The organism is Streptomyces sp. NPDC053541, assembly GCF_044544705.1.
Taxonomy (GTDB): Bacteria; Actinomycetota; Actinomycetes; order Streptomycetales; family Streptomycetaceae; genus Streptomyces.
Window position 1 is genome coordinate 1 of sequence record NZ_JBITXM010000003.1, and the last position, 43,937, is coordinate 43,937.

The 43,937-nt window shown below is 74.3% G+C and carries 37 protein-coding genes and 1 pseudogene; 20 read left to right on the forward strand and 18 right to left on the reverse strand.

The genetic code is table 11. From position 1 onward, the window contains the following. The coding region (gene pntB, locus ACIGW2_RS07315; protein ID WP_399841739.1) for a Re/Si-specific NAD(P)(+) transhydrogenase subunit beta at window positions 1–1,374 on the forward strand (1,374 nt) is incomplete at its 5' end. 38 nt (window positions 1,375–1,412) lie between these two features. On the opposite strand, the gene ACIGW2_RS07320 is transcribed toward pntB, so the two are convergent. Further along, window positions 1,413–2,414: a PucR family transcriptional regulator gene (locus ACIGW2_RS07320; protein WP_399842710.1), complete on the reverse strand. Its 1,002-nt coding sequence runs from the start codon at window positions 2,412–2,414 to the stop codon at window positions 1,413–1,415. Between the two features lie 299 nt (window positions 2,415–2,713). Here ACIGW2_RS07320 and ACIGW2_RS07325 point away from each other — a divergent pair, with 299 nt between their 5' ends. Continuing rightward, the gene (locus tag ACIGW2_RS07325) at window positions 2,714–3,526 is read left to right on the forward strand and encodes an MBL fold metallo-hydrolase (protein WP_399841742.1); all 813 of its coding nucleotides are present in this window, start codon (window positions 2,714–2,716) and stop codon (window positions 3,524–3,526) included. Between the two features lie 57 nt (window positions 3,527–3,583). After that, on the forward strand, window positions 3,584–4,330 hold the full coding sequence (locus ACIGW2_RS07330) for a metallophosphoesterase family protein (protein WP_391652362.1): 747 nt from the start codon (window positions 3,584–3,586) through the stop codon (window positions 4,328–4,330). 22 nt (window positions 4,331–4,352) lie between these two features. Here ACIGW2_RS07330 and ACIGW2_RS07335 read toward each other — a convergent pair. Together ACIGW2_RS07335 and ACIGW2_RS07340 are read right to left on the reverse strand one after the other, a co-directional pair. After that, window positions 4,353–5,157 (reverse strand): annotated as a pseudogene (locus tag ACIGW2_RS07335) (thioesterase family protein). Between the two features lie 135 nt (window positions 5,158–5,292). Further along, window positions 5,293–5,985, reverse strand: a complete 693-nt coding sequence (locus ACIGW2_RS07340; RefSeq protein WP_399841745.1) for a DUF2470 domain-containing protein — start codon at window positions 5,983–5,985, stop codon at window positions 5,293–5,295. Window positions 5,986–6,105: 120 nt separating this feature from the next. Here ACIGW2_RS07340 and ACIGW2_RS07345 point away from each other — a divergent pair, with 120 nt between their 5' ends. The 3 genes from ACIGW2_RS07345 (at window position 6,106) to ACIGW2_RS07355 (ending at window position 9,806) form a co-directional block, all read left to right on the forward strand. Further along, window positions 6,106–6,522 carry a cytochrome P450 gene (locus ACIGW2_RS07345; RefSeq protein WP_399841748.1) on the forward strand — a complete coding sequence of 139 codons (417 nt, stop codon included), beginning with the start codon at window positions 6,106–6,108 and terminating at the stop codon, window positions 6,520–6,522. Window positions 6,523–6,619: 97 nt separating this feature from the next. Continuing rightward, entirely contained in the window at window positions 6,620–8,467 is a 1,848-nt protein-coding gene (locus tag ACIGW2_RS07350) for an ABC transporter ATP-binding protein (protein WP_399841752.1), read from the forward strand. A gap of 166 nt (window positions 8,468–8,633) precedes the next feature. Next, window positions 8,634–9,806 carry an aminotransferase class V-fold PLP-dependent enzyme gene (locus ACIGW2_RS07355; protein ID WP_399841755.1) on the forward strand — a complete coding sequence of 391 codons (1,173 nt, stop codon included), beginning with the start codon at window positions 8,634–8,636 and terminating at the stop codon, window positions 9,804–9,806. A gap of 31 nt (window positions 9,807–9,837) precedes the next feature. Here the strand turns inward: ACIGW2_RS07355 and ACIGW2_RS07360 are convergent, their stop codons facing one another. The 5 genes from ACIGW2_RS07360 to ACIGW2_RS07380 all read right to left on the reverse strand — a co-directional run bounded on the left by ACIGW2_RS07360 (window position 9,838) and on the right by ACIGW2_RS07380 (window position 14,361). Then, on the reverse strand, window positions 9,838–10,365 hold the full coding sequence (locus ACIGW2_RS07360; protein WP_399841758.1) for a hypothetical protein: 528 nt from the start codon (window positions 10,363–10,365) through the stop codon (window positions 9,838–9,840). Between the two features lie 128 nt (window positions 10,366–10,493). After that, complete coding sequence (locus ACIGW2_RS07365) at window positions 10,494–10,949, reverse strand: MaoC family dehydratase (RefSeq protein ID WP_399842712.1); 456 nt, start codon at window positions 10,947–10,949, stop codon at window positions 10,494–10,496. Between the two features lie 66 nt (window positions 10,950–11,015). Further along, entirely contained in the window at window positions 11,016–12,530 is a 1,515-nt protein-coding gene (locus tag ACIGW2_RS07370; protein WP_399841761.1) for a long-chain fatty acid--CoA ligase, read from the reverse strand. After that, on the reverse strand, window positions 12,530–13,429 hold the full coding sequence (locus ACIGW2_RS07375) for an amidohydrolase family protein (RefSeq protein WP_399841764.1): 900 nt from the start codon (window positions 13,427–13,429) through the stop codon (window positions 12,530–12,532). Before ACIGW2_RS07375 ends, ACIGW2_RS07370 begins: the two co-directional genes overlap by 1 nt. Continuing rightward, the gene (locus tag ACIGW2_RS07380; protein WP_399841767.1) at window positions 13,429–14,361 is read right to left on the reverse strand and encodes an SDR family NAD(P)-dependent oxidoreductase; all 933 of its coding nucleotides are present in this window, start codon (window positions 14,359–14,361) and stop codon (window positions 13,429–13,431) included. The genes ACIGW2_RS07375 and ACIGW2_RS07380 overlap by 1 nt, the downstream gene beginning before the upstream one ends. A 203-nt stretch (window positions 14,362–14,564) precedes the next feature. Between ACIGW2_RS07380 and ACIGW2_RS07385 the strand changes: the two genes are divergently transcribed. After that, on the forward strand, window positions 14,565–15,044 hold the full coding sequence (locus ACIGW2_RS07385) for a MarR family winged helix-turn-helix transcriptional regulator (RefSeq protein WP_399841770.1): 480 nt from the start codon (window positions 14,565–14,567) through the stop codon (window positions 15,042–15,044). Window positions 15,045–15,068: 24 nt separating this feature from the next. Here ACIGW2_RS07385 and ACIGW2_RS07390 read toward each other — a convergent pair whose 3' ends face one another. After that, entirely contained in the window at window positions 15,069–16,460 is a 1,392-nt protein-coding gene (locus tag ACIGW2_RS07390) for a hypothetical protein (RefSeq protein ID WP_399841773.1), read from the reverse strand. Window positions 16,461–16,521: 61 nt separating this feature from the next. Here ACIGW2_RS07390 and ACIGW2_RS07395 point away from each other — a divergent pair, with 61 nt between their 5' ends. Continuing rightward, complete coding sequence (locus ACIGW2_RS07395; protein WP_391652352.1) at window positions 16,522–17,178, forward strand: LysE family translocator; 657 nt, start codon at window positions 16,522–16,524, stop codon at window positions 17,176–17,178. Window positions 17,179–17,256: 78 nt separating this feature from the next. Here ACIGW2_RS07395 and ACIGW2_RS07400 read toward each other — a convergent pair whose 3' ends face one another. Both ACIGW2_RS07400 and ACIGW2_RS07405 read right to left on the reverse strand, forming a co-directional pair. Next, entirely contained in the window at window positions 17,257–19,737 is a 2,481-nt protein-coding gene (locus ACIGW2_RS07400; protein ID WP_391652351.1) for a discoidin domain-containing protein, read from the reverse strand. A 144-nt stretch (window positions 19,738–19,881) separates the two neighbouring features. Further along, window positions 19,882–20,910, reverse strand: coding sequence for a LacI family DNA-binding transcriptional regulator (locus ACIGW2_RS07405; RefSeq protein ID WP_391652350.1), 1,029 nt, complete (start codon window positions 20,908–20,910; stop codon window positions 19,882–19,884). Window positions 20,911–21,096: 186 nt separating this feature from the next. Here ACIGW2_RS07405 and ACIGW2_RS07410 point away from each other — a divergent pair, with 186 nt between their 5' ends. From ACIGW2_RS07410 to ACIGW2_RS07430, 5 genes are all read left to right on the forward strand, one after another. Further along, the gene (locus ACIGW2_RS07410) at window positions 21,097–22,404 is read left to right on the forward strand and encodes an ABC transporter substrate-binding protein (RefSeq protein ID WP_391652349.1); all 1,308 of its coding nucleotides are present in this window, start codon (window positions 21,097–21,099) and stop codon (window positions 22,402–22,404) included. A gap of 11 nt (window positions 22,405–22,415) precedes the next feature. Then, complete coding sequence (locus ACIGW2_RS07415) at window positions 22,416–23,288, forward strand: carbohydrate ABC transporter permease (protein WP_391652348.1); 873 nt, start codon at window positions 22,416–22,418, stop codon at window positions 23,286–23,288. 4 nt (window positions 23,289–23,292) lie between these two features. Continuing rightward, on the forward strand, window positions 23,293–24,135 hold the full coding sequence (locus ACIGW2_RS07420; RefSeq protein WP_391652347.1) for a carbohydrate ABC transporter permease: 843 nt from the start codon (window positions 23,293–23,295) through the stop codon (window positions 24,133–24,135). A 45-nt stretch (window positions 24,136–24,180) separates the two neighbouring features. Beyond that, window positions 24,181–25,446 carry a glycosyl hydrolase gene (locus tag ACIGW2_RS07425; RefSeq protein ID WP_391652346.1) on the forward strand — a complete coding sequence of 422 codons (1,266 nt, stop codon included), beginning with the start codon at window positions 24,181–24,183 and terminating at the stop codon, window positions 25,444–25,446. Between the two features lie 99 nt (window positions 25,447–25,545). Further along, a complete protein-coding gene (locus ACIGW2_RS07430) occupies window positions 25,546–28,587 on the forward strand; it encodes an alpha-mannosidase (RefSeq protein WP_391652345.1) in 3,042 nt (1,013 codons plus the stop codon). A gap of 87 nt (window positions 28,588–28,674) precedes the next feature. Here the strand turns inward: ACIGW2_RS07430 and ACIGW2_RS07435 are convergent, their stop codons facing one another. Next, a complete protein-coding gene (locus tag ACIGW2_RS07435) occupies window positions 28,675–29,661 on the reverse strand; it encodes a DUF2382 domain-containing protein (RefSeq protein WP_399841783.1) in 987 nt (328 codons plus the stop codon). 210 nt (window positions 29,662–29,871) lie between these two features. Here ACIGW2_RS07435 and ACIGW2_RS07440 point away from each other — a divergent pair, with 210 nt between their 5' ends. Beyond that, entirely contained in the window at window positions 29,872–31,083 is a 1,212-nt protein-coding gene (locus ACIGW2_RS07440) for an ROK family protein (RefSeq protein WP_391652343.1), read from the forward strand. Between the two features lie 39 nt (window positions 31,084–31,122). On the opposite strand, the gene ACIGW2_RS07445 is transcribed toward ACIGW2_RS07440, so the two are convergent. Then, a complete protein-coding gene (locus tag ACIGW2_RS07445) occupies window positions 31,123–32,115 on the reverse strand; it encodes a M23 family metallopeptidase (protein WP_399841787.1) in 993 nt (330 codons plus the stop codon). A gap of 96 nt (window positions 32,116–32,211) precedes the next feature. Then, window positions 32,212–33,303 (reverse strand): SPFH domain-containing protein, encoded by a 1,092-nt coding sequence (locus ACIGW2_RS07450; protein ID WP_399841790.1) that lies wholly within the window; start codon window positions 33,301–33,303, stop codon window positions 32,212–32,214. 167 nt (window positions 33,304–33,470) lie between these two features. On the opposite strand from ACIGW2_RS07450, the gene ACIGW2_RS07455 reads away from it, so the two are divergent. Further along, window positions 33,471–34,907: a WGR domain-containing protein gene (locus ACIGW2_RS07455; RefSeq protein WP_356067997.1), complete on the forward strand. Its 1,437-nt coding sequence runs from the start codon at window positions 33,471–33,473 to the stop codon at window positions 34,905–34,907. Beyond that, window positions 34,904–35,371: a hypothetical protein gene (locus ACIGW2_RS07460; protein ID WP_399841795.1), complete on the forward strand. Its 468-nt coding sequence runs from the start codon at window positions 34,904–34,906 to the stop codon at window positions 35,369–35,371. Before ACIGW2_RS07455 ends, ACIGW2_RS07460 begins: the two co-directional genes overlap by 4 nt. A gap of 20 nt (window positions 35,372–35,391) precedes the next feature. Here ACIGW2_RS07460 and ACIGW2_RS07465 read toward each other — a convergent pair whose 3' ends face one another. Together ACIGW2_RS07465 and ACIGW2_RS07470 are read right to left on the reverse strand one after the other, a co-directional pair. Beyond that, window positions 35,392–35,814 carry a DUF350 domain-containing protein gene (locus ACIGW2_RS07465; protein WP_361575902.1) on the reverse strand — a complete coding sequence of 141 codons (423 nt, stop codon included), beginning with the start codon at window positions 35,812–35,814 and terminating at the stop codon, window positions 35,392–35,394. Window positions 35,815–35,915: 101 nt separating this feature from the next. Further along, window positions 35,916–37,331: a dipeptidase gene (locus tag ACIGW2_RS07470; RefSeq protein WP_391652339.1), complete on the reverse strand. Its 1,416-nt coding sequence runs from the start codon at window positions 37,329–37,331 to the stop codon at window positions 35,916–35,918. 205 nt (window positions 37,332–37,536) lie between these two features. Here ACIGW2_RS07470 and ACIGW2_RS07475 point away from each other — a divergent pair, with 205 nt between their 5' ends. The 3 genes from ACIGW2_RS07475 (at window position 37,537) to opcA (ending at window position 40,145) form a co-directional block, all read left to right on the forward strand. Beyond that, a complete protein-coding gene (locus ACIGW2_RS07475; RefSeq protein WP_356068002.1) occupies window positions 37,537–38,127 on the forward strand; it encodes a DoxX family membrane protein in 591 nt (196 codons plus the stop codon). Window positions 38,128–38,131: 4 nt separating this feature from the next. Then, window positions 38,132–39,052: an NADP-dependent oxidoreductase gene (locus ACIGW2_RS07480; RefSeq protein ID WP_391652338.1), complete on the forward strand. Its 921-nt coding sequence runs from the start codon at window positions 38,132–38,134 to the stop codon at window positions 39,050–39,052. Between the two features lie 181 nt (window positions 39,053–39,233). Continuing rightward, complete coding sequence (gene opcA, locus ACIGW2_RS07485; protein WP_356068005.1) at window positions 39,234–40,145, forward strand: glucose-6-phosphate dehydrogenase assembly protein OpcA; 912 nt, start codon at window positions 39,234–39,236, stop codon at window positions 40,143–40,145. Window positions 40,146–40,199: 54 nt separating this feature from the next. Here opcA and ACIGW2_RS07490 read toward each other — a convergent pair whose 3' ends face one another. Together ACIGW2_RS07490 and ACIGW2_RS07495 are read right to left on the reverse strand one after the other, a co-directional pair. Then, window positions 40,200–41,006 (reverse strand): class I SAM-dependent methyltransferase, encoded by an 807-nt coding sequence (locus ACIGW2_RS07490; RefSeq protein ID WP_391652337.1) that lies wholly within the window; start codon window positions 41,004–41,006, stop codon window positions 40,200–40,202. Beyond that, a complete protein-coding gene (locus ACIGW2_RS07495) occupies window positions 41,003–42,274 on the reverse strand; it encodes a cytochrome P450 (protein WP_391652336.1) in 1,272 nt (423 codons plus the stop codon). Before ACIGW2_RS07495 ends, ACIGW2_RS07490 begins: the two co-directional genes overlap by 4 nt. Before the next feature lie 205 nt (window positions 42,275–42,479). Between ACIGW2_RS07495 and ACIGW2_RS07500 the strand changes: the two genes are divergently transcribed. Next, window positions 42,480–43,682, forward strand: a complete 1,203-nt coding sequence (locus ACIGW2_RS07500; protein WP_399841804.1) for a cytochrome P450 — start codon at window positions 42,480–42,482, stop codon at window positions 43,680–43,682. Window positions 43,683–43,937 lie beyond the last annotated feature (255 nt).

Consider the following 43,937-nt stretch of genomic DNA (forward strand, 5'->3'; position numbering starts at 1 on the left):
CTGCTGTTCATCCTCGCCCTCGCCGGACTGTCCAAGCACGAATCCGCCCGGCTCGGCAACGCCTTCGGCATGCTCGGCATGGGCGTCGCCCTCGTGGCCACCGTGGTCCTCGCCGCCGACGGGGACATCAGCGGCGCCGGTGCCGCGCTGCTCGCGCTCGCCATGCTGGTCGGCGCCCTCGTCGGACTGTGGCGGGCCCGTGGGGTCGAGATGACCGGCATGCCCGAACTCATCGCGCTGCTGCACTCGTTCGTCGGCCTCGCCGCCGTCCTCGTGAGCTGGAACGGCTTCCTCAACGTCGAGCATGACCCCGCGGGCCACGAGGCGCGCGCCCTGGACGTGCTCGGCACGCTCGGCATCCACCACGCCGAGGTCTTCATCGGCGTCTTCATCGGCGCCGTGACCTTCACCGGTTCCGTCGTCGCCAATCTGAAGCTCTCGGCCCGGATCGCCTCCCGGCCCCTCGTGCTGCCCGGCAAGAACGCCCTGAACCTGGGAGCCCTGGCCCTGTTCGTGGCCCTCACCGTGTGGTTCGTGGCCGCGCCCGCGCTGTGGCTGCTCGTCTCGGTGACCGTGCTCGCCCTCGCGCTCGGCTGGCACCTGGTGGCCTCGATCGGCGGCGGTGACATGCCGGTCGTGGTGTCGATGCTCAACAGCTACTCCGGTTGGGCCGCCGCCGCCTCGGGCTTCCTGCTCGGCAACGACCTGCTGATCGTCACCGGCGCCCTCGTCGGCTCCTCCGGTGCGTATCTGTCCTATCTGATGTGCAAGGCGATGAACCGCTCGTTCCTGTCGGTGATCGCCGGCGGCTTCGGCATCGAGGCCGCGTCAGGATCGGACGTCGACCACGGCGAGCACCAGGAGATCACCCCCGAGGGCGTGGCCGAACTCCTCGCCGCCGCCCGGTCGGTGGTCATCACCCCCGGCTACGGCATGGCCGTCGCCCAGGCTCAGTACCCGGTCGCCGAACTCACCGAGAAGCTGCGCGCGAGGGGCGTCCAGGTGCGGTTCGGCATCCATCCGGTGGCGGGCCGGCTGCCCGGCCACATGAACGTGCTCCTCGCAGAGGCCAAGGTGCCGTACGACATCGTGCTCGAAATGGACGAGATCAACGAGGACTTCGCGGACACCGACGTCGTCCTCGTCATCGGCGCCAACGACACCGTCAACCCGGCCGGCGCCGAGGACCCCTCCAGCCCACTCGCCGGCATGCCCGTGCTCACCGTGTGGGAGGCCGACCAGGTCGTGGTCTTCAAGCGCTCGATGGCCTCCGGCTACGCGGGCGTCCAGAACCCGCTGTTCTTCCGCGAGAACACGGCGATGCTCTTCGGCGACGCCAAGCAGCGGGTGGAGGACATCGTCAGCGCGCTGTGACCCGGGCGACGGCGGAGGGGGAGGGGCCGCGGCGGTCGTCAGATCGCCCGGTCCGGCCAGCCGAAGAGCCGCGCCCCGATGACCGCCGTCTGCAGGGTGTAGCGCTGCGTCGGATCGGCCGGGTCCGCCCCCGTCAGCCGGTGGATCCGGTCCAGCCGGTACGTCACCGCGCGCACGCTCAGCGAGAGCCGCCGGGCCGCCTCCGTGGTCACACAGCCGGCGTCGAAGTACGCGGTGAGCGTGTCCAGGAGCGGCCGGGCCCCGCCTCGGGCCTGGCGCAGCGGGCCGAGCACCGTGTTCACCAGGTCCACCATGGCCTGCCGGTCGCGCGCGAGCACCGGATAGACCAGCAGGTCCGCCGCGAAGAGCACCGGCCCGTCGAGCCCCATCCGGTCGGCGATGTCCAGGGCGTTCAGCGCCTCCTCGTACGAGTGGACGACTCCGCCCGCGCCGGAGTGCGCGCGGCCGATCGCGACCCGGCCGCCGTCGATCGCCGCGTACGCCTGCTTGGCGAAGAAGGTGAGCACGTCGGGCTGGTCGCCGGGCGCCACGCAGATCAGCCGCCCGTCCTTGGTGGTCAGCAGGATGTGCCGGGAGCCGAACCGGGCGAGCAGCGCCGACTCGACGGCCCGCGACACCGCATAGCCGTCGGCGTACGGCTCCGGGCCCTGCGCCACCGCCACCGCGTGCGCGTGCGACAGGAGCAGCCCGAACCGCTCGGCGCGCTGCGCGAGCCGGCCCAGGTCGCTCCGCCCGTACAGCAGGTCGTCGATGAACTCACGGCGCGCCGCCTCCTCCTGACGCACCGCCAGCCGCTGGGCCCGCTCGTGGCCCTCGGCGAAGGCGTCCACCGCCTGCTCGACCGCCGCGAGCAGCCGGTCGTGGTCGGCCCTCGGGAGGTCGTGCAGCACCGTGCGGGCGGCGGCGAGATGGGCTCGTACGAGGGAGCGCAGGCCGAGCCCGGCCTCCGCGGCCCGCTCGCCGCGGGCCCGCAGCGCGGACAGCTCGTCGCGGCTCGCGCGCCGCCCGGTGGCGCACATGCCGGCCAGGACCTCCGCGTACCCCTCCAGATAGGCCTCGTAGTGCGCCGACGCCCCCGGCTCCCCACCCGGCTCCCCGCCCGTCGTCCCGGTCGCCGGCCCGTCCGTCATCCGTCCCTCCCCGTGTCCGGGCCCGTCCCGGTCCGCGCCGGGCCGGCCGTCACCGGTCCCGTCTCTTGACGCGTTCCTGACGCGCGCTGACCAGGGTGCCACGCCCGTCGGCGCAGGTGGGAGCCGGGTGAGGGCGCCAGAGGCCGGGGCCATGGGGCCCGGCGGGGCGGGCGTGGCAGGATCACGGCATGGCGCCCCTCGTACCCCGTCTCCGGATCGGCTCGACCGAGATCATCGCGCTCGCCGACGGCGAGGGCCCGTTCTTCGCCCCGCGCGCCGAGGCCTTCCCCGGCGCCACGGCCGCCCAGTGGGCCGAGGCCGACCGGTACGACCCGGGCTCGGTCGACGCCGAGGGACGCTGGTGGCTGCGGTTCCGGGCGTACGCGATCCGTGGTGACCGGGGCCTCACCGTCGTGGACGCCGGGATCGGCCCGGCCGACGGACCGGCCGCCTCGTGGGCGCCGGTGCCCGGGGTGCTCCCGGCCTCGCTGGCCGCCGCGGGCATCGACCCGGCCGAGGTCGACACCGTCGTGCTCACCCATCTGCACACCGACCACGTCGGCTGGGCGGTCGTGGCCGAGGACGCCGGGCACCGGCCCTACTTCCCGAACGCCGCCTACCTGCTCCAGCGGGCCGAGTTCGACGCCCTCGACGCGCTCAACCCGCAGCTCCGCGAGACCCTCACCGACCCGCTCGCGGCCGCCGGCCGGCTCCGGCTGCTGGACGGGGACGCCCCGCTGCGCACCGGGCACGTGGTCGCCACGCCAGGCCACACGCCCGGCCACCAGAGCGTCCTCGTCGAGGACGGCGGGGAGCGGGCGCTCGTCACCGGCGACCTCCTGGTGCACGCGCTCCAACTGCTCCACCCCGAACTGCCCTACGCCCACGAGACCGACCCCGACGCGGCCCGGCGTTCCCGGCACCGCATGCTCGCCCGCACCCCCGGCACCCCGCTGCACCTGGCGACCCCGCACCTCACGGAGCCGTTCCTGCCGGCCTGAGGTACGCGCGCGGCGAACGGCCTCGCGCCCGGGCGGACTTCGGCGCACACTGGGCCCGTGCCGAACCGCGTAGCCGTCCTGTCGGACATCCACGGAGTCCTGCCGGCACTCGACGCCGTGCTCGCCGAACCCGAGGTGGGCTCCGCCGACCGCATCGTCCTCACCGGCGACATCACCGCCGGTCCGCAACCCGCCGAGGTCCTCGACCGGCTGGTCTCCCTCGGCGACCGCGTCGTCTGGATCCGCGGCAACGCCGACCGCGAACTCCTCGAGTACCGCCGTGGCCTGCGCACCACGATCCCCGACCCCATCGCCCCCTGGGCCGCCGGGCGGCTCCGCGAGGACCACCTCGACCTCCTCGCCGCCCTCCCCGCCTCCCGCACGCTGTCCGTGGCCGGCTTGGGCCAGGTGCTGTTCTGCCACGCCACGCCCCGGGACGACGAGGAGGTCGTCCTGGTCGACTCCCCCCTCGCCCGGTGGCACGAGGTGCTCGACGGACTCGCCCCCGAGATCCGCACGGTGGTCTGCGGCCACACCCACATGCCGTACGTCCGCCTCGCCCACGGCCGCCTCGTCGTCAACCCCGGCAGCGTCGGCATGCCCTACGGCCGCCCCGGCGCCCACTGGGCCCTCCTGGGCCCCGGCGTCGACCTGCGCGTCACCCCCTTCGACGCGCCGGCCGCCGTCGCCGCGCTGATCCGGGACTCCTCCTACCCCGACATCGCGTCCTGGGCGGACTACTTCCTCCACGCCCGCGCGACCGACGCGGACGCGCTGGAGGCCTTCACTCCGGGGGAACCCTGACGGGCCGTCCCCGGCGCCGCCGTCAGGTGCCCGGCTGGGGGCGGACCGTGAGGATCTGTTCGGCGTGGCCGACCGGGCCCGTGAGGTCGTGGAGGACCGTGCTCGTGACGCCGTGGCCGGTCGGGCCGAAGGTGACCGTGGTGTCGAGGCCGGTCCAGGGGCCGCGGGGGTGGCGGTGGAGGTGGATCGTCAGGTCGAGGTTGGGGAACATCCACCGCGCCGGGTCCTGCTGGACCGCGATGCCGTTCGCCGTGTCGACGAGGGCGACGTACGAGGCGAGCGCGCTGCTCGGCTCGCCCGCCACCAGGTCGGTGCGGGTGGAGATCCAGGCCGAGGTGCGGCCCTTGCGGACGGGCGGGGTGCGGCGCACGTCGATGGAGGAGATGTAGCCGCCCGTGCCAGGCGTCCGCCATCCGCCACGGCTCCAGCTCGTTGGGGCCGGGCATCGGCTCGAACGGGGTGTCGGCCACGGCCGCGGTGTCCAGTGAGGCCAGCAGCCAGGCGCGGGCGCGGACCACCGGGCGCCCGCCGGTCACCACGGTCGCCTCCAGGAGCTCGATCGTGCGCCCGGGCCGTACCGTCTCGACCGTGATCTCGCACTCGTCGAGCGCGATCCGGCCCAGGATGTCGAAGCTGATCCGGGCCAGGGCCGCGTCGCCCGGCCGGTCCGCGAGGTGCCGGTCGAGCGCGTGCACCACGAGCCCGCCCAGCGGGCTGAAGTGGACCTCGTCGGGGCTCCACGCACCGCCCGCGTGCGCCGTCGGCTTGTAGCGGTGCTCGCCGGTCCGCTCGAAGTAGCTCGCGCGCTCGGCGCCGGTGGTGCTCACGGATCGGTCTCCTCGGGCGGGTGGTGGGCGGATGCGGTGGGGCGCCAGGGATACGTGTATCCCTCAAGCATCGTAGGCGCGGAGACCGCCCCGCCCCGAGTGATCCCCGGCACACCCGCGCCCGGTGAGGCCCGCTCAGGCCGGCAGACGGTGGTGCGAGGAACGGCGCGCCGCGGTCAGCAGGGCGTGGAGCTGGAGCCCGGCCTGGTCGGCCTCGGTCATCGGGGTCGGGAAGGGCAGCCGCACGTCCTGGTGGCCGGTGCGCCGTTCGAGCCGCAGGGTGATCCCGTAGCGGTCCATCGCCAGCGGCAGCGCCCGCACCAGCCCCTGCCTGCCGGCCGGTTCGACCAGGCGCAGCAGCAGCGGGACCAGCTCGGGGTGGTCGGCGACCAGGTGGTGCAGCATCGGCGCCTCGCCGACGGCCAGCGGGTCCACCGCCGCCTCCTGGAGCTGGGCCAGCGTCACGTACCAGCGCCCGCGCGCGTCCTGGAGCACCGCCTGGCCCAGCTCCATGCAGGTGCTCGCGCCCGCGTCCGCCCGGTACGGGGCGGCCACCAGGCCGGACAGCGTGACCCGGGCCCGCACCCGCTCGCGCACCGGCACGGGTGCGACGTCCGTGAGCTCAAGGCGGATCGGAATGCGCGGGGTGGCGTGCTCGTGCGCCTCACCCGGGGCGTGCAGGTGGATGCGGCCCAGCGGGTCGTCGCCGTCGAGGCCGTGGACCTCCTCGAAGCGCCCGTCGGTCACCACGGTCATGGAGTGGGCGGCCGCGATGATCGACCGCAGGCGCTCGGCGGGGCTCGGCCCGGAGGCGGTGTGGGGCTGCATGCGTACTCCCTAGTTAGGTTTGCCTAACCTAATCTATCCCTCGCGAACTCCCCGAAGGAACCCCTCTCCGGCCGCGCGGCCTGAAACCTTCCTGTCGCACACCGCTCCCGCCTGTCTGCAGTGCGTGACGGCTCGCGCGCCCGCCCCGCGTGCGCACCTCCCCGCCCGCCGGCCCGTGCCCCCTGGAGGAGCAAGCCCCGTGGTCACCCCCGCGCCCGTCCCCCAGCTCGACCCGGCCGCCGTCGCCGCCTGGCAGGCAGACGGCGACGGCGAACTCGTCACCCTCTTCCGCATCGCACGCGACCGCCTCGGCGGAGTCCCCCCGGCCGCCGGCCGGACCGTCCCGGCGGCTACTACCCCTTCGGCGCCGGCCCCCGCGCCTGCCTCGGACTGCAGTTCGCCCTCCGCGAGTCGACCGCGCTCCTGGAGGAACTGCTGCCCGCCCCGGCCCCGCGCCTGCGGTCCGTGCCCGCACGCGCCGCGTACAGCATCACCGTCCGCCCCGACGGTCCCGTGACGGCCGTTCTCGGCACCTGAACCACTCCCGTCCCGGCACCGGAAAAACGCTTGGACGGCGCCGGCCCGCCCACGGGACACTGCCAGCTCCATGGGGGTCCGACAAAGCAGGGTTGGTATGGATTCGCCTGAATCAGACAAAGGTTCGCCGGGCCGCGGCCCGGTGCTCCTCGCACTGCGTCACTACGGAAAGGAGCTGCTCCGGCTCCGCAGGTTCACCCTTCCCGCGATGCTGTTCCCGGCGCTCGGGAACATCGGCATCGCCTACATCGCACCGCTCGTCGTCGCCAAGCTCGTCGGCCGGATCGCCGGGGACGGCCCGGGGGACGGCGCCGACACCGGCATCCACGCGATGCTGCCCTACGTCATCGGCTTCGCCGCCGTCCTCCTCCTGTCGGAGGGACTCTGGCGGCTCGGACTGCACTGCCTCAACCGGCTCGACGCCCTCGGCATCGAGCGCCTCTACGTCATCGGCATGGACGAACTCTTCGCCAAGGACGCGGCGTTCTTCCACGACAACTTCGCCGGTTCCCTCACCAAGCGGGTGCTGAGCTTCGCCTCCCGCTTCGAGGAGTTCGTCGACACCCTCACCTTCAACATCATGGGCAGCTTCGTGCCGTTGCTGTTCGCCTCCGTCGTCCTGTGGCAGTACGAGCCGCTGCTCGTGGTCGGACTGCTCCTGATGATCGCGGTCACCGCCGTGTGCGTGGTGCCGCTCATCCGGCGCCGGCAGCGGCTCGTCGCCCACCGCGAGGAGGCCATCGCCCGGGTCTCCGGCCACGTCGCCGACAGCCTCATGAACATGGACACCGTGCGCGCCTTCGCCGCCGAGGACCGCGAGGCGGCCGAACACCGCACCCGCGTCGCCGAGTCGCGCAAGCTCACGCTCCGCTCCTGGGACTACGGCAACCTGCGCATCGACACGGTCGTCGCACCGCTGTCGGTGCTGACCAACGTCCTCGGCCTCGTCGTGGCCCTGATGCTCGGCGCCGGACAGCACGGCGTGGAGGCGGTCATCGTCGCCTTCACGTACTACTCCAACGCGACCCGCATCATGTTCGAGTTCAACCAGATCTACCGCCGGCTCGAAAGCTCCATGACCGAGGCGGCACAGTTCACCGAACTGCTCCTGGACCCGCCGACCGTCGTCGACCCGGAGTGCCCGGAGCCGCTGCGCTCGCGCACCGGCGACGTGCGCTTCGAGCGGGTCACCTTCACCCACGGCGGCGGTCGCGCCGACGCCAAGCCGCTCTTCGAGGACCTGGACCTCGACGTGCCCGCCGGCACGAAGATCGGCCTGGTCGGGCGCTCCGGCGGCGGCAAGACCACGCTCACCCGGCTGCTGCTGCGCATGACGGACGTCGACGCGGGCCGGATCCTCGTCGCCGGCCAGGACATCACCCGGATGAGTCAGTCCGACCTGCGCAGCCTCATCGCGTACGTACCGCAGGAACCGGCCATGTTCCACCGCACCCTGCGGGACAACATCGCCTTCGCCCGCGCCGGGGCCACCGAGGCCGAGATCCGGCGGGCGGCGGAGGCGGCGCACGTCACCGAGTTCGCCGACGCGCTGCCCGACGGCTTCGACACCATGGTCGGGGAGCGCGGCGTGAAGCTCTCCGGTGGCCAGCGGCAGCGGGTCGCCCTGGCCCGGGCGATCCTCCGCGACGCGCCGATCCTGCTCCTCGACGAGGCGACCAGCGCGCTCGACTCGGAGAGCGAGATCCTCGTCCAGGACGCCCTGTGGCGTCTGATGGAGGGCCGGACCGCCCTCGTCGTCGCCCACCGGCTCAGCACTGTCGCCGGGATGGACCGGCTGGTCGTCCTGGACCGGGGCCGGATCGTCGAACAGGGCACCCACCAGCAGCTCCTGGACGCCGACGGCCCGTACGCCAGGCTCTGGCAGCACCAGTCGGGCGGCTTCCTCGACGACACGCCCGTCGCCGGGGCGGAGGTGTCACGGTGAGGGAGGGCACCGGATGAGCCGAGCCGCGGCCGGGGAGCCCACCGGGGGTCCCCGGCCGCGGCACCGTCGGGCATACTCCGAGACCGGACCCGGGACCGGACACCCGGGCCGGACCGGGACCGGCAGGGGTCCCCGGCCGACCGAGCGGAGCAGGGGGAACGGGCCCATGACGACACGGCAGACGGGCGAGGACGGCGGCACGGGCGCGCCCGGCGCGTTCCCGGGCGGCGCCGCACTGTTCCGGCTCCGCCCCGAGGTGGCCCACCTCAACCACGGCTCCTTCGGCGCCGTGCCGCTCCCCGTCTCCGAGGCCCGCCGGCTGCTCACCGAGGAGGCCGACGCCGACCCCGACGCCTTCTTCCTCTCCGTCCCCGAGCGGCTGGCCGCCGCGCGGCACCGGATCGCCGCGCACCTGGACGCCGACCCCGAGGGCATCGCCCTGGTGCAGAACGCCACCGAGGCCGCCAACCTGGCGCTCGACGCGCTCGGCCTGGGCCCCGAGGACGAGGTCCTGGTCACCGACCACGGCTACGGCACCGTCGTGGCCGCCGCCGCCCGCCGGGCCCGCCTCGTCACCGCCGCCCTCGACCCGGACCTGCCGGACGAGGAGGCGGTCGCCGAGGCCGTCCTCGGCGCGCTCACGCCCCGCACCACGGTGGCCGTGCTCGACCAGATCAGCTCGCCCACCGCGCGGATCATCGCCGGACCGCGGCTCCTCGCGGCGCTCCGCGAACGCGGCGTGCGCACCGTCGTCGACGGCGCGCACGCGCCCGGCATGCTGGCCCGGCCGCTCGCCGGAGAACCCGACTTCTGGTTCGGCAACCTGCACAAATGGGCCTACGCCCCGCCCGGCAGCGCCGTCCTCGCGGTCGCCGCGCCGTACCGCGCGGAGGTCCCCGCGCCCGTGCCCTCCTGGGAGGACGCGCACGGCTTCCCGCGCGCCGTCGAGTACCGCGCCACCGTCGACTACACGGCGCTCCTCGCCGCGCCCGAGGGCCTGGAGCTGCTGGCCTCCCTCGGCGCGGCCCAGGTGCGCCGCCACAACGCGCAACTCGTCGCCCACGGCACGGAGCTCCTCGCCGGCCTCCCCGGCCTGACCCCGATGCCGTACGACCCGGAGCTCGCCATGCGCTCCCTGCGCCTGCCGGACCGGCTGGCCCGCACCCAGGACGAGGCCGCCGCCCTCCGCGAGGAGATCGCTGCCCGGCTCGGCTGCCGGGTCCTCGTCTGGGGTTGGCCGACCGGAGGCGGCCTGCGGCTGTGCGGCCAGATCTACAACCGGGCCGAGGAGTACGAGCGGCTGGCGGCCGGCCTGAAGGGCCTGCTGGACGGCCGCTGAGGCGCACCGCGCGGCCCCGGCGCCGCGCGGTTCAGTCCAGCCACTCCTGGAGCAGCGCCTCGCGCTCGGCACGGCGCGGGGTGCCGTCCGCCCGGGTGCGGCCCCAGTCGGCCATCGCGGCCAGCGTGGTCTCCATCGTCGCCGCGCCCTCGGTCAGCCTCGACAGCAGCGCGAGCGAGAGCTCGACCTCGCTCTGCGGGTAGCCGGCGGCCGCGGCGACGTACGCGGACAGCGCGTGGCTGCCCTCGGACGTCCCGACCTCCACCGTGAGCTGCGGCGGCGCGTCCCCGGCCCGCGGCCCGAACACGGGCATCACGAGCTCGCCCACCACGTTCAGGGCCGCGTCCCCGACCACCCCGACCTGCCGCATCAGGGTCTTCTCGGGGATGTCCGTCACCGTCAGGGAACGCACGTCCTCCCACAGGAACAGCCGCGACTGCCCGTCCCCGAGCCCCATCACCCCCTCGGCGGCCAGCCGCACCCCGGCCGCGTGCCCGGTCGGCTTCGCCCCCACGTACACGTCCCCCTCGGCGATCCAGAACAGGCCCACCATGGCCATGGTTGCTCACATCTCCCCGTCGACGGCACGGCCGTCGTCTCTCACACACAACGATCAGGTCGCCCGCGCAACGTGCGAGCCCGGCGAAAGGTTCCCGGCCGGAGCGTCGTCGGGGGCGCGGCCGCCGGTCAGGCGTAGAAGCGGGAGAGGCTGCGCAGCACGCAGGCCGGCTTCGGGGCGTTCTCGATCTCGATCGTGCCGTCGACCGCGATCTGGACGCCGCCCGGGACGTCGGTGGCCTCGGCGAGGCGGGCGGAGAGGCGCAGTCGGGAGCCGGCCGGGACCGGGGCGGGGAAACGGACCTTGTCCAGGCCGTAGTTGACCTTCGTGGTCACGCCCCGGACGTCGAGGAGGCCCGTGAAGAGCGGGATGAAGAGGGACAGGGTCAGATGGCCGTGCGCGATGGGGGCGCCGAAGGGGCCCTCCTTCGCGCGTGCCACGTCCACGTGGATCCACTGGTGGTCGCCGGTCGCGTCGGCGAAGCCGTTGATCCGGGTCTGGGTGACGTCGATCCAGTCGCTGGTGCCCAGCTCGCCGCCGGCCAGGTCCTTCAGGCCGGCGATGCCGTCGACGGTGATGCTCATGGGGGTTCCCTTCTCGGTGGTCATGCGGTGGTCATGCGGTGGTCATGCGATGTGGTCATGAGGTGGTCACGCGCTGGTGCCGTAGCGGGCGCGGAGCTCGTGCTTGAGGAGCTTCCCTGAGGCGGTGCGGGGCAGTTCCGGGGCCAGGACCAGGGACTTCGGGATCTTGTAGCGGGCCAGCCGGCCGTCCAGGGAGGCGAGGATCGCGGCCGGGTCGGGAGCGCTGCCCGCCCGGGCGACGACGATCGCGCGGGCCGTCTCGCCCCACTTCTCGTCCGGCACGCCGATCACCGCGCACTCGACGACGTCGGGGTGCGCGAGCAGCGCGTCCTCGACCTCCGCCGGGTAGACGTTCTCGCCGCCCGAGATGATCATGTCCTTGAAGCGGTCGACGATGGTGACGTAGCCGTCCGCGTCGACCCGGGCCGCGTCGCCGGTGCGGAACCAGCCGTCCACGAAGGCCGCCTCGGACTCCTCCGGCAGCCCCCAGTACCCGCTCATCACATGCGGTCCGCGCACCAGCACCTCGCCGGTCTCGCCGGGCTCCGCCGCCGTCAGGTCGGGCCGCACCACCCGGACGTCGGTGAAGAAGTGCGGCACCCCGGCCGAACCGGCCTTCGCGACCGCGTGCTCCGCGTCCAGGAACAGCGCCCCGGGCGACGCCTCAGTCATCCCGTACCCCTGGAGGAAGGTCAGACCGCGCTCCTGGTACGCGGCGATGAGCGGGGCCGGCACGGGCGCGCCGCCGCAGTTGAGCAGGCGCAGGCTGGACAGGTCCGCCGAGGCCCAGCGCGGGTGCCGGGCCACCTGCTCGAACATGGTCGGCACCCCGAACACGAAGCTGACGCCGTGCCGTTCGATCAGGTCGAGCGTGTCGCCGGGGTCGAAGGACTCGACGAGGACGCAGGCCCCGCCCTTGAGCAGCACCGGCAGCGTCAGCATGTTGAGCGCGCCGGTGTGGAACAGCGGGGCGGACACCAGCGCCGTCTCGTCCGCGACCAGGTCGTGGTCGATGAGCACGTTCACCGCGTTCCACACCAGGTTGGCGTGGGTGAGCATGGCGCCCTTGGGCCGGCCCGTGGTCCCGGAGGTGTACATGATGAGGCAGATCTCGTCGGGCCCGACCGGCTCGTCGATCGGTGCCGTGCCGGCGCCGGCGAGCAGTTCCTCGTACGCGTCCCCGCACGCCTCGACGACCGTCCGCGTCCCGCCCGCGGCGGCGGCTTCGACGGCGAGGGCGGCGAGTTCGGGGGAGGGGGAGTGCAGCAGCACCCGGCTGCCGGAGTCCCGCAGTTGGTAGGCGATCTCCGGCGTGGTGAGCCGGGTGTTGAGCGGCACGAACACCGCGCCGAGCAGTCCGGTGGCGAACAGCGCCTCCAGGAACGCCGGGTGGTTGCGGCCGAGGTAGGCGATCCGGTCGCCGCGCCGGACGCCGGCGGCGCGCAGCGCGTGCGCGAGGCGGGTGGTGCGTTCGTGCAGTGCGCCGTAGGTGAGCGTGCGGTCGGCGTGGATCAGTGCGGTGCGGTGCGGGGTCTTGCGGGCCCGGCGTGCGGGCCACGACCCCAGTCCCTCGTTGCGCATCACAGGCCCTTGTCGGAGGGGGAGCCCGCCAGGCCGAGCAGCCGGGCGGCGTTGTTCTTGAGGATCTTGGGCCGGACCTCGTCCTTGACCGGCAGCTCGGCGAAGTCGGCCAGCCAGCGGTCCGGCGTGAGCACCGGGTAGTCGGAGCCGAAGAGGACCTTGTCCTGGAGCAGGGTGTTGGCGTAGCGCACCAGCTGCGGCGGAAAGTACTTCGGCGACCAGCCCGACAGGTCGATGTGCACCCCGGGCTTGTGGGTGGCCACGGCCAGCGCCTCGTCCTGCCAGGGGAAGGACGGGTGCGCGAGCACGATCTTCAGGTGCGGGAAGTCGGCGGCGACGTCGTCCACCCGCATCGGGTCGGAGTACTTCAGCCGGATGCCGCCCCCGCCGGGCACGCCGGCGCCGATCCCGGTCTGCCCGCTGTGGAACAGGGCGACGGTGCCGGTCTCCTCGATGACCTCGTAGAGGCCGTAGGCGAGCCGGTCGTCGGGGTAGAAGCCCTGGATGCTGGGGTGGAACTTGAAGCCCCTGACCCCGTACTCCTCGACGAGCCGGCGGGCCTGCCGCACCCCGGCCCGGCCCCGGAAGGGGTCGATCGAGGCGAAGGGGATGAGGACGTCGGGGTGGGCGGCGGCGGTCTCGGCGATCTCCTCGTTGGGGATCGGCTCGGTGCCGGTGGCGTGTTCGGCGTCCACGGTGAAGACCACGGCGGCCATCCGGCGCTCGCGGTAGTGGGCGGCCATCTTCTCCAGGGTGGGCTTGCGGTGGCCCTCGACCTTGAAGTAGGCGCCGGAGGCGGAGTGCAGCTCGTCGGAGAGCGAGGAGCGGCCGCTCGCCGACACCTCGCAGTGGGTGTGGACGTCGATGGCGACGAGTTCGTCCAGGGCGATCGCGCTCATCACGCCTCCGGGAGGCGCGGCGCGGGGATGCCGACGGTCTGCGCGACGCGGCCCACCGAGGTGTGCCAGGCGGCGGCGACGGCCGCGGGGCTCCAGCCGCCGTCGGCGTACGCGGTGGCGATCTCCTCGGGGTGCGACCACAGGGCGAGCCGGTCGCCGCCGATGCCGACGCACTGGCCGGTCACGCCGGCGGCGGCGTCGGAGGCGAGGAAGGGCACGAGGGCCGCGCAGTCCTCGGCGGTGCCGAAGCCCTCGCCCTTGCGCAGGGCGTCGGGGAGCGGCTCGCCGCGCCGCATCGCCTCGACGTACGGGGCGAAGGCCGGGACGGTCTCGGTCATGGCGGTGGCGGCCACCGGGATCACGGCGTTCACGGTGATGCCGGCCCTGGCCAGCTCCATCGACCAGGTGCGGGCCATGGCGGCGATCCCGGCCTTGGCGGCGGCGTAGTTGGTCTGGCCGAAGTTGCCGCGCTGTCCGGCGGGGGAGCCGACCAGGATCAGCCGGCCGCCCTCGCCCTGCTCGCGCATCCGTACGGCGGCGGCGCGGGCGCAGGTGAAGGTGCCGCGCAGATGGGTCGAGACGACGGCGTCGAAGTCCTCGTCGGTCATCTTCCACAGCACGCGGTCGCGCAGGATGCCCGCGTTGGCGACCAGCACGTCGAGCCGGCCGAAGGAGCTCACGGCCCGGTCGACGAGCCGGTCGGCGACCTCGGCGGTGCCGACGGCGGCGGCCTCGGCGACGGCCCGGCCGCCGGCCGCGACGATCCCGGCGGCGGCCTTCTCGGCCACCTCGGAGTCGAGGTCGTTGACGACGACACAGGCGCCGGCGGCGGCCAGCGCGGTGGCGTAGGCGAGGCCGAGACCGCGGCCGGAGCCGGTGACGACCGCGACCTTGCCGGTCAGGTCGAGGGCGGGCGGAGGCGTGGGTGCCATGGGGGTCCCTTCGGAGACGGTCCGGAAACGGCGGACGGCAGGCTGACGAGAACGGGGAACGGGGAGCCGAGGACGGGAACGGGGGAGGGGCGGACGGGAGAGCGGGTGCTCGATCGGCGTCGTCCGACGAGAAGGAAGCTAGAACCAATAGTTGTTGACGTCAATGGTTGTGACCGACATTGGTTCTGGGGCATGCTGGTGCCATGAACGACTCAGATGCCGAGGGCCGCGCGGACGACCCCTGGATGCTCGGACTGCACTCCGACACCGGTTACCTGCTCTACCGGCTCGGCCAGCGCTCCGGGCAGCTCTTCAACGCCGCCCTCCAGAAATCCGGCCTGCGGCTGCGGCACTACGCGGTGCTCCGCTACCTCGCCACCGTCGAGGGCGCCCTCCAGCGCGAGTTGAGCACCCGCCTCGGCTACGACCCCAGCGCCATCGTCGGCCTCGTCGACGACCTCGAACGCCTCGCCCTGGTCGAGCGCCGGCCCGCCCCCGGCGACCGGCGCAGCAGGATCGTGGTCCTCACCGACGCCGGCCGCGGCTACCTCAAGGACACCGACCGGAGCAGCCGCCGGGTCACCGACGGCCTGCTCGCCCCGCTGTCCGAGGAGGAACGCACCGTCCTCCACGCCCTGTTGCGCCGGGTCGCCGAGCCCGCCGCCGAACCCGGCACCGACTGACCGGCACCGCCCGGGCGGCGGCCCTCACGCGTGGGTGAAGACGCAGGCCATCCGGGTGTCCGGGTTGCTGCTCATGCCGACGATCGCCCCGCCGTCCGCGCGGTTCGCCCGGGCGTGCGCGCCCGCGTACCCGCGCGAGGTCAGGAAGAAGCCGAGCGCCGCGATCCACTCCTCGGACCGGCCCGTCACCGGGTCCGGGACCGGCTCGGGGCGCGGCACCACCCGCTCCTGCGCCAGACAGCCCCGCTCCGCCGCCACCGCGAGCGCCGCCCGCCACTCGGCGTCCGTGCACTCCCAGCCGACGACGGTGTCCAGACCGCCGTGCCCGGCGCCCGGCTTGAGGATCAGGTGCTCCCGGCGCTCCCGGCACAGGTCGAGCAGCTCCGCCGGGGCACCGCCGCCCAGCGGCCGGCTCCACGGCAGCACCCGGTCCACCAGCGCCCGCTCCGCCGCGTCGAAGGCGTCCGCGTGGCGCGGGTCCGACAGCATCCCCAGCGCGTTCTTGTGCGCGAACAGCCCGCTCTCCAGCGAGGTGAACAACACCGTCCGGCCCGCGTCATGGGCCCGGAACAGCTGCTCGGCCGCCGCCTCGCCCGCCGGGTCGTCGAGCAGCTGGCTCGCCCCGAAGTTCCGCAGCACCAGGTCGAGCGCCGCCCCGTCCAGGGACAGCTTCCCGTCCGGGCGGGTGCGCAGCTGCCCCACCTCGCCGATCCGCAGGTCGAGCCCCTGCGCGGCCATCGCCTCCTGGAAGGCGCGCATCAGCGTCCCGTACGCGGCGACCGCGCCGTTGCCCTCGATCAGCCCGATCACCGGCTCGGTCGCACCGCCCGCGAGCACGGGCCGCGCCCGCTCCCGCAGATCGGCGGCGAGCAGCGCGGCCGTGTCCTCGTACGCGAGCCCGTGCTCGGCGGCGAACCCGCCGAAGGCGCCCACCCGCAGCAGCGCCGCGTTGCACACCGCCATGTCCATCCCGCCGACCTCGCTGCCGAGGTTGAACTCGAGCAGCCGGTAGCGGCTGCCGTCGTGGTACGCGTCGGCCCGCCCGAGCCGCGCCGGGCGCCCCTCGGCGGAGCGCCGCAGCAGCGCCGCGTGCCGCGGGTCGAGCCCCAGCTCCTTCGCGTACCGCTCGGCGTCGCCGCCGAACAGGCGCTCCGGCAGCGAGACGAGCAGGTCGAAGAGCCCGTCCAGGTCCCGGGCGAAGGATCGCACCTCCTCCTCCCGCACGAACCACGGCCGGGGCAGCAGATGGCGGCGCCAGGCCGTGTCGAACGCGGGCGGCAGCACGGCCCGCGCCATCGCCTCCCGCAACTCCGCGTGTCCGGCGCCGACTTCGGCCCCGTCCCCGTACCCGTACCCGGCCGCGTCCCCGTATCCGTTCCCGCACGCCTCGGCGTACACATGGCTCAGCAGTGTCATGGGGCCCAGTCGAACACGCCCGGCCCGCCGGGCGACAGGGCACGGATGGCACACTCGCCGCATGGTGTACGCATTCCTCGCCGCGGCCGGCGTACTCGCGCTGCTCACGATGGTGCCCGGACCGGACATGGCGGTCGTCACCCGGCGGGCGGTCGCCGCCGGCCGGCGCGACGGCCTGCTGACCGTCGCCGGGATCACCAGCGGACTCCTCGTCTGGGGCGCCCTGTCGGTGGCCGGACTCGCCGCCGTCCTGGCCGCGTCCGCCACCGCGTACACCGTGGTGAAGCTGGCCGGCGCGGCCTATCTCGTGTTCCTCGGCGTCCAGGCGCTGCGCGCCGCCCGCCGGGGCGTACCCGCGGAACCCACGCCCGCGCACCCCGCGCCCGCGCACCCCGGCCCGGGGAAAGGGTCGGCCGCGCCGTCCGGACACCCGTGGCGCACCGGTCTGGTGAGCAACGTGCTCAACCCGAAGATCGCCGTGTTCTACACCGGCCTGCTGCCCACGCTCGCCCCGCACGGGCTCTCCCCGCACACCGGGATGGCCCTCCTGGTGCTCCTCCACGCGGTGCTGACCGTGCTCTGGCTGAGCGGGTACGTGCTGCTGCTCACGAAGGCCCGGGCGTTCTTCGCCCGGGCCGCCGTGCGCCGCGCCATGGAGCGGATCACCGGGGTGGTCCTGATCGGCTTCGGCCTCAAGGTCGCCACGGCCCAGGCCTGACGACCCCGGGCCTGACGACCCCGGGCCAGAGAACCCCGGGCCCGAGGACCCCGGCCCTGGGGTCCTCGGGCCGTTCCGTCAGGACCCCCAGGCCTCGAACTCGTAGATCCGGGCCGCCGGATCGGTCGTCTGCGTCGGACGGGTGACCACGAGACGCACGTACCGGGCGGTCACCGCCACCGGATGGGTGCTGGTCGCCGCCGTGTTGCCGGTGACGGTCACCGCCGTCGTCCAGGCGGCGGAGGCGCTGTCGCGGACCTCCACCCGGAAGTCCCGGGTGTTCCAGGTCGCGCTCTCGCCGCCGGCCGCCGCGTGCTTCACCACGAAACGGCTCAGCGCGCGCGGCGCGCCGAGATCCACCTCCAGCCACTTGTCCGTGGTCGTGGTGCACCACTTGTCGGTGGTGCCGCCGGACACGCTGCCGTTGACCGCCTTCGCCGCCGTCTCCGAGGAGTTGCACTGCCCGGAGGCCGTCGCCGGACGGTTCAGCGCCAGGTTCGCCTCCGTCGTCGCCGACCAGGTGAACGTGGTGCTCGCGGCGGGGGAGCGGCCCCACTCCGCGGACACCGCCTCGACGTCGAGGGTCGTGGTGGTCTCCGTACCGGCCCGGTCGAGCCGCGGCACGAAGTAGCTGTCGTTCGGCGTGGCCCCGAGGAAGGTGCGGCCGCCGCCCGCGTCGCGCCGGTAGACCTCGTAGTGGTGCACGTCGCCGGTGGCCGGCGCGGTCCACGCGAGCCGCAGCGAGGTGCTGCCCGTGCCGGTGTCGGTGCTGCCGAGCACGGTCGGCGTGCCCGGCGCCGGCGTCGCGTCCACCGTGCCGTCGTACACCGCGAGCTGCCCGACCTTGATGTCGTACGCGGCGGCCGTCCCCGTCGTCCGCAGGCCGAGCTGGGCGATCGTGCGCCCGGTGTACGGGGAGAGGTCGAGCGTGCGGCGCTCCCAGCCGGCCGTCGTGGTGGAGCCGAGGTCCAGGGTGGTGAAGGTGGTGGGGGAGTCGGTGAACGACACCGCGGCCGTCAGGTGCGTGGGCCCGGCCGCCGGGGTCTTCAGGACCACCGACAGCTTGGTGTCGGCGGCCACCGGAAGCCGGGTCTGGTAGAGCCGCACGGTGTTCACGGCGTCCAGCGGGCCGGTCAGGCGCAGCGCGGAGCCGCCCTCGTAGGCGTCGGTGAAGTCGTACGCGGCCTTCAGCCTCGTCCCGGCGGACTGCACCAGCCAGCGGTAGGTGGGCGGCACGTCCTGGAGGGAGAGGTTGTTCCAGCCGGCGGAGGACACCCGGGTGCCGCCGGAGTGGTAGAAGTCGCCCTGGCCGGCGTCGAAGGAGGTCACGAAGGGCTTGGCGGTGACCGGAGAGGACTCGGCGACGTAGTGCGCGAGACCCTTCCAGCTGGACGTCGTGGTGGTGTCGGACGGGTCGCCGTTGGCGCCGTCCCAGTAGCGGGCCTCGCGGGCGTACGAATCGGCGCGGTCCGTCGAGGAGTTGTGGGTCCACTCGGGGCGGTAGAGGCCGAGCGAGGTGGTGTGCGGCTGCCCGGCCGGGAAGACGGCGCTCCACGGCACGCCGGTGTTGTAGCCGTTGGCCTCGGTGTCCACGCCGGCGAACAGCTCGTACTCGCCGCGGCCGAGCGAGCGCGCGAGGGTCCGGGAGGAGTCGAGCGCGGCGGCGCCCCAGCCGAAGTCCAGGAACATCGAGTCGCTGGTGCGCTGCGCGCCCTCCTGGAGGAAGGCGTCGTTGGCGGTGGTGAGCGCGTCCTGCCAGCTGACGGCGCCGGACTCGGTCATCGCGTCGTACCACATGAACTCGACCGGACCGAGGGAGCGGGCGTAGCGCAGGGTGTTGCGCATCTCGGTGGCGAGGGTGCTGTCGCCGCCGGCCGTCTCCTGGTTGATGAACCAGCCGTCGAAGCCGTAGTACCGCGCGACCTGGGCCAGCTTGTCGGCGACCGGGTAGCGGGTGCCGGACTTCTGCACGAAGTCGCGGACCCACTGGATCTGCCCGCCGTAGGCGGTGGGCGGGAAGAACACCGTGCCGTAGACCTTCACGCCGTTGCGGTGCGCGGCGTCGATCACGGTCGGGTTGGGCGCGAGGATCAGGCCCTCGCCGGCCGAACCGCCCCAGAAGACCAGCTTGTCGACGTACTGCCAGTGCCCGAAGGCGTAGTAGCGCGGATCGAGCGAGCCCTGCGAGGGGTTGTTCGAGGTCGGCGCGAAGGAGACCAGGGCGGCGACCTTGCCCTCGCCGGCGCGGGCGTTGGCGTTCGCCTTCAGGGCGGGGTCGGAGACCCGGGTCCGCAGGGGCACCCGCGAGCGGTTGAAACGGGCGTCCGGGTCGGTGGCCGGGTCCCAGTTCAGGATCGTGTTCGGGTACCAGTACGAGGCGTAGGGCTGGCCGCCGCCGGCGGCGGCGGTCGCATGGGCGGCGGCCCGGGCGGGCGGTGCGACAACGTTGTCGTGGCCCGGTGTCGCGGCGGAGCCCGACGCCGAGGCGGCGGGTGAGGCGGCGAGGCCGAGAAGGGCGGCCGACAGGGCGGCGGCCAGCAGTCGGGGGAAACGTCTCATCGAAGCTCCGGTCCAGCAGGAGGGGGGGAAGGAAGGCTGGTGGTGCCGGTGGCGCGATGGTGCGGAAGGCGAACGGGGCGGCACTCCGCCGCCCCGGTCCGGGAGGCTAAACGCCTTTAGCTGAGGGGTCAAGAGGGCCGGGGCTCATCCGGCGGCGGGCGGCGCCGTGCTCTCGCGCACCGTGAGCCGGGGCGTCGGGTTCCGGACGTCGCGGCCCGCGGCCGGGTCGTCCACCACCGCGAGCAGCGCCGTCGCCACCTGCTCGCCGAGCGCGAAGGTGTCCCGGGACAGCGCGGTCAGCGAGGGGTGCACGATCCGGGCGAGCGCCGAGTCGTCGAACGAGACCAGGGACAGCTCGCCCGGCACCCGTACGCCCATCTCGGCGGCGACGCCGAGCCCGGCGACCGCCATCACGTCGCTGTCGTACACGATCGCCGTCGGGCGCTGTCCGGCCGGCCGGGCGAGCAGCGCGCGGGTGGCGGCGGCGCCCTCGGCGTCGCTGAAGTCGGTGGGCACGGACACGGCGTCGGCGAGCCCGAGGCGGCGGGCCGCGTCCCGCACCGCGCGGATCCGGCGCCGGGTGTGCTGGAAGGCGGGCAGCCCGGCGAGATGGGCGATGCGGCGGTGGCCGAGCGCCGCCAGGTACTCGACGATCGAGGTCATCGCCTCCCGGTCGTCGGCCCACACGGCCGGCAGGCCGCCGTGCCGGCCGGGGCCGCCGAGCACCACGGTGGGCACCCCCAGCTCCTCCAGGACCGGGACGCGCGGGTCGCGCACCTGGAGGTCGACGAGCACGAAGCCGTCCACCCGGTGCTCGGAGGTCCAGCGCCGGTAGACCTCGATCTCGGCGGCGGTGTCCTCGACGACGAGGAGCTGGAGCGCGGTGCCGCGGGTGGAGAGCGCGGCCTGGAGGCCGGAGAGCAGCTGGCCGAAGAAGGGTTCGAGGCCGATGGTGCGGGCGGGCCGGGCGAGCACCAGGCCGACCGCCCCGGCGCGGGCCCCGCCGAGCGCCCGGGCGGCGCTGTGCGGGCGCCAGTTCATGCGCTCGGCGACCCGCAGGATGCGGTCCCGGGTGGCCTCGCTGACGCCGGGGCGTCCGTTGAGCGCGAAGGAGACGGCGCCCTTGGAGACGCCCGCCTCCCTGGCGATGTCGGCGATGGTCGGTCTGGCCACCGGACGCCCCTCCCCGGCCGTCGCGCGACGGCCGAATCCGCACGGTCCCTTGACACCGGAGTCTAGCCGCGAGCATAGTCCCGCATCGCTAGACCGGTTTAGTAGACACCGTCGAGCGACGGAGCACCGAGCAAGCCGAGCAAGGCCCGCGCACCCCCCGCGACGTCCGAGCAAGGAGAGACCCTCGTGCGACACCTTCGGAGAAGCCCCCTGACCCGCCGGCCCGCGGTCGCGGCTGCCGCCGCCCTCGCGGCCCTGACCCTCGGCGGTTGCGGCCTCGGCGACCCCGCCGACTCCGGCAACCCCGGCCCCGCCGCCACCGGAGGCGCGGTCAAGGGCAAGGTCTCGCTGCAGACCTGGGCCCTCAAGCCGAAGTTCACCGCCTACATGGAGAAGGTGATCGACGGCTTCGAGAAGAAGTACCCCGGCGTCCAGGTCGAATGGCTCGACCAGCCCGGCGAGGGCTACTCGGAGAAGGTGCTCAGCCAGTCCGCCGGCGGCACCCTGCCCGACGTCGTCAACCTGCCCCCGGACTTCGCCCTGCCGCTGGTCAGGCAGGGCATGCTGCTCGACATCGGCAAGGCCGACCCGGCCGCCGCGAAGGACTACGTCAAGGGCGGTCTCGACGCCTACCGCTTCGCCGGCCAGGAGGGCACCTACGGCTACCCCTGGTACCTCAACACCGACGTCAACTACTGGAACGGCGAGCTGTTCACGAAGTACGGCCTCGACCCGAAGAAGCCGCCGGCCTCGCTCGACGAGCTCGTCAGGGCCGCCCGTACGGTCAAGGAGAAGTCCGGCGGCCGGACCTATCTGATGAGCCGCAAGCCCAACCTCATCGACCTCGCCAACGCCGGTGTGCCGCTCATGAACGCCGAGGGCACCCGCTTCACCTTCAACACCCCCGAGGCCGCCGCCGTCCTCGACACCTACCGGGCCGCCTACCAGGAGGGCCTGCTGCCCAAGGACGTGCTCACCGAGACCTACGCGGGCAACACCAAGCTCTTCTCCGCCGGCACCGCCGCCTGGACCACCGCCGGCGCCAACTACATCACCAGCCTCGCCGTCGACAACCCCACCCTCGCCCCCAAGGTGGTCTCCTCGCCCGCCATGGGCACCCCGCCGCTCTACGTCCAGGGCCTGTCCGTCCCGAAGAACACCAAGAACCCGGCCGCCGCGCTCGCCCTGGCCCGCTGGGTGACCAACGCCGAGAACCAGGCCGCCTTCGCCCGCGAGACCAGCATCTTCCCCTCCACCACCGCCTCGGCCGCCGACCCGTTCTTCAGCAAGAGCGACGGCAGCAACGCCGGCGACGCCAAGGTCATCGCCTTCCGCTCGCTCGCCACCGCACGGGTCCTCGAACCCGTCCAGGCCAACGACGCCGTCAAGACCCTCATCAACCAGCAGATCGCGCTCGCCATCAGCGGCCAGGCCGGATCGAAGGAAGCCCTTGACACGGCGGTCGCCCGCGCCGACCGGATGATCAAGGACTGAGGCGGCGCCCCATGACCCACCGACGCTGGTTCACCCCCTGGCTGCTCGCCGGTCCCGCGCTCCTCTGGCTCGCCGTCTTCAACCTGTGGCCCGCCGTCAACACGGTGATCCTGTCCTTCACCAACGCCAAACCCCTCGGCGGCGGACACTTCACCGGCCTGGAGAACTACCGGCGGGCCCTGGACGACGCCCAACTGACCGACGCGCTCGTCAACAGCGTCGTCTACCTCCTGGTGTGCCTGCCCCTGCTCACCCTGCTGCCGCTGCTGCTGGCCCTGCTCGTCGAGAAGAAGCTGCCCGGCATCACCTTCTTCCGCACCGCCTTCTACAGCCCCGTGGTCGCCTCGGCCGTCGTCGTCGGCATCATCTGGGGCTGGGTGCTCGACGACCGGGGCCTGCTCAACGGCCTGCTCCACCAGCTGGGCCTGGCCGACCGGCCCGTCTCCTTCCTCACCGACCGCTGGCTGCTGCTGTTCAGCGCCATCGCGCTCACCGTGTGGAAGGGCCTCGGCTACTACATGGTCATCTACCTGTCCGCGCTCGGGAACGTCGGCCGCGAGCTGCACGAGGCCGCCGCCGTCGACGGCGCCTCCGCCGTCCGCCGCTTCTGGCACGTCACCCTGCCCGGCGTGCGCCCCGCCATGCTCCTCGTGTCCGTGCTCATCTCGGTCTCCGCGCTGCGGATCTTCTCCGAGCTGTACGTGCTGTCCCACGGCACCGGCGGACCCGGCGGGCGCGACATGTCCGTGGTCATGCTCATCCAGATGTACAGCCGCGGCTTCACCGGGCACATCGGCTACGCCTCCGCCCTCAGCCTGCTGCTCTTCGTCCTCACCGTCGGGCCGATGCTCGTGCTCGCCCGGCTCGACCGGAAGGGGGCCTGACGGCATGTCCGCCCCGGGCCGCGCCCCGTCCGCCGCCGAGAAGGCGGTCCGCTACCTGCTCCTCCTGATGGTGCTGCTGCTCACCGTCGGACCCTTCCTGTGGCAGCTGTCCACCTCGCTCAAGGGGCCCGCCGAGGACGTCTGGTCCCGCACCCCGAGCTTCCTGCCCGACGCCCCCACCCTCGCCAACTACGCCAAGGTCGCCGACACCGTCCCGGTGTGGACCTACGCCGCCAACTCGCTCGTCGTGGCCGGCATCGCGGTCCTCGGCAACGTCGTCGGCGCCACCCTCGCCGGCTACGCCCTGGCCCGGCTGCGCTTCCGCGGCGCCCGCCTCGCCCTCGGCCTCTTCGTCGCCACCCTGGTGCTGCCCGGCGAGGTCACCATCGTCTCCCAGTACGTGACCGTGCGCAGCCTCGGCCTCACCGACACCCTCCTCGGCGTCGCCCTGCCCGGCGCCATCGCCATGCTCAACGTGCTGCTCATGTACACGGCCTTCCGCTCCGTGCCGGCCGAGCTCGACGCCGCCGCCCTCGTCGACGGCGCCAACGTCTGGCAGCGGCTCGTGCACGTGGGCCTGCCCAACGTACGGGGCATGCTCAGCGTCGTGGTGATCTTCACCTTCATCGGCGCCTGGGACGACTTCCTGTGGCCGCTCATCGTGCTCAACGACCCCGGCCGCTACACCCTCACCGTCGGCCTCCAGTACCTCGACGGCACCTTCACCGCCAACCCCCGCCTCATCGCCGCCGGCACCATGATCGCGTTCCTGCCGGTCGTGGCGGTGTTCGCGACGCTCCAGCGCTTCTTCTTCAAGGGCGTCGAGGAGGGCGCGCTCAAGGGCTGACCGACTCCCCCGCCCTCCCGACTCACGAAGGACACCGCACCGCACATGACGCACCCTCCTTCCGCCGTCCCGCGCTTCGGCGTCAACTACACGCCCAGCGAGGGCTGGTTCCACCACTGGCTGGACTTCGACCTCGACGCCGTCCGCGCCGACCTGGACTCGGTCGCCGCCCTCGGCCTCGACCACGTCCGGGTCTTCCCGCTGTGGCCGCTGTTCCAGCCCAACCGCGCCCTGATCCGGCCGCGCGCCGTCGAGCAGCTCGCCGCGCTCGTCGACGCCGCCGCCGAACGCGGCCTCGACGTCGCCGTCGACGGCCTCCAGGGCCATCTGTCCAGCTTCGACTTCCTGCCCGCCTGGACCCGGACCTGGCACCGGCGCAACCTCTTCACCGACCCCGAGGTCCTCGACGGCCAGGCGACCTATCTGCGCACCCTCGCCGCCGCCCTCGCCGACCGGCCGAACTTCCTCGGCATGACCCTCGGCAACGAGATCGACCAGTTCTCCGGCGACCCCCACCCCGATCCCGACCGGATCACCCCCGAGCAGGCCGGGCACTGGGTGCGCCGGATGCTCGCCGCCTGCGAGGCCGGCGCACCCGGCCGGCTCCATCTGCACGCCGCCTACGACGCCGCCTGGTACCTCGACGACCACCCCTTCACCCCCCGTCACGCCGCCCGCCTCGGCGCGGCCACCGCCGTCCACTCCTGGGTGTTCAACGGCACCGCCCAGCGCTACGGCGGCGACTCCTTCGCCGCCGGCCGGCACGCCGCCTACCTGGTCGAACTCTCCAAGGCCTGGGCCGAGGACCCGCACCGCCCGGTCTGGCTCCAGGAGGTCGGCGCCCCCGCCCCGCACGTCCCCGCCGACCGGGCGGCCGGATTCACCCGGACGACCGTCGCCGCCGCGCTCGACTGCCCCGGGCTGTGGGGTATCACGTGGTGGTGCTCCCACGACGTCGACCGCGCCCTCGCCGACTTCCCCGAACTGGAATACGGCCTTGGCCTGTTGACCAACGACCGCACGCCCAAGCCGGCCGCGCGGGCGCTCGCCGACGCCGTCGCCGAGGCCCGTGCCGCCTGGACCCCGCCGGCCCCGCGGAGCACCGCCCTCGTCGTCGACCTGCCCGAGGAGGTCACCGAGCGGGCCTCCTGCGGCCCCGGCGGCCGTCACTTCGAGGCCTTCATGCGGCTCGCCGCGGACGGGGCCCGCCCGGCCGTCGTCCTCGCCTCCCGCGCCGCCGACCCCGCCCATCTGGCCGCCCGCGGCATCACCGAGCTGGTCACCCCCGACGAGCTCGCCGCCCGCCCGTGACCCCCGGCCCCGGGCACCCGCGACCCCGCCGCCTGAGCCCGAACCCGTCCGGCACGCCCGCACCCGTACCCCCGACCCCGCCCCTTGGGAGCGCTCCGCATGCATGACGACCGCAGCCTCGTCGAGTCCCGGCTCAAGCGGGTCCTCGAAGAACGCGTCCGGCCCGCCGTCCACCCCGCCTCCGTGCCTCTGACCGCCGGCATCTGGACCGCGCCCGGCGAACCCGTGCCGGTCGCCGAGGGCCTCGCCGCGCCTCGTACCCCGATCGCCGCCGGCGAGGCCTGGGGCGCGCCCTGGTCCACCAGCTGGCTCACCGTCAGCGGCACCGTCCCCGAGGAGTGGGCCGGCCGCACCGTCGAGGCGCTGATCGACCTCGGCTTCGACGCCAACATGCCCGGCTTCCAGTGCGAGGGCCTGGTCTACCGCCCCGACGGCAGCCCGGTGAAGGGCCTCCACCCGCGCAACCAGTGGGTGCGGATCGCCGCGCCCGCGGTGGGCGGCGAGGAGGTGCTGCTGCACGTCGAGGCCGCCGCCAACCCGGTGATCCTCGACTACCACCCCTTCCTGCCCACCGAGCTCGGCGACAAGGCCACCGCGGGGGACCGCCCGCAGTACCGGCTGGCCCGGCTCGACCTCGCCGTCTTCGACGAGACCGTCTGGAACCTCGTCATCGACCTGGAGGTGCTCGGCGAACTCATGGCCGAGCTGCCCGTCGAGGGCGCCCGCCGCTGGGACCTGCTGCGCGCCGTCGAGCGCGCCCTGGACGCCCTCGACCTCCAGGACGTGGGCGGCACCGCCGCCGCGGCCCGCGCCGAACTCGCCGGCGTCCTCGCCTCGCCCGCCGAGCCCTCCGCCCACCGCATCAGCGCGGTCGGCCACGCCCACATCGACTCCGCCTGGCTCTGGCCGCTGCGCGAGACCGTCCGCAAGGTGGCCCGCACCACCGCCAACATGACCGCGCTCCTGGAGGACCAGCCCGACTTCGTCTACGCCATGTCCCAGGCCCAGCAGTACGCCTGGATCAAGGAGCACCGGCCCGAGGTGTACGCCCGGGTCAAGAAGGCCGTCGCCGAAGGCCGGTTCGTCCCGGCCGGCGGCATGTGGGTCGAGTCCGACACCAACATGCCCTCGTCCGAGGCGATGGCCCGGCAGTTCGTGCACGGCAAGCGCTTCTTCCTCGACGAGTTCGGCGTCGAGAACCAGGAGGCCTGGCTCCCCGACACCTTCGGCTTCGCCGGCGGCCTGCCGCAGATCATCCGGCAGGCCGGCTCGCGCTGGCTGCTCACCCAGAAGATCTCCTGGAGCCAGGTCAACTCCTTCCCGCACCACACCTTCTGGTGGGAGGGCATCGACGGCACCCGGATCTTCACCCACTTCCCGCCCATCGACACCTACAACTGCTCCATGCAGGGCAAGGAGATCGCCCACGCCGTCCGCAACTTCAAGGACAAGGGCCGCGCCCGCCACTCACTGGCCCCCACCGGCTGGGGCGACGGAGGCGGCGGCACCACCCGCGAGATGATCGCCAAGGCCGCCCGGATGCGCGACCTGGAGGGATCCGCGACCGTACGCTGGGAGCGGCCCGCCGAGTTCTTCGCCAAGGCCGAGGCCGAGTACCCCGAACCGCCCGTGTGGGTGGGGGAGTTGTACCTGGAGCTGCACCGCGCCACACTCACCAGTCAGGCCCGCACCAAGCAGGGCAACCGGGCGAGCGAGAACCTGCTGCGCGAGGCCGAACTGTGGGCCGCCACCGCCGCCGTGCGCACCGGGTTCCCCTACCCGTACGCCGCGTTGGACCGGATCTGGAAGACGGTGCTGCTGCACCAGTTCCACGACATCCTGCCCGGCTCCTCCATCGCCTGGGTGCACCGGGAGGCGGAGGCCACGTACGCCGCCGTCGCCGAGGAGCTCACCGGCATCGTCGACCGCGCCCAGCGGGCCCTGGCCGGCGAGGGCGACGGAACCGTGGTCTTCAACTCCGCCCCGCACGCCCGGGGCGGCGTCCCGGCCGGGGGCGCCCGCCCGGCCGCCGCCCTGCCCGCCGCGCCCGGCCGCTGCACCGCCGCACCGCGCGCCGAGGGCGGCTTCGTCCTCGACAACGGGCTGCTGCGGGTCACCGTCGACGCCCGCGGCCTGGTCGTCTCCCTGCTCGACCTCGGCACCGGACGCGAGACCGTCGCCCCCGGCGCCGCCGCCAACCTGCTCCAGCTCCACCCCGACTTCCCCAACATGTGGGACGCCTGGGACGTCGACCGCTTCTACCGCAACACCGTCACCGACCTCACCGGCGTCGACGAGCTCACCCTGGCCGAGGACGGGCCGGACGCCGTGTCCGTCCGCGTCACCCGCTCCTTCGGGTCCTCCACCGCCGTCCAGACCCTCACCCTCACCGCAGGCGAGAAGCGCCTCGACCTCGGCACCGAGGTCGACTGGCACGAGACGGAGAAGTTCCTCAAGACCGCCTTCCCGCTCGACCTGCACACCGACCGCTACGCGGCCGAGACCCAGTTCGGGCACCTCCACCGGCCCACCCACACCAACACCAGCTGGGAGGCCGCCAAGTTCGAGGCCTGCAACCACCGCTTCGTGCACCTGGAGGAGCCCGGCTGGGGCGTCGCCCTGGTCACCGCCTCCACCTACGGGCACGACGTCACCCGCACCGTGCGCCCCGGGGACCGCGGCACGACCACCACCGTCCGTGCCTCCCTGCTCCGCGCCCCGCGCTTCCCCGACCCGCACACCGACCAGGGACGCCACCGCTTCCGGCACGCCCTCGTGCCCGGCGCGGGCATCGGCGACGCGGTCCGCGAGGGCCACCGCATCAACCAGCCCGAGCGGCGGGTGCCCGGCGGCGCCGAGGTGACGCCGCTCGTCGGCGTCGCCGACGGGGCCGTGGTGCTCAGCGCCGTCAAGCTCGCCGACGACGGCAGCGGGGACGTCGTCGTCCGCCTCTACGAGGCGCACGGCGGCCGGGTCCGCACCCGGCTCACCGCCGGCTTCCCGCTCGCGGGCGTCCAGGTCTGCGACCTCCTGGAGCGCCCCTGGGACGAGGACGCGGACCGGGTGCGGGCCGAGGGCGAGGAGGTCCGGATCGAGCTGCGGCCCTTCCAGCTCCTGACGCTGCGGCTGCGACGGGCCTGACCGGCCCGGGGCCCCTTCCGGGGCCCGGTCCGGCCCGTCATGGCGATGCCGGCCGCCGACCCCCCGGGGCGGCGGCCGGGCGCGGTCCTAGCTCCTTCCGCCCTCGTCTCCCTCCGCCGTGCGTCCCCGGCCGGTTCCCGTCTCCATGCCCCGGTCGGTGACCTCGTCGGTCTCGACGTCGATGCGCTCCTTGCGGACCTGGCCGGTGACGGTCTCCTCGTCGGTGACCTCCTCGGCGCGCAGGCTGACCCGCTCCACGGGCACGGTCCGGGTCTCGATCACGGGGCGTTCCTCGTGGAGGGTGACCTCGTGCTCGGCCTCGGAGATCTCGGGGCCGGACATGGCCTGTTCGCGGTTGGCCTCGGTGATGGGCTCGCGTTCGACGCGGGCCTCCTCGTGGCGGACGGGCACCGTCTGCTGGACGTCCTCGGTGACGACGTACTTGCGCAGCCGGACGCGTCCGCTCTCGACCCGCTCGGTGCCGACGTGCATCTGCTCCTCGGAGCGCGTCATGGCGTCGTCGCCGTCGGTGCGCGCCGTGCCCCGCATGCCGGCGGTCCCGGCGGCGGTGTCGTCCGCCGTCATTCCGCCGGCCGGCGCGTCGCCGACGCCCATGCCCCGGGCCCGGTCGCCCTGGCCCGCCATGCCGCCCGCAGCGGTGCCGGCCGCGGTGCCGGCCGCCGTGCCCGTGGCGGTGCCCGCCGTACCGTGTGCCCAGCCCTCACCGGGGCGGTTGGCCTGTTCCCAGGCCTCGTCCCAGGCGATGCCGTAGTGCTTGTACAGGCGCCGTTCCTCGCGGGCGGAGAGGTGTCCGCCGCTGTCGACGTCGACGTGCGGCGCGTCCTTGACGCGGTCCTTCGGGTACGGGACCTCCAGGTGGTCGTCGACCAGGGAGGCGTCCCTGATCGGTACGAACGTCTCGCTGGATCCGAACAGGCCCGTCTTCACGGTGACCCACTCGGGGCGACCGGTCGCGTCGTCCACGAAGACGTGCTTGGCGTCGCCGATCTTCTTGCCGTGGGCGTCGTGCACCGGGTGGTCCACGACCGCAGGAATCTGTTCCTGGGCAATCATGGCGGCCCTCCTGGTTCTGTCGCGGTCACAGCGCGACTTTCCGCTCAGAAGTGATGAAAACACCTCATGAAGGCCGGAATTGGTTGATTCGTCAGTCATTGATCGATCACCCGTGCGCACCGTCCCACCTCGGATTTCACCGGTTCGGTCACCGAACCCGGTGATACGGGACGAGCCCTTCCGCCGCCCGCCGGTTAGGCTCTCGGCACCATGAACAGCCGCAAGGACACCCCGGAGCCCAAGGCCGACAAGGCGGGCGTGCGCCGGCACAACCTGAGCCTCGTGCTGCGCACCGTGCACGAGAGCGGCGAGACCACGCGCGCGGCCGTCGCCGCCCGCGTCGGGCTCACCCGCGCCGCCGTGTCCTCGCTGGTCGAACAGCTCCTGGAGCTCGGCCTGCTCGTCGAGTCCGGGAAGACCTTCAGCGGCCAGGCCGGCCGCCCCGGCACCGTGCTCGAACCCGCCACCACCGGACCCGCCGGCCTCGGCGTCGAGCTCAACGTCGACTACGTCAGCGTCTGCGTCGCCGACCTCCGCGGCACCGCCCGGGTCCGCCGCACCGTCCCGCTCGACAACCGCGCCCTCGCCCCCGTCGAGGTGCTGCGCCGGGCCGCCGCCATCGCCGCCGAGGTGCTCGCCGAGGCCGCCGGGCACGCGCTGCGCCCCACCGGCGCCCGGCTCGCCCTGCCCGGCCTGGTCTCCCACGGCACCGTCCAGCAGGCCCCCAACCTCGGCTGGAACCGGGTCGACGCGGACGCCCTGTTCACCCGCGCCCTCGACGCCGCCCGCCCGGCGGGCGCCCCCGCCCTGCCCGTCGCCTCCGACAACGAGGCCAACGTCGCGGCCCTCGCCGAGCTGTGGTTCGGCGAGCTCGCCGACGTCCGCACCTTCCTGCACGTCACCGGCGAGATCGGGGTCGGCGGCGCGATCGTCCTCGACGGCGAACTGCTGCGCGGCGCCCACGGCTTCGCCGGCGAGATCGGCCACCTCACCGTGCTCCCCGACGGCCCGCGCTGCCGCTGCGGCTCGCACGGCTGCCTGGAGCGCTACGCCGGGCAGGCCGCCCTGCTGCGCGCCGCCGGGGTCCGCACCGTGGACGCCCTGGTACGGGGCGCCGAGGAGGCCGAACCACGCGCCCTCGCCGCCCTGGAGGAGGCCGGCCGGATGCTCGGCGTCGCCGTCTCCGGCGCGGTCAACCTGCTCGACCCGCAGGCCGTGGTCCTCGGCGGCATCTACCCGCGCCTCATGCCCTGGCTCGCCCCGGCCGCCGAGGCCGAACTCGCCCGCCGCGTCGTGTCCGGCCTCTGGACCCCCGCCAAGGGCCGGCTGCGCGCCGCGACCACCACCGCCGACGCCGCCCGCGGCGCCGCCGCGCTCGTGATCCGCGACATCCTGGCCGACCCGCTGGCGTACGGCGGCTGACCCGGCACCGCAGGCCGCGAGCACGGCCGGCCGTCGGCCTCAGACGCGCACGCCGTGGGCGCGCAGATACGCCAGCGGGTCGACGTCCGAGCCGAACCCCGGGCCGGTCCGCACCTCGAAGTGCAGGTGCGGGCCCGTCACCCGGCCCGTCGCGCCCGAGCGGCCGATCCGCCGCCCCGCGGACACGCTCTGGCCCACCGACACCTCCACGCGCGAGAGATGGGCGTACTGCGTGTACCGGCCGTCCGGATGCCGGATCACCACCTGGTGGCCGTAGCTCCCCTCGTACCCCGCGCGCACCACCCGGCCGGGCCCGACCGCGCGCACCGGCGTCCCCGAGGGCACCGCGAAGTCCTGGCCCGTGTGATAGCCCTTCGACCAGGAACCGCGCTGGCCGTAGAAGCCGGTGAAGCGGTACGAGGAGACCGGCGTCGTCCAGCCGCGGCTCACCGCACCGGTGCCGGAGCCCCCGCCGCCGCCCGGGCCACCGCTCGTGGCGCCCGTCCGCTGCTCGTACTTCCAGCGGTGGCTGGTCCAGTACCAGTGCCCGCCGCTCCGGAACCAGTACACGCGGTCCCGGGCGTCCCAGCCCTGCCGGCCCCGGAAGACCGGCTCACCGCCGCTGCCGCCGGCGTGGGCGCGGGCGGACGGTGTGCCCTTCGCACCGCCCGTGCGCTGCGCGTACACCTCCCGGTGGCTGGTCCAGCGCCACTCGCCGGCGGCATTGCGGAACCAGTACCGCGAGCCGTCCCAGCCCGCGTGGGAGGGCGCGGTCACCGCCGCCGCGGGAGCCGCGCCGAGCCCGGTGAACGCCACCGCGCCCACCGTCGCCAGGACCGCGCAGCGCACCCCGCGCAGCCCGCCGGGACCACCGCCGCGCCCCGCCCGCGCGGCGGCCCGGGCCGCCCCGCAGCCCGCGCAGTCGCAGCCCTCGGCGGGCTCGTCGGTGAACCCGGGCACGCCCAGGTCCGGGGCGCGCTCTCCGCCCCCGTCTTCGCCCGGGTGCGCGTCCGTCCTGGTGTCCCTGGCCATGTGCACGTCCTCGTTCCTCGTTCCCTCGTTCTGCCGTCTGCCGTCTGCCGTCTGCCGTCTGCCGTCTGCCGTCCGGCTTCTGTCGCGTGCCGCCGGTCAGTCCCCGCCCCGCTCGGGACGGCCGCCCTGCCGGGTGTAGAAGGCCACGGTCAAGTCCTTCACCAGCGCCTGGCGTTCGAAGTCGTCGAGCTCGACGAGACCGCGCGTGGTCAGTCGGGTCACCGTGTCGTCCACGGCGTCGATCACGCTCGTCAGGACGGAGTCCCGGTGCTTGGCGTCGAGCGCGGCGACCTGCCGCCGGTGCATCGCCGCCGCCACCTCCGGCGCGTACTCGATCCGGGTCGGCTGCGCCGAGAACACCGCGACCCCGACCGGGCGGCACTCCGCCGCGAGCAGCCGGGTCAGCCGGGCGCCCACCGCCTCCGCGTCCCGCAGCGTGGGCCCGTCGCCCCGGAAGGCGTCCGCGGGCAGCTGCGAGAGCACCCGGGCGGTCGCCGCCTCCACCTGCTCGCGCAGATAGGACAGGTGGTCGTCCACGGCCAGCAGGGCCCGCGCCGTGTCCCGCACCGACCACACCACCAGGACCACGACCCGCAGCGCCGTGCCCTCCGCGTCCACGGCGGCGATCGGCTCGCTGCGCCAGTGCCGCAGCCGCACGTCCACCCGCCGGCGCAGCGCGAAGGGGCTGATCCAGACCAGCCCGGTGCGCCGCACGCTGCCCCGGTAGCGCCCGAAGAGCGAGAGCACCCAGGCGGTGCCGGTACGGCCCCGGGTGAGCCCGCCGAGCGCGATCACCGTGACCACGGCGCAGCCCGCCAGGACCGCCCACTGCCAGGGCGCCACGGGGGCGGCGCGCGGCGGGCGGGCCCGCCACAGCAGCGCGGCCGCCGCGCCGAGCGAGGTGAGGGCGACGAGCACGGCGCACCAGCCGGGGAGGGCCGCGCCGGGCCGCTCGGCCAGCTCGGGTTCGTCGGGCGGCGGGCGCAGCGGCAGACCGCCGGGCCCGGGGGCGGGCGCCCGGTCCGGAGCCCGGTCGGGAACCCGGTCCGGCGCCCGGTCCGTTGCCGTCCGGGCGGGGGGCCGCTCCGGCGCGGGCCGGACGGCGGCGCGGAACAGGTCGTCCATCGGTATGCCGTCGGTGTGCCGACGCACCCGCACGGGCAGGGGCCGCTTCTGTGGCTCCGTCATGAGGCCCTTTCCCTCGCCGTCCGGGGAGGTGACGGCGCGTCGGATGATCTTCACGTGCCATCGTCACAGGGGTGGATGTCCGGAATGCCGCGACGAAAGTCCTGAATCGGGCGGACTTTGGTCCCGCCGCACGGGCGTTGTCAGTGGCTGCCCGTAGCGTTCCTGTCATGACGACGAAGACCTATCTGGAGCTGTCGCAGGACGGCGGCGGCGCGCACAAGTTCTACGAGGTGACGGTCGACGGCACGGTGGTGTCGGTCCGTTACGGACGCATCGGCGCGGCCGGCCAGACGCAGACCTCGACCTTCGCCACGCCCGAGAAGGCGCGGGCCGCCGCGGCGAAGAAGATAGGGGAGAAGGTGCGCAAGGGATACGCGCCCGCGGTGCAGGGGCAGCGCGCGCCGCGCTCGGTGACCCGCCGCGCCGTGACCTCCGCGCCGTCCACCGCCCGGGCCGTCGCGCCCGTCCTGTGGCGCTTCCGCACCGGCTCCGCCGCCTTCGGCATCCACGTCGACGACGAGCGCCTGTGGGTGGGCAACCAGGCGGGCGAGGTCTTCACCCTGGCCCACGGCGGCGAGGTCCTCGCCCGCTACAGCCTGCCGGACGGCGTGAAGTGCCTGGTCGCCGACGACTTCTGGATCTACGCGGGCTGCGACGACGGCCGGGTCTACGACCTGTCGTCCAAACTGCCCTTCGCCGCCTACGACATCGCCGCCGACGTCGACATCTTCTGGCTCGACATCCACGAGGGCGTGCTCAACGTGGCGGACCGCTCCGGCCGGCTGACCGTCATCGACCACGAGGACGAGCACCAGTGGGCGCGCGGCGGACGCGGCGAACACGCCTGGATGGTGCGCGCCGACGGCGACGCGGTCTACTACGGCGACAGCCGGGGCGTCGCCGCCCACGCCCCGGACAGCGGGCGCGAGCTCTGGCACGCGCCGCTGGAGGGCGGGGTGCTCTTCGGCTGGCAGGAGCACACCTCGGTGTACGCGGGCACCGGCCGCCGCAAGGTGCACCGCCTGGCCAAGCGGGACGGGCGCACCGAGGCGGTGTACGCCTGCGACAGCGTGGTGTACTCCTGCGCCACCTCGCCCGGCGGGCGGTTCGTCTTCGCCGGTGACAGCGCCTCCTCGGTCTACTGCTTCGCGGAGGACGGCACCCGGCTGTGGAAGCTGGGCACCGGCGGCGGCTCGGCGCTGTCCATGCAGTACCGCGACGAGCGCCTCTACCTGGTCACCACGGACGGCTCGCTGCTGTGCGTGGACGCGAGCGAGGCCGCCATCGCCGCCGCGCAGCAGGGCGACGTCCCGGTCGCCCAGGACGTCAAGCTCGCCGCCGCGCTGCCCACCTACGCGCCGGCCACCACGGTCGCCGCCGTCGACGCGGTGAGCAGCGCCCCGGCCGGCTCGATCGTCGTGGAGTGCGTCCAGGAGGGCGGCCGGACCCGGGTCCGGGTGCTCACCGAGGGCTACGACCCGGGGTGGAACGTGCAGTTCCCGCGCGCCATCCGCGAGCCCGGCGCGCGCTATGTGGTGGACGCGCTGCACTCCGCCTCCGGCGGCTTCTACCGGGTGCGCGGCGACATCAGGCGGCTGCTGTGAGCGGGGCCTTCGCGGCGGCCACGGGGGACGGGCCGCCGCTGCCGGAGGCGGCGGCGGAGCAGCGCTCGCGCGAGGTGCGGGCGGCCTTCGAAGGGCTGCTGCAGATCCGGCGGGTGACCCACCGGCAGGGCGGCGACCCGGCCGCCCGGCCCGCCGCGTGGGAGCTGCACCAGCCGGTGCGGGCGGTGGCGCTGGCCCTGGAGGCGGCGAAGCAGCCGCCGTCGGCGGTCGACGCCACCGGGGCCCGGGTGGCGACCGGCTACCGGGTCACCCCGGGCGAGCGCCCCGGCACCGCCGTCGTGGAGTGGCTGGGACCGCCGGGCTCCGGCGCGGCCCACGAGGAGGAGGCGGCCCTGACCGCCTGCGCCGCCGCCCTCGAACGGCTCGGCTGGGAGGCGCTGCTCTACCGGGGCCCGCGCCGCCACCGCAGGCTGGAGGTGGAGCCGGCCGGCCCCACCGCGTAAGGGGGATTCCCCGGTGTGCGTCAGGCGATCGAGGCCGAGACGATCGCGGCCACGGCCAGGTTGCAGGAGGCCGTCACCCACACCGCCGGGTGGGGCTCCGGGTCGACCAGGGTCGCGCCGAGCTTGCCCGGCGTGACCAGGTCCACGACGAGGAAGGCGACGGCCATCAGGACCAGACCGAGCAGACCGAACGCGGCCGTGGAGAGCAGGCCCTTGGCGAAGTCGTCGTAGGTGGTCCAGATGGCCGTGAAGACGATGCCGCCTATGCCGAGGAGCGCGGAGCTGAGCAGGATCGACGCGTTCCGGTTGCGGTCCTCCCAGATCTGCCGGCCGAGCTTGCCGGGGGTCAGGATGTCGACCAGGACGATGCCGAGGATCAGCAGCACCACGCCGAGGGCGCCGTAGGCCGTGGTCCGGCCGAGGCCGTTGACGATGTCGCTCATGGAATGCCGGCTCCGGAGGGAAGTGATCGTGAACGATCGCGGTCAAGGACCGGCAAAATGTAGCGCAGGCCCACCCGGCGCAGGCCGGGCGGGCCTGACCGTCAGGACCGCGAGGCGGCGTACGAGCGGAGGAACAGCGCCTCCGTCAGCGCCATGTGCTCGATCTCCGAGGGGTCCACGCTCTCGTTGGGCGCGTGGATGAGGCAGCCGGGCTCCTCCACCCCGATCAGGGCGATCTCGGCCGCCGGGAACTGCGCGGCCAGCACGTTGCACAGCGGGATCGAGCCGCCCTGCCCCGACTGGACCATGTCCTTCCCGTACGCCGTGCGGAAGGCGGCCCCGAGCGCCCGGTAGGCCGGCCCGTCGGTGCGCGCCCGGAACGGCTGGCCCGCGCTCTCCGGCTCCACCTCCACCCGGGCGCCCCACGGCGCCGCGGCGAGCAGATGCTCGGTGAGCGCCGCCCGCGCCTGCTCCGCGTCCGTGCCCGGCGGCACCCGCAGGCTGACCCGGGCCCGCACCTTCGCCTGCACGGCCGCCGAGGAGCCCACCACCGGCGGGCAGTCGATGCCGAGCACCGTCACCGCGGGCCGCGCCCACAGCTCGTCGGCCACCGAGCCCGAGCCGAGCAGCGACACCCCGTCGAGGGCGCCCACGTCGGCCCGGAACTGCTCGGCCGGATAGTCCACGCCGTCCCAGGAGCCGTCCGCCGCAAGGCCCTTGACGGTGGTGTTGCCGGCCTCGTCGCGCAGGCTGTCCAGGATCCGCACCAGGGCCGCGAGCGCGTCCGGGGCCGGGCCGCCGAACATGCCCGAGTGCATCTCGCCCCTGAGCGTCGACACGGTCACCACCACGTTGGTGAGGCCACGCAGCGAGGTCGTCGCGGTCGGCAGCCCGAGCGCGAAGTTGCCCGTGTCGCACACCAGCAGGCAGTCCGCGTCGAAGAGTTCGGGCCGCTGCGGCACCAGCCGCTCCAGCCCGCCGGTGCCCTGCTCCTCCGAGCCCTCGGCCACGAACTTGAGGTGGACGGGGAAGCCCTCGCCCTCCTCGCCGCCCAGCGCCCGCAGCGCCGTCAGGTGCATGGCGATGTTGCCCTTGCAGTCGGCGGTGCCCCGCCCGTACCAGCGCCCGTCCCGCTCGGTCAGCTCGAAGGGCGGGGTGCGCCAGGCCGCGTCGTCGAGCGGCGGCTGCACGTCGTAGTGGCAGTAGAGCAGCACCGTCGGCGCGCCCTCGGGGCCCGGGGCGTGCCCGACCACCGCGTCCGTGCCGTCCGGCGTGGTCACCCGGCGCATGTCGCGCAGCCCGGCCTCCGTGAACGCCCGGACCAGGTAGTCCGCGGTCGCGGCGCACTCCTCCGGCGGGAACTGCCGGGGGTCGGCGACCGAGCGCAGCGCGACCAGCCGGGTCAGGTCCTCCTTGGCCCGCGGCATCAGCTCCCGGACCCGGGCGCGCAGCGCCTCGGCCTCGGCGGGGCCGACGGCCCCGGCCGGATCGGTGGTCTCGGCGGAATCGGTGGTCATGCGTCCCCACTCTCGTCGGGCCGGCCCGACGCGGGCCGTCACAGCGTCCTCACTCAAGCAGCACGGGACGAACGCCGCAAAAGATGACCTGTATGGACGAGTGCGGCACCCGTCCACCGGCGGTCCCGGGCGGAACGGCGCACAGTGGAGGACGAGAGTGCAGGGCGCGCGCACCCGCCGCACCCCCGTCCCACCGGGAGACGACATGACCGCTTTCAACCGACGCGACCTCGGGCTCCTCGTGCTGCGAGTCGGCACCGGCGCCGTCCTCGCCGCACACGGCACCCAGAAGCTGCTCGGCTGGTTCGGCGGCGGCGGAATCGAGGGCACCACCAAGGCCATGGAGGCCATGGGCTTCCATCCCGGCCGGGAGAGCGCCGTCGCCGCCGGGCTCGGCGAGGCCGGCGGCGGACTGCTGCTCGCCCTCGGCCTCGCCACCCCCGCGGCCGGCGCCGCGGCCGCGGGCGCCATGGCCGGTGCCGTCGCCGTGCACTACCCGTCCGGCTTCTTCGCCATGAGCGGCGGCTACGAGTACCCCGCCTTCCTCGGCTTCACCGCGGCCGCCCTCGGCGTCACCGGCGCCGGCCGGCTCTCCCTCGACCACGCCACCGGTCACGTCCTGGACCGCCCGTGGGTGGTCGCCACCGCCTTCCTCGGCACGGCGATCGCCGCCGCGGCCGTCGTCAACCGCCGCGCCGAGGCCATCGCCGCCCCCGCCCCGGCCGAAGCCGCCGCGCAAGCGGCACCCGGGGAGCCCGAACCCGAGCACGGCACCGCCCGAGAGACGGAGAACTGACCCCGTGAAGGCCATGGCCATGCCGGAGTACGGCGGCGCCGACGCGCTCACCCTCATGGAGCTCCCCGACCCCAAGGTGGCCCCCGGCGAGGTCCTGGTCCAGGTCCGCGCCGCCGGGGTCAACCCGGTCGACTGGAAGCTCGCCGCCGGCGGACTCGACCCGCTGATGGTGTCCCACTTCCCGATGATCCCCGGCTGGGACGTCGCCGGCGTGGTCGCCGGAAACGGCCTCGACGCCACCGAGTTCGCCCCCGGCGACGAGGTCGTCGGCTACATCCGCAAGGACAGCGCCGAGCACGGCGCCTACGCCGAACAGGTCGCCGTCCCCGTCCGCATGCTCGCCCGCAAGCCCCGCGCGCTGAGCTGGGCCCAGGCGGGCGGTCTGCCGCTTGCCGGCCTCACCGCCCTCCAGGCCGCCGACCGGGTCGGCTGCTCCGCGGGCGACACCGTCCTCGTGCACGCCGCCGCCGGTGGCGTGGGCTCGCTCGCGGTGCAGATCCTCACCGCCCGCGGCGCGCGGGTCATCGGCACCGCGAGCCCCGCCAACCACGGCTTCCTGCTCGACCTCGGTGCCGAACCCGTCGCCTACGGCCCCGGCCTCGCCGACCGGGTCCGCGAGGTCGCCCCCGACGGCATCGACGCGGCCCTCGACTTCGTCGGCGGCGACTCCGTCGACGTCTCCGCCGAACTCCTCCCCGACCCGTCCCGGCTGGCCTCCATCACCGACCACCGGGCCGCCGCCCTCGGCGGGCACTACGTCTGGGTGCGGCCCGACGGCGCCGGGCTCGCCACCCTCGGCGCCCTCGCCGACGAGGGCCGGCTCACGGTCTTCGTCGAGAAGGAACTCCCGCTGCGCGAGGCCGCCGAGGCCTGGCGGCTGAGCAGCGAGGGCCACACCCGGGGCAAACTGGTCCTGACGGTCTGAGGAATCCGCCTCCGGAACCCACCAGTGGAATCCGCCGCCGGGAGCCCGCGGGCCCCCGGCGGACCAGGACGGGGCCGAGGACCGTCGTACCCGGGAAGAACCGGAGCCGGTCCGGCGCTACGGGGAGAGGCAGGGGAGAGCCGCGCATGCGGGCACGTGACGGAAGGGACCGGTGCCGGTCATGAAGATCGATCTCACGGACACCAACTCCAGCAGCATCAACAAGGCGATCCTTCAGGCCCGGCGGGCCGTCGGCACCCCCGCCGTCGGCATGGTCCTCACCCTCGTCATCGTCACCGACGAGGAGCACGCCTACGACTCCGTGAAGGCCGCCAACGAGGCATCCCGCGAGCACCCCTCGCGCACCCTGGCCGTCATCAAGCGGCACGGCCGCGGCCCGCGCGCCCGCAACGAGCCCCGGCTCGACGCCGAGATCCGCGTCGGCACCGACGCCGGCGCCGGCGAGACCGTGCTCCTGCGGATGCACGGCGAAGTGGCCCGGCGCGCCGACTCCGTGGTGCTGCCGCTGCTGCTGCCGGACGCGCCGGTCGTCGTCTGGTGGCCGGTCGACGCCCCCGAAGTCCCCTCCCGCGACCCGCTGGGCTCGCTCGCGCAGCGCCGCATCACCGACGCCTACGCCGTCGAGGACCCGCTCGGCGCGCTGGCCGCCCGGGCCGCCTCGTACGCACCGGGCGACACCGACCTCGCCTGGACCCGGCTCACCCCCTGGCGCTCCCTGCTCGCCGCCGCCCTCGACCAGGCCCGGGCGACGGTGACCTCGGCCGCCGTCGAGAGCGAGGCGGAGAACCCCAGCGCCGAGCTCCTGGCCCGCTGGTTCGGCGACCGCCTGGACGTCCCGGTCGAGCGGGTGGTCACCGACGGGCCCGTGGTCACGGCCGTGCGCCTGGGCACCCCCGACGGCGAGATCCGCATCGACCGCCCCGAGGGCCCGGTCGCCCACCTCTCCATCCCCGGCCAGCCCAACCGGGTGATGGCCCTCAAGGTGCGCACCACCGCCGAGCTGATCGCCGAGGAGCTGCGCCGCCTCGACCCCGACGAGGCCTACGCGGCGGCCCTGCGCCACGGGCAGTGAGAAGGGGGGTGGGGGCGCCCGCCCCCACCCCCGCTCGCTCGGGCCGTGCTTCGGTCAGGCCTTGCGGAAGACCATCACGAAGTCGGCCATCTCGCGCACCCGCGGCCGCCCCGGCTCCGGCAGCGCCCGGAGCCGGGCGCAGGCCTCCGCCACCAGGTCCAGGTCCTCGGGCCGCACCTGCCACGCGCCGGTGAACAGCCGCCCGTCGGCGATCGAGCGGGCCATGCCCTCCGGCGAGACGTGGAAGACGGCGGGCCGCTCGCTCCGCGCCCCCTCGTAGCGCAGCCCGTGCGCCGCGGCCAGCGGGGCGAGCAGCTCGGGGGAGTCCTGCCGGGTGCCGTCGGGATCCAGCCGGTCCTCCAGCTCGCCCACGATCCGCCCGATGTCGTCGGCCGGGCGCATCCCCCGCGCCGGGATGACCAGATAGCGGCCCCCGGACCGCAGCACCCGCGCCACCTCCGCGAACACCGCCCGCGGGTCGGGTCCCGCGTGCAGCAGCCAGGTGGACACCGCCTGGGCGACCGCTCCGGTACGGACCGGCAGCCGGCCCGCGTCCCCGACGGCCACCCGCGCGCCGAGCCGGTCGCGGGCCTGGGCCAGCATCCCGGGCGACAGGTCGACCCCGTGCACGCGGTGGCCGAGCGCGGTCAGTTCGGCCGCCACGATCCCGGTGCCCACCCCGATGTCGAGTACCGGCTCGGCCGGGTCGAGCAGCGGCGCCAGCTGCCCGGCGAAGCCCGCCGCCCGGGCGGTCCCGCCGCGCGAGGCGTCGTACGTCGGCGCGATGGCGTCGAAGGCGGCGGTGCCGCCCCCGGCGGGAGCCGCCGCGGACCCGGTGGTCGTGGCCGCGCCGCCGTTCACTCCTGCCCGCCCGCTGCCACCGGGGCGGCGCTCCCGCCGACCGTGGGCACCGGGGTGAAGCTCACCGGCAGCGTCGCCATGCCGCGCAGGATGCCCTCGCGCCGGGTCAGGTCCTCGTCCGGGTCGGTGAGCCGCAGATCGGGGAAGCGGCGCAGCAGCGTGCCCAGCGCGATCCGCGCCTCGGCGCGGGCCAGCGGCGCGCCCAGGCAGAAGTGCATGCCGTGGCCGAAAGCGAGCTGTTGCGGCATCTCGGTGCGGGTCACGTCCAGGATGTCGGGGCGGTCGAAGCGGGCCGGGTCCCGGTTGGCGGCGGCCAGCCCGATGATGATCATCTCGCCGGCCGGGATGGTGACCCCGCCGATCTCGTACGGGTCGACCGTGAAGCGCGCCACCCCGCGGCTCACCGGCCCCTCGTAGCGCAGCAGTTCCTCGATCGCCCCGGGCAGCAGCTCCGGGTTGTCGCGCAGCGTCGCGAACTGCTCGGGGTGGCGCAGCAGCGCGTGCACCCCGTTGGCGATCAGGCTCGCCGTGGTCTCGTGCCCGGCCAGCGTCAACAGGATGGCCATCGCGGTGAGTTCGCGGTCGCTGATGCGCTCCTCGGCCTGCGCCGCGCACAGCGCGCTCAGCAGGTCGTCGCGCGGCTCCTTCTTGCGCAGGGCGATCAGCGGCTCGTAGAACTCGGTGAGTTCGGCGCGCGCCCTGGCCCCCTTCGCGAGCCGCTCGGGGGTGTTCGGCGGCATGATGAGGCCGACCGCGAGCCGGGCGAAGTCCGGCTGCCCCTCGGCCGGGATGCCGATCAGCTCGCTCAGCACCGCCATCGGCAGCGGCAGCGCGAACTCGGCCACCAGATCAGCCGATCCGCGCTGGGCGAAGGCGTCGAGGAAGGCGTCGGTGTGGGCCTGGATGCGCGGCGCCAGCGCCTCGACGCGGCGCGCCGTGAAGGCCCGCGAGACCAGGTTGCGCAGCCGGGTGTGGTCGCTGCCGTCGGCCACCAGCATGCTGGCCATCAGCACGTTGGTGCGCTCCTGGTGCGCCATCTCCTCGGCGAGGCCGTTCACCCCGGCCGGGCTGCTGCTCAGCCGGGGGTCGGTGAGGGCCGCCACGGCCTCGTCGTAACCCGTCACCATCCAGACTTCAAGGGTGGGATTCAGCCGCACCCGCTGCACCACCCCGTGCTCCCGGATCCGCTCGAACAGCGGGTAGGGATCGGGCTGTTGGGCGACGTTCAGGGGTACGTCGTGCACGATCGTCCGGCTCTGGTCCGACATCCGCCAACTCCCCGTAAGCGTGGGAAAGATCTGTGGCAGGTAGTCATACCAGCCAGGGAAGTTGCGTGGTAGCGTCACCGACGATCAGCACGGAGAATTGCCCGCGGAACCGGGTCGCCCACCGGCGAAACGTTTGTTCCGCTCCGCTCGACCGACAGCATTTACGGCCTCAACCAGGCCTTACTGTGCAGAGGGAGGCAGATTCGTGGCACCGGCCGAGGACCCCGCGGCAGTCGATCCGATCCTTCGACTGGCCGGTCCGGACCTGCTCCCCAACCCCTATCCGGCATATGCCGAGTTGCGCGAAACCGCCCCCGTCTTCTGGCACGAGCTCCTCGGCTCCTGGGTCCTCACCCGGCACGCCGACTGCCTCACGGTCCTCACCGACAGCACCCGCTTCGCCTCCGACTGGCGCCGCGCCGGAGAGGACATCCCCGGGCCGCTGCTCAGCGTCCAGACCCTCGACCCGCCCGAGCACACCGCCATCCGGCACCTGCTGCTCGACGGCTTCCGCGCCCAGGACCGGAACGCCCTGCACGAGGGACTCGACCGGGACGTCAAGGAACTCCTCGCCGGGCTCGCCGAGCGCCCCTCCTTCGACCTCGTCGGCGAACTCGCCGAGCCCCTCGCGCTGCGCTTCGTCACCGCCTTCCTCGGCGTGCCGGCCCCCGAACTCGACTGGTTCGTGCCCATGTCCCGCACCGTCGTCGACGGCATGGACGCCGGACTGTGGCCCGAGAAGCACGAACCCGCCGTCGCCGCCCGCGCCGAACTCGCCGCGTACGCCGGCGGCTGGCTCGCCGACCCGCCGGCGGACGGCCTCATCGCGTACGTCGCCGCGCACGCCGACACCAGCGGCGTCGAGCCGGCCGTGCTCCGCAACAGCCTGCGCGCAGTCCTCCACGCCGGCTACGAGTCCGCCTCCCGGCTCCTGGGCAACGCCGCCGCGGCCCTGCTCACCACCCCCGGCGCCCTCGCCGCCTTCCGCGCCGCCGGACCCGGCACCGCCGTCGACGAACTCGTCCGCTTCGACGCCCCCGTCCAGGCCGACGCCCGCGTCTGCGTCGCCGACACCGAGATCGGCGGCGTCACCCTCAAGGCCGGCGACCCCGTCACCCTGCTGCTCGGCGCCGCCAACCACGATCCGCGGCGCTTCGCGGATCCCACCGAACTGCGACTCGACCGCGCCCCCAACCCGCACCTCGGGTTCGGCCGCGGGGCCCATGCCTGCCTGGGCGCGTCCATGGCGATCCGGCTCGCCGGATCGGTCCTCGGGACCCTCGCCACGGACCACCCCGGCGCACGGGCGGTCGCGGAACCACACCACCGGCGCAACCTCACCCTCCGCGGCCTCGACCGCTTCGAGGTGACGCTGCGCCCCGCCACGGGGGAGGAGGTCAGGTCATGAAGTACTGGCACTGAGTCGCGCCCCGCGCGCCATGGTGAATGCCCGCACGCCCTTCACCGCAGGAGGAGGTACGGACATGAAGTACTGGCACTGACGCACCTGAGCAGCACGACCCGCGGCCCCCGCGCCCCCGTGGCGGGGGGGGCGCGGCCCCCCCCCCCCCCCCCCCCCCCCCCCCCCCCCCCCCCCGCCCCCCGCGCCCCCCCCCCCCCCCCCCCCCCCCCCCCCCCCCCCCCCCCCCCCCCCCCCCCCGTA

Bases quoted from the DNA above. Each gene is read 5' to 3' on its own strand.
- ACIGW2_RS07320 (WP_399842710.1), bottom strand. From the start codon at position 2,414: ATGTGCGCCACCGGGCGGCGCGCGAGCCGCGACGAGCTGTCCGCGCTG.
- ACIGW2_RS07325 (WP_399841742.1), top strand. From the start codon at position 2,714: ATGGCGCCCCTCGTACCCCGTCTCCGGATCGGCTCGACCGAGATCATC.
- ACIGW2_RS07340 (WP_399841745.1), bottom strand. From the start codon at position 5,985: ATGCAGCCCCACACCGCCTCCGGGCCGAGCCCCGCCGAGCGCCTGCGG.
- ACIGW2_RS07350 (WP_399841752.1), top strand. From the start codon at position 6,620: ATGGATTCGCCTGAATCAGACAAAGGTTCGCCGGGCCGCGGCCCGGTG.
- ACIGW2_RS07355 (WP_399841755.1), top strand. From the start codon at position 8,634: ATGACGACACGGCAGACGGGCGAGGACGGCGGCACGGGCGCGCCCGGC.
- ACIGW2_RS07360 (WP_399841758.1), bottom strand. From the start codon at position 10,365: ATGGCCATGGTGGGCCTGTTCTGGATCGCCGAGGGGGACGTGTACGTG.
- ACIGW2_RS07365 (WP_399842712.1), bottom strand. From the start codon at position 10,949: ATGAGCATCACCGTCGACGGCATCGCCGGCCTGAAGGACCTGGCCGGC.
- ACIGW2_RS07370 (WP_399841761.1), bottom strand. From the start codon at position 12,530: ATGCGCAACGAGGGACTGGGGTCGTGGCCCGCACGCCGGGCCCGCAAG.
- ACIGW2_RS07375 (WP_399841764.1), bottom strand. From the start codon at position 13,429: ATGAGCGCGATCGCCCTGGACGAACTCGTCGCCATCGACGTCCACACC.
- ACIGW2_RS07380 (WP_399841767.1), bottom strand. From the start codon at position 14,361: ATGGCACCCACGCCTCCGCCCGCCCTCGACCTGACCGGCAAGGTCGCG.
- ACIGW2_RS07385 (WP_399841770.1), top strand. From the start codon at position 14,565: ATGAACGACTCAGATGCCGAGGGCCGCGCGGACGACCCCTGGATGCTC.
- ACIGW2_RS07390 (WP_399841773.1), bottom strand. From the start codon at position 16,460: ATGACACTGCTGAGCCATGTGTACGCCGAGGCGTGCGGGAACGGATAC.
- ACIGW2_RS07395 (WP_391652352.1), top strand. From the start codon at position 16,522: ATGGTGTACGCATTCCTCGCCGCGGCCGGCGTACTCGCGCTGCTCACG.
- ACIGW2_RS07400 (WP_391652351.1), bottom strand. From the start codon at position 19,737: ATGAGACGTTTCCCCCGACTGCTGGCCGCCGCCCTGTCGGCCGCCCTT.
- ACIGW2_RS07415 (WP_391652348.1), top strand. From the start codon at position 22,416: ATGACCCACCGACGCTGGTTCACCCCCTGGCTGCTCGCCGGTCCCGCG.
- ACIGW2_RS07420 (WP_391652347.1), top strand. From the start codon at position 23,293: ATGTCCGCCCCGGGCCGCGCCCCGTCCGCCGCCGAGAAGGCGGTCCGC.
- ACIGW2_RS07425 (WP_391652346.1), top strand. From the start codon at position 24,181: ATGACGCACCCTCCTTCCGCCGTCCCGCGCTTCGGCGTCAACTACACG.
- ACIGW2_RS07430 (WP_391652345.1), top strand. From the start codon at position 25,546: ATGCATGACGACCGCAGCCTCGTCGAGTCCCGGCTCAAGCGGGTCCTC.
- ACIGW2_RS07435 (WP_399841783.1), bottom strand. From the start codon at position 29,661: ATGATTGCCCAGGAACAGATTCCTGCGGTCGTGGACCACCCGGTGCAC.
- ACIGW2_RS07440 (WP_391652343.1), top strand. From the start codon at position 29,872: ATGAACAGCCGCAAGGACACCCCGGAGCCCAAGGCCGACAAGGCGGGC.
- ACIGW2_RS07445 (WP_399841787.1), bottom strand. From the start codon at position 32,115: ATGGCCAGGGACACCAGGACGGACGCGCACCCGGGCGAAGACGGGGGC.
- ACIGW2_RS07450 (WP_399841790.1), bottom strand. From the start codon at position 33,303: ATGACGGAGCCACAGAAGCGGCCCCTGCCCGTGCGGGTGCGTCGGCAC.
- ACIGW2_RS07455 (WP_356067997.1), top strand. From the start codon at position 33,471: ATGACGACGAAGACCTATCTGGAGCTGTCGCAGGACGGCGGCGGCGCG.
- ACIGW2_RS07465 (WP_361575902.1), bottom strand. From the start codon at position 35,814: ATGAGCGACATCGTCAACGGCCTCGGCCGGACCACGGCCTACGGCGCC.
- ACIGW2_RS07470 (WP_391652339.1), bottom strand. From the start codon at position 37,331: ATGACCACCGATTCCGCCGAGACCACCGATCCGGCCGGGGCCGTCGGC.
- ACIGW2_RS07475 (WP_356068002.1), top strand. From the start codon at position 37,537: ATGACCGCTTTCAACCGACGCGACCTCGGGCTCCTCGTGCTGCGAGTC.
- opcA (WP_356068005.1), top strand. From the start codon at position 39,234: ATGAAGATCGATCTCACGGACACCAACTCCAGCAGCATCAACAAGGCG.
- ACIGW2_RS07495 (WP_391652336.1), bottom strand. From the start codon at position 42,274: ATGTCGGACCAGAGCCGGACGATCGTGCACGACGTACCCCTGAACGTC.